The organism is Synechococcus sp. BL107, from assembly GCF_000153805.1.
In the GTDB taxonomy this organism is placed as follows: domain Bacteria; phylum Cyanobacteriota; class Cyanobacteriia; order PCC-6307; family Cyanobiaceae; genus Parasynechococcus.
Genome location: NZ_DS022298.1, coordinates 965,137 through 1,018,874, shown reverse-complemented (window position 1 = coordinate 1,018,874; position 53,738 = coordinate 965,137). Strand labels below are relative to the sequence as shown.

At 55.6% G+C, this 53,738-nt stretch carries 67 protein-coding genes and 2 tRNA genes (1 of these 69 running past the window's edge); 35 read left to right on the top strand and 34 right to left on the bottom strand.

Translation table 11 applies throughout. The features are described 5' to 3' along the window. Both BL107_RS05300 and BL107_RS05295 read left to right on the top strand, forming a co-directional pair. Window positions 1-1,251: the 3' portion of an adenylosuccinate synthase gene (locus BL107_RS05300; RefSeq protein WP_198002324.1), read on the top strand. The gene continues 69 nt to the left of window position 1, outside the view; 1,251 of the gene's 1,320 nt are visible here — the last part of the coding sequence; its start codon lies beyond the left edge, outside the window; the stop codon is at window positions 1,249-1,251. Window positions 1,252-1,291: 40 nt separating this feature from the next. Further along, window positions 1,292-2,305, top strand: a complete 1,014-nt coding sequence (locus BL107_RS05295; RefSeq protein WP_009789246.1) for an adenosine kinase — start codon at window positions 1,292-1,294, stop codon at window positions 2,303-2,305. Here BL107_RS05295 and cutA read toward each other — a convergent pair. After that, complete coding sequence (gene cutA / locus BL107_RS05290; RefSeq protein WP_009789245.1) at window positions 2,286-2,618, bottom strand: divalent-cation tolerance protein CutA; 333 nt, start codon at window positions 2,616-2,618, stop codon at window positions 2,286-2,288. The two genes, BL107_RS05295 and cutA, sit on opposite strands and share 20 nt — an antisense overlap. Then, entirely contained in the window at window positions 2,611-3,405 is a 795-nt protein-coding gene (locus BL107_RS05285; protein ID WP_006169914.1) for a precorrin-6A/cobalt-precorrin-6A reductase, read from the bottom strand. Before BL107_RS05285 ends, cutA begins: the two co-directional genes overlap by 8 nt. Before the next feature lie 29 nt (window positions 3,406-3,434). Here BL107_RS05285 and BL107_RS05280 point away from each other — a divergent pair, with 29 nt between their 5' ends. Next, window positions 3,435-3,923, top strand: coding sequence for a single-stranded DNA-binding protein (locus tag BL107_RS05280; RefSeq protein ID WP_009789244.1), 489 nt, complete (start codon window positions 3,435-3,437; stop codon window positions 3,921-3,923). A gap of 6 nt (window positions 3,924-3,929) precedes the next feature. On the opposite strand, the gene BL107_RS05275 is transcribed toward BL107_RS05280, so the two are convergent. After that, window positions 3,930-4,118, bottom strand: coding sequence for a hypothetical protein (locus BL107_RS05275; protein WP_009789243.1), 189 nt, complete (start codon window positions 4,116-4,118; stop codon window positions 3,930-3,932). Between the two features lie 72 nt (window positions 4,119-4,190). Between BL107_RS05275 and BL107_RS05270 the strand changes: the two genes are divergently transcribed. Together BL107_RS05270 and argB are read left to right on the top strand one after the other, a co-directional pair. Continuing rightward, a complete protein-coding gene (locus tag BL107_RS05270; RefSeq protein ID WP_037988135.1) occupies window positions 4,191-4,733 on the top strand; it encodes a DUF2854 domain-containing protein in 543 nt (180 codons plus the stop codon). A 3-nt stretch (window positions 4,734-4,736) separates the two neighbouring features. Further along, window positions 4,737-5,642, top strand: coding sequence for an acetylglutamate kinase (gene argB, locus BL107_RS05265; protein WP_009789241.1), 906 nt, complete (start codon window positions 4,737-4,739; stop codon window positions 5,640-5,642). Window positions 5,643-5,663: 21 nt separating this feature from the next. Here the strand turns inward: argB and BL107_RS05260 are convergent, their stop codons facing one another. After that, window positions 5,664-5,843: a hypothetical protein gene (locus BL107_RS05260; RefSeq protein ID WP_006169792.1), complete on the bottom strand. Its 180-nt coding sequence runs from the start codon at window positions 5,841-5,843 to the stop codon at window positions 5,664-5,666. A gap of 235 nt (window positions 5,844-6,078) precedes the next feature. On the opposite strand from BL107_RS05260, the gene BL107_RS05255 reads away from it, so the two are divergent. After that, window positions 6,079-7,140 (top strand): DUF3153 domain-containing protein, encoded by a 1,062-nt coding sequence (locus BL107_RS05255; protein ID WP_009789240.1) that lies wholly within the window; start codon window positions 6,079-6,081, stop codon window positions 7,138-7,140. Here the strand turns inward: BL107_RS05255 and priA are convergent, their stop codons facing one another. Next, entirely contained in the window at window positions 7,141-9,390 is a 2,250-nt protein-coding gene (gene priA / locus BL107_RS05250) for a primosomal protein N' (protein WP_037988133.1), read from the bottom strand. It lies immediately after the preceding gene. Between the two features lie 313 nt (window positions 9,391-9,703). Between priA and rpoD the strand changes: the two genes are divergently transcribed. Further along, window positions 9,704-11,059, top strand: coding sequence for an RNA polymerase sigma factor RpoD (gene rpoD, locus BL107_RS05245; protein WP_009789238.1), 1,356 nt, complete (start codon window positions 9,704-9,706; stop codon window positions 11,057-11,059). 154 nt (window positions 11,060-11,213) lie between these two features. Here rpoD and BL107_RS05240 read toward each other — a convergent pair whose 3' ends face one another. After that, on the bottom strand, window positions 11,214-11,678 hold the full coding sequence (locus BL107_RS05240) for a DUF6561 domain-containing protein (RefSeq protein ID WP_037988131.1): 465 nt from the start codon (window positions 11,676-11,678) through the stop codon (window positions 11,214-11,216). Between the two features lie 122 nt (window positions 11,679-11,800). Between BL107_RS05240 and hemC the strand changes: the two genes are divergently transcribed. Genes hemC through BL107_RS05225 form a run of 3 tightly spaced genes read left to right on the top strand, consistent with a single transcriptional unit; the run spans window position 11,801 to window position 14,672 of the window. Next, on the top strand, window positions 11,801-12,754 hold the full coding sequence (gene hemC / locus BL107_RS05235) for a hydroxymethylbilane synthase (protein ID WP_009789236.1): 954 nt from the start codon (window positions 11,801-11,803) through the stop codon (window positions 12,752-12,754). 20 nt (window positions 12,755-12,774) lie between these two features. Then, on the top strand, window positions 12,775-13,656 hold the full coding sequence (locus tag BL107_RS05230) for a hypothetical protein (RefSeq protein WP_009789235.1): 882 nt from the start codon (window positions 12,775-12,777) through the stop codon (window positions 13,654-13,656). Window positions 13,657-13,715: 59 nt separating this feature from the next. Further along, window positions 13,716-14,672, top strand: a complete 957-nt coding sequence (locus BL107_RS05225; RefSeq protein WP_009789234.1) for a hypothetical protein — start codon at window positions 13,716-13,718, stop codon at window positions 14,670-14,672. Between the two features lie 11 nt (window positions 14,673-14,683). Here the strand turns inward: BL107_RS05225 and BL107_RS05220 are convergent, their stop codons facing one another. Continuing rightward, window positions 14,684-15,184 carry a L,D-transpeptidase gene (locus BL107_RS05220; RefSeq protein WP_009789233.1) on the bottom strand — a complete coding sequence of 167 codons (501 nt, stop codon included), beginning with the start codon at window positions 15,182-15,184 and terminating at the stop codon, window positions 14,684-14,686. Window positions 15,185-15,347: 163 nt separating this feature from the next. Here BL107_RS05220 and BL107_RS05215 point away from each other — a divergent pair, with 163 nt between their 5' ends. Continuing rightward, complete coding sequence (locus BL107_RS05215) at window positions 15,348-16,226, top strand: phytanoyl-CoA dioxygenase family protein (protein WP_009789232.1); 879 nt, start codon at window positions 15,348-15,350, stop codon at window positions 16,224-16,226. Window positions 16,227-16,280: 54 nt separating this feature from the next. Here the strand turns inward: BL107_RS05215 and BL107_RS05210 are convergent, their stop codons facing one another. From BL107_RS05210 to BL107_RS05195, 4 genes are all read right to left on the bottom strand, one after another. Beyond that, window positions 16,281-16,868: an inorganic diphosphatase gene (locus BL107_RS05210; protein WP_009789231.1), complete on the bottom strand. Its 588-nt coding sequence runs from the start codon at window positions 16,866-16,868 to the stop codon at window positions 16,281-16,283. Window positions 16,869-16,990: 122 nt separating this feature from the next. After that, complete coding sequence (locus tag BL107_RS05205; protein ID WP_009789230.1) at window positions 16,991-18,496, bottom strand: carboxypeptidase M32; 1,506 nt, start codon at window positions 18,494-18,496, stop codon at window positions 16,991-16,993. Between the two features lie 70 nt (window positions 18,497-18,566). Then, window positions 18,567-18,977 (bottom strand): DoxX family protein, encoded by a 411-nt coding sequence (locus BL107_RS05200; protein ID WP_009789229.1) that lies wholly within the window; start codon window positions 18,975-18,977, stop codon window positions 18,567-18,569. 215 nt (window positions 18,978-19,192) lie between these two features. Further along, a complete protein-coding gene (locus BL107_RS05195) occupies window positions 19,193-19,597 on the bottom strand; it encodes a thiol-disulfide oxidoreductase DCC family protein (RefSeq protein ID WP_009789228.1) in 405 nt (134 codons plus the stop codon). A gap of 127 nt (window positions 19,598-19,724) precedes the next feature. On the opposite strand from BL107_RS05195, the gene BL107_RS05190 reads away from it, so the two are divergent. From BL107_RS05190 to BL107_RS05170, 4 genes are all read left to right on the top strand, one after another. After that, on the top strand, window positions 19,725-20,312 hold the full coding sequence (locus BL107_RS05190; protein ID WP_009789227.1) for a secondary thiamine-phosphate synthase enzyme YjbQ: 588 nt from the start codon (window positions 19,725-19,727) through the stop codon (window positions 20,310-20,312). Window positions 20,313-20,319: 7 nt separating this feature from the next. Then, window positions 20,320-20,610, top strand: coding sequence for a 4a-hydroxytetrahydrobiopterin dehydratase (locus BL107_RS05185; RefSeq protein ID WP_037988775.1), 291 nt, complete (start codon window positions 20,320-20,322; stop codon window positions 20,608-20,610). Between the two features lie 19 nt (window positions 20,611-20,629). Next, on the top strand, window positions 20,630-21,733 hold the full coding sequence (locus BL107_RS05180) for a GTP-binding protein (RefSeq protein ID WP_009789225.1): 1,104 nt from the start codon (window positions 20,630-20,632) through the stop codon (window positions 21,731-21,733). A 414-nt stretch (window positions 21,734-22,147) separates the two neighbouring features. Then, on the top strand, window positions 22,148-23,668 hold the full coding sequence (locus BL107_RS05170; protein WP_009789224.1) for an iron ABC transporter permease: 1,521 nt from the start codon (window positions 22,148-22,150) through the stop codon (window positions 23,666-23,668). On the opposite strand, the gene BL107_RS05165 is transcribed toward BL107_RS05170, so the two are convergent. From BL107_RS05165 to BL107_RS05150, 4 genes are read right to left on the bottom strand one after another with little or no spacing between them, the layout of a single operon-like run. Then, complete coding sequence (locus tag BL107_RS05165) at window positions 23,665-24,576, bottom strand: lysylphosphatidylglycerol synthase domain-containing protein (RefSeq protein WP_006169782.1); 912 nt, start codon at window positions 24,574-24,576, stop codon at window positions 23,665-23,667. The genes BL107_RS05170 and BL107_RS05165 overlap by 4 nt on opposite strands. Then, on the bottom strand, window positions 24,576-25,817 hold the full coding sequence (gene larC / locus BL107_RS05160) for a nickel pincer cofactor biosynthesis protein LarC (protein ID WP_009789223.1): 1,242 nt from the start codon (window positions 25,815-25,817) through the stop codon (window positions 24,576-24,578). The genes BL107_RS05165 and larC overlap by 1 nt, the downstream gene beginning before the upstream one ends. After that, on the bottom strand, window positions 25,814-26,461 hold the full coding sequence (locus BL107_RS05155; RefSeq protein ID WP_009789222.1) for a hypothetical protein: 648 nt from the start codon (window positions 26,459-26,461) through the stop codon (window positions 25,814-25,816). The genes larC and BL107_RS05155 overlap by 4 nt, the downstream gene beginning before the upstream one ends. Beyond that, the gene (locus BL107_RS05150; protein ID WP_009789221.1) at window positions 26,461-27,081 is read right to left on the bottom strand and encodes a hypothetical protein; all 621 of its coding nucleotides are present in this window, start codon (window positions 27,079-27,081) and stop codon (window positions 26,461-26,463) included. The genes BL107_RS05155 and BL107_RS05150 overlap by 1 nt, the downstream gene beginning before the upstream one ends. Before the next feature lie 89 nt (window positions 27,082-27,170). Between BL107_RS05150 and BL107_RS05145 the strand changes: the two genes are divergently transcribed. Beyond that, the gene (locus tag BL107_RS05145) at window positions 27,171-27,986 is read left to right on the top strand and encodes a lipopolysaccharide assembly protein LapB (RefSeq protein WP_156779389.1); all 816 of its coding nucleotides are present in this window, start codon (window positions 27,171-27,173) and stop codon (window positions 27,984-27,986) included. On the opposite strand, the gene BL107_RS05140 is transcribed toward BL107_RS05145, so the two are convergent. Next, window positions 27,961-28,239: a hypothetical protein gene (locus BL107_RS05140; protein WP_037988126.1), complete on the bottom strand. Its 279-nt coding sequence runs from the start codon at window positions 28,237-28,239 to the stop codon at window positions 27,961-27,963. The genes BL107_RS05145 and BL107_RS05140 overlap by 26 nt on opposite strands. Window positions 28,240-28,292: 53 nt before the next feature. Here BL107_RS05140 and xth point away from each other — a divergent pair, with 53 nt between their 5' ends. After that, window positions 28,293-29,141 (top strand): exodeoxyribonuclease III, encoded by an 849-nt coding sequence (xth, locus tag BL107_RS05135; protein WP_009789218.1) that lies wholly within the window; start codon window positions 28,293-28,295, stop codon window positions 29,139-29,141. Between the two features lies 1 nt (window position 29,142). Here the strand turns inward: xth and BL107_RS05130 are convergent, their stop codons facing one another. After that, complete coding sequence (locus tag BL107_RS05130) at window positions 29,143-30,594, bottom strand: FAD-linked oxidase C-terminal domain-containing protein (protein WP_009789217.1); 1,452 nt, start codon at window positions 30,592-30,594, stop codon at window positions 29,143-29,145. Window positions 30,595-30,731: 137 nt separating this feature from the next. Between BL107_RS05130 and hemL the strand changes: the two genes are divergently transcribed. After that, a complete protein-coding gene (gene hemL / locus BL107_RS05125) occupies window positions 30,732-32,033 on the top strand; it encodes a glutamate-1-semialdehyde 2,1-aminomutase (protein WP_037988773.1) in 1,302 nt (433 codons plus the stop codon). Window positions 32,034-32,082: 49 nt separating this feature from the next. Next, complete coding sequence (locus BL107_RS05120; protein ID WP_009789215.1) at window positions 32,083-32,550, top strand: hypothetical protein; 468 nt, start codon at window positions 32,083-32,085, stop codon at window positions 32,548-32,550. Window positions 32,551-32,634: 84 nt separating this feature from the next. On the opposite strand, the gene BL107_RS05115 is transcribed toward BL107_RS05120, so the two are convergent. Beyond that, window positions 32,635-33,102, bottom strand: a complete 468-nt coding sequence (locus BL107_RS05115; RefSeq protein WP_009789214.1) for a nucleoside 2-deoxyribosyltransferase — start codon at window positions 33,100-33,102, stop codon at window positions 32,635-32,637. Between the two features lie 4 nt (window positions 33,103-33,106). Continuing rightward, window positions 33,107-33,502 (bottom strand): phosphoribosyltransferase, encoded by a 396-nt coding sequence (locus BL107_RS05110; RefSeq protein ID WP_009789213.1) that lies wholly within the window; start codon window positions 33,500-33,502, stop codon window positions 33,107-33,109. A 37-nt stretch (window positions 33,503-33,539) separates the two neighbouring features. Here BL107_RS05110 and BL107_RS05105 point away from each other — a divergent pair, with 37 nt between their 5' ends. Further along, entirely contained in the window at window positions 33,540-33,803 is a 264-nt protein-coding gene (locus BL107_RS05105; RefSeq protein WP_009789212.1) for a hypothetical protein, read from the top strand. A gap of 61 nt (window positions 33,804-33,864) precedes the next feature. On the opposite strand, the gene BL107_RS05100 is transcribed toward BL107_RS05105, so the two are convergent. After that, on the bottom strand, window positions 33,865-34,869 hold the full coding sequence (locus tag BL107_RS05100) for a glycosyl transferase family 2 (protein WP_037988123.1): 1,005 nt from the start codon (window positions 34,867-34,869) through the stop codon (window positions 33,865-33,867). Window positions 34,870-35,239: 370 nt separating this feature from the next. On the opposite strand from BL107_RS05100, the gene BL107_RS12890 reads away from it, so the two are divergent. Together BL107_RS12890 and BL107_RS05095 are read left to right on the top strand one after the other, a co-directional pair. Further along, window positions 35,240-35,383 (top strand): hypothetical protein, encoded by a 144-nt coding sequence (locus tag BL107_RS12890; RefSeq protein ID WP_198002323.1) that lies wholly within the window; start codon window positions 35,240-35,242, stop codon window positions 35,381-35,383. A gap of 158 nt (window positions 35,384-35,541) precedes the next feature. Next, window positions 35,542-35,775: a hypothetical protein gene (locus tag BL107_RS05095; protein ID WP_009789209.1), complete on the top strand. Its 234-nt coding sequence runs from the start codon at window positions 35,542-35,544 to the stop codon at window positions 35,773-35,775. 149 nt (window positions 35,776-35,924) lie between these two features. On the opposite strand, the gene BL107_RS05090 is transcribed toward BL107_RS05095, so the two are convergent. Continuing rightward, a complete protein-coding gene (locus tag BL107_RS05090; RefSeq protein ID WP_009789208.1) occupies window positions 35,925-36,422 on the bottom strand; it encodes a YajQ family cyclic di-GMP-binding protein in 498 nt (165 codons plus the stop codon). Window positions 36,423-36,478: 56 nt separating this feature from the next. Between BL107_RS05090 and BL107_RS05085 the strand changes: the two genes are divergently transcribed. Further along, window positions 36,479-36,931: an MAPEG family protein gene (locus BL107_RS05085; RefSeq protein WP_009789207.1), complete on the top strand. Its 453-nt coding sequence runs from the start codon at window positions 36,479-36,481 to the stop codon at window positions 36,929-36,931. Here the strand turns inward: BL107_RS05085 and BL107_RS05080 are convergent, their stop codons facing one another. The 3 genes from BL107_RS05080 to ebsA form a co-directional block, all read right to left on the bottom strand. After that, window positions 36,932-37,450 (bottom strand): hypothetical protein, encoded by a 519-nt coding sequence (locus BL107_RS05080; RefSeq protein ID WP_009789206.1) that lies wholly within the window; start codon window positions 37,448-37,450, stop codon window positions 36,932-36,934. It lies immediately after the preceding gene. Between the two features lie 31 nt (window positions 37,451-37,481). Then, a complete protein-coding gene (locus BL107_RS05075) occupies window positions 37,482-38,579 on the bottom strand; it encodes a phosphotransacetylase family protein (protein ID WP_009789205.1) in 1,098 nt (365 codons plus the stop codon). A 124-nt stretch (window positions 38,580-38,703) separates the two neighbouring features. Next, window positions 38,704-38,973: a type IV pilus biogenesis protein EbsA gene (ebsA, locus tag BL107_RS05070; protein ID WP_050749829.1), complete on the bottom strand. Its 270-nt coding sequence runs from the start codon at window positions 38,971-38,973 to the stop codon at window positions 38,704-38,706. A gap of 30 nt (window positions 38,974-39,003) precedes the next feature. Here ebsA and BL107_RS05065 point away from each other — a divergent pair, with 30 nt between their 5' ends. Further along, the gene (locus tag BL107_RS05065) at window positions 39,004-39,768 is read left to right on the top strand and encodes an SDR family oxidoreductase (RefSeq protein ID WP_037988120.1); all 765 of its coding nucleotides are present in this window, start codon (window positions 39,004-39,006) and stop codon (window positions 39,766-39,768) included. Here BL107_RS05065 and map read toward each other — a convergent pair. Next, a complete protein-coding gene (gene map / locus BL107_RS05060) occupies window positions 39,749-40,594 on the bottom strand; it encodes a type I methionyl aminopeptidase (protein WP_009789202.1) in 846 nt (281 codons plus the stop codon). The genes BL107_RS05065 and map overlap by 20 nt on opposite strands. A 53-nt stretch (window positions 40,595-40,647) precedes the next feature. Between map and BL107_RS05055 the strand changes: the two genes are divergently transcribed. From BL107_RS05055 to gltX, 6 genes are all read left to right on the top strand, one after another. Continuing rightward, complete coding sequence (locus BL107_RS05055) at window positions 40,648-40,932, top strand: hypothetical protein (protein ID WP_006169725.1); 285 nt, start codon at window positions 40,648-40,650, stop codon at window positions 40,930-40,932. A gap of 27 nt (window positions 40,933-40,959) precedes the next feature. Beyond that, window positions 40,960-41,412, top strand: a complete 453-nt coding sequence (rplS, locus tag BL107_RS05050; protein ID WP_009789201.1) for a 50S ribosomal protein L19 — start codon at window positions 40,960-40,962, stop codon at window positions 41,410-41,412. 61 nt (window positions 41,413-41,473) lie between these two features. After that, window positions 41,474-41,546 (top strand) — tRNA-Trp (locus tag BL107_RS05045). A 36-nt stretch (window positions 41,547-41,582) separates the two neighbouring features. Then, complete coding sequence (locus BL107_RS05040; protein ID WP_006043540.1) at window positions 41,583-41,771, top strand: hyperconserved protein Hcp; 189 nt, start codon at window positions 41,583-41,585, stop codon at window positions 41,769-41,771. Window positions 41,772-42,038: 267 nt separating this feature from the next. Then, a tRNA-Asp gene (locus tag BL107_RS05035) sits at window positions 42,039-42,112 on the top strand. Between the two features lie 22 nt (window positions 42,113-42,134). Continuing rightward, complete coding sequence (gene gltX, locus BL107_RS05030) at window positions 42,135-43,571, top strand: glutamate--tRNA ligase (RefSeq protein ID WP_009789199.1); 1,437 nt, start codon at window positions 42,135-42,137, stop codon at window positions 43,569-43,571. On the opposite strand, the gene BL107_RS05025 is transcribed toward gltX, so the two are convergent. From BL107_RS05025 to BL107_RS13220, 5 genes are all read right to left on the bottom strand, one after another. Continuing rightward, entirely contained in the window at window positions 43,542-44,786 is a 1,245-nt protein-coding gene (locus BL107_RS05025) for a sodium:proton antiporter (protein WP_009789198.1), read from the bottom strand. The two genes, gltX and BL107_RS05025, sit on opposite strands and share 30 nt — an antisense overlap. Beyond that, complete coding sequence (locus tag BL107_RS05020) at window positions 44,776-45,021, bottom strand: hypothetical protein (protein ID WP_037988117.1); 246 nt, start codon at window positions 45,019-45,021, stop codon at window positions 44,776-44,778. Before BL107_RS05020 ends, BL107_RS05025 begins: the two co-directional genes overlap by 11 nt. Before the next feature lie 11 nt (window positions 45,022-45,032). Further along, entirely contained in the window at window positions 45,033-45,635 is a 603-nt protein-coding gene (locus tag BL107_RS05015; RefSeq protein WP_037988771.1) for a DUF1643 domain-containing protein, read from the bottom strand. After that, entirely contained in the window at window positions 45,592-46,704 is a 1,113-nt protein-coding gene (gene wecB / locus BL107_RS05010) for a non-hydrolyzing UDP-N-acetylglucosamine 2-epimerase (RefSeq protein ID WP_009789195.1), read from the bottom strand. Before wecB ends, BL107_RS05015 begins: the two co-directional genes overlap by 44 nt. Before the next feature lie 136 nt (window positions 46,705-46,840). Beyond that, window positions 46,841-46,963 (bottom strand): hypothetical protein, encoded by a 123-nt coding sequence (locus BL107_RS13220; RefSeq protein ID WP_255344635.1) that lies wholly within the window; start codon window positions 46,961-46,963, stop codon window positions 46,841-46,843. 261 nt (window positions 46,964-47,224) lie between these two features. Here BL107_RS13220 and BL107_RS05005 point away from each other — a divergent pair, with 261 nt between their 5' ends. Continuing rightward, complete coding sequence (locus BL107_RS05005) at window positions 47,225-48,043, top strand: type IV pilus twitching motility protein PilT (protein ID WP_369791566.1); 819 nt, start codon at window positions 47,225-47,227, stop codon at window positions 48,041-48,043. Here BL107_RS05005 and BL107_RS05000 read toward each other — a convergent pair whose 3' ends face one another. Further along, window positions 48,044-48,229: a chlorophyll a/b-binding protein gene (locus tag BL107_RS05000; protein ID WP_009789192.1), complete on the bottom strand. Its 186-nt coding sequence runs from the start codon at window positions 48,227-48,229 to the stop codon at window positions 48,044-48,046. It lies immediately after the preceding gene. Window positions 48,230-48,266: 37 nt separating this feature from the next. After that, entirely contained in the window at window positions 48,267-49,340 is a 1,074-nt protein-coding gene (gene tsaD, locus BL107_RS04995) for a tRNA (adenosine(37)-N6)-threonylcarbamoyltransferase complex transferase subunit TsaD (RefSeq protein ID WP_009789191.1), read from the bottom strand. 78 nt (window positions 49,341-49,418) lie between these two features. On the opposite strand from tsaD, the gene BL107_RS04990 reads away from it, so the two are divergent. Continuing rightward, complete coding sequence (locus BL107_RS04990) at window positions 49,419-49,895, top strand: photosystem I reaction center subunit III (RefSeq protein ID WP_009789190.1); 477 nt, start codon at window positions 49,419-49,421, stop codon at window positions 49,893-49,895. A 30-nt stretch (window positions 49,896-49,925) separates the two neighbouring features. After that, window positions 49,926-50,042: a photosystem I reaction center subunit IX gene (psaJ, locus tag BL107_RS04985; protein WP_009789189.1), complete on the top strand. Its 117-nt coding sequence runs from the start codon at window positions 49,926-49,928 to the stop codon at window positions 50,040-50,042. 86 nt (window positions 50,043-50,128) lie between these two features. Here psaJ and gmk read toward each other — a convergent pair whose 3' ends face one another. Next, the gene (gmk, locus tag BL107_RS04980) at window positions 50,129-50,692 is read right to left on the bottom strand and encodes a guanylate kinase (RefSeq protein WP_009789188.1); all 564 of its coding nucleotides are present in this window, start codon (window positions 50,690-50,692) and stop codon (window positions 50,129-50,131) included. A 77-nt stretch (window positions 50,693-50,769) separates the two neighbouring features. Here gmk and BL107_RS04975 point away from each other — a divergent pair, with 77 nt between their 5' ends. Next, window positions 50,770-52,440 carry an NFACT family protein gene (locus BL107_RS04975; protein WP_009789187.1) on the top strand — a complete coding sequence of 557 codons (1,671 nt, stop codon included), beginning with the start codon at window positions 50,770-50,772 and terminating at the stop codon, window positions 52,438-52,440. 119 nt (window positions 52,441-52,559) lie between these two features. Next, the gene (gene tatC, locus BL107_RS04970) at window positions 52,560-53,270 is read left to right on the top strand and encodes a twin-arginine translocase subunit TatC (RefSeq protein ID WP_009789186.1); all 711 of its coding nucleotides are present in this window, start codon (window positions 52,560-52,562) and stop codon (window positions 53,268-53,270) included. On the opposite strand, the gene BL107_RS04965 is transcribed toward tatC, so the two are convergent. Next, on the bottom strand, window positions 53,251-53,610 hold the full coding sequence (locus BL107_RS04965) for a DUF3067 family protein (protein WP_037988769.1): 360 nt from the start codon (window positions 53,608-53,610) through the stop codon (window positions 53,251-53,253). The genes tatC and BL107_RS04965 overlap by 20 nt on opposite strands. Window positions 53,611-53,738: the final 128 nt, after the last annotated feature.

The following is a 53,738-nucleotide window of genomic DNA, read 5'->3' as shown; positions in this document are numbered from 1 at the left end:
CTCCTGAGCCGCTCCGCCGATGTGGTGGTGCGATATCAGGGGGGTGTGAATGCTGGGCACACGATCGTCGTTGACGGGCGTGTGCTCAAACTTCATCTCATCCCCTCCGGAATCCTTTACCCAGACACCATCTGTCTGATCGGACCGGGAACGGTGGTGGATCCCAAGGTGATGCTTGGCGAGCTGGACATGCTGCTCGCGAATGACATCGATATTTCAGGGCTTCAGCTGGCGTCGTCTGCCCACGTGACCATGCCGTACCACCGCCTTCTTGATCTGGCGATGGAAAAACAGCGTGGTGATCGCCGGATCGGCACCACGGGCCGAGGCATTGGCCCCACCTACGCCGACAAATCACAGCGCAGTGGAATCCGAGTGATCGATCTGCTCGATGAGCAGCGACTCCGCAACCGACTGGAAGGCCCACTCAAGGAAAAAAATGAGCTGCTAGCGAAGATTTACGGCATCGAACCTCTCGATGGAGAAGCCGTCATCCAGGAGTACTTGGGATACGGCGAACGGCTCTCTAAGCACGTTGTGGATTGCACGCGCGCGATCCACAGCGCAGCAAAAGCTCGTAAAAACATTCTGTTTGAAGGTGCCCAAGGCACGCTGTTGGACCTCGACCACGGCACATACCCGTACGTCACATCCTCCAATCCAGTTTCCGGTGGAGCCTGCATTGGTGCAGGCGTCGGTCCCACCCTTATCGACCGTGTCATTGGTGTTGCCAAGGCCTACACGACGCGGGTGGGGGAAGGACCATTCCCGACTGAGCTCAGCGGCAGCCTCAATGACCAGCTCACTGAACGTGGGGGTGAATTCGGTACCACCACCGGCCGCCGCCGCCGCTGCGGTTGGTTCGATGGGGTTATTGGCCGCTATGCCGTTCAAGTGAACGGTCTGGACTGTTTGGCGATCACCAAGCTCGATGTGCTCGACGAAATGGATGAGATCCAGGTGTGCGTGGCCTACGAACTCGACGGTGAACGAATCGAGTATTTCCCGAGCAGCTCCGATGATTTCGCCCGCTGCAAACCCATTTTTGAAACGATGAAGGGGTGGCAGTGTTCCACGGAAGAATGCCGAAAGCTTGAGGATCTACCGAAGGCAGCAATGGACTACCTGCGCTTTTTGGCTGATCTCATGGAGGTGCCGATCGCCATCGTCTCCCTTGGTGCGAGCCGAGATCAAACGATTGTGGTGGAAGATCCGATCCATGGTCCGAAGCGAGCCCTCCTAAGCGCTTAACGGTCGACCGCCATACTTCGGGGCGACAAGCGCTCTGGTCATGGCCTCCGACGTCCGATTTCCAAAAACTTGCAGTCTTGATGTCGTCGGCATCGGCAATGCCATCGTTGATGTGCTCGTTCAAACCGAGGACGCCTTTCTGACGCAGCACAGCCTGCAAAAAGGCGGCATGGCGCTCATCGACGAAAAACAGGCAGAAGCCCTGTACACAGCCAGTGGTCCTGGACTGGAGACCTCCGGTGGCTCGGTCGCCAACACGATGGTGGGAATCGCCCAACTGGGGGGGCGAGCAGGCTTCATCGGACGGGTTAAAAACGATCAACTGGGGGGCATTTTTAGCCACGACATTCGGGCCGTCGGCGCTCGTTTTGACACCCCAGCCGCCACCACTGGTGCCACAACGGCCCGTTGCCTCATCTATGTCACCCCTGATGCAGAGCGGACGATGTGCACCTTCCTTGGGGCCTCAACGCAGCTCGAACCAGACGATCTCGATCTCTCGATGGTGAGCGATACCAAAGTCCTCTACCTCGAGGGATATCTCTGGGATAGTCCCGCAGCGAAGCGCGCCTTTATCGCAGCCGCTGAGGCATGCCGTGCTGCTAATGGACAGGTCGCCTTGTCCCTCTCCGATGGCTTTTGCGTCGATCGTCACCGAGACAGCTTCCTCGACCTCGTGAATGGTCATGTCGATGTGCTGTTTGCCAACGAAGTTGAAATCAAGTCGCTGTACCAAACCGACGACTTCGATACGGCCCTAGAGAGCGTTCGCGGCAGTTGCAGCGTGATCGCGATCACCCGCGGCAGTCAAGGTTCTGTCGTCATGAGCGGTGACCAACGCTGGAACATTGGAATTGTGGGTCTCGGAGACCTCATCGACACCACCGGTGCCGGAGACCTCTATGCGGGCGGATTCCTGCACGGCTACACCAAAGGGGAGTCGCTCGAGCGCTGCGGCAAGCTCGGCGCCATTTGTGCAGGGCAGATCGTGACGCAATTGGGAGCGCGTCCTCAGGTGTCGCTTCAAGACCTGGTCAGTACCCATCTGAGCTGAGAACCCCCATCGCCCAGCGTCCATAGGCCGGCGAAGGCGTCGCTGGCCAACACAACCATTCGGGGGTGTCGTAGCTGTGTAACTCTCCAAGCACCTGCTGAAGCCTCTCCAGGCGATCAGCCGTTGTTTTCATCAGAAGTTGCACCTCACCATCCATCTGGATCTCCCCCTCCCAGTAATAAAGAGCTTCCGTGGATTGCAAGCTCACACAGGCCACAAGCCGTCGTTCGAGAAGCGAACGGGCTAACGCTTTGGCTCGAATTGCATCACCCTCCGTTGTGAGCACCAACATCAAAGAATTCGACTCAGCCATGGTCGATCCGTTTCAAAAAGGCGGCTTCCCCAACAACGGTGTCCACACCCGATGGTGAAGGTGGTCGTCTGAGGAGCAACAAGGTCAAACTCTGCTCTTCCGCAATCCGACGCCACAGGCGTTCTGTCATGCCACCGGACTGACGACAGACCACTGCCGTAATCCCCCAACGGCGGCACAACGCCCGCTCAAGCTGTCCAGGTGTTGCCCCTTCCAACGGTCGCACCACCGCCAAGTGATCAGGGGGCAAGCCAGCAGCCAAAGCCGAACGCAAACCCAACCGTGTGGGCATGGCACGGGCAAAAAGATCGCCTCCTGCCAAGCGAGCTGAGTCCGCGATCGCAGCGAGATGACGTCCACCAACGGCTAACAACAGTCGCTGGCCTGAGAGTGCCATGGTTGATAGATCTGCACCATTTTCAAGCAGATGGGTCGCAGCATGACCCTCCTCCCACGGGCGCTCAAACCGCAACAGCGGTTGCTGCGCGGCGAAGCACACCTCAGCCAAGTCGTGGCTGATTTTGGTTGCAAACGGGTGGGTGGCATCCACCACCCAGCGGAGCGTTGCTTGACGCTTCAGTTCTTCAGCGATCCCCTCCACACCCCCGAGGGCACCAATGGCCATGCTTTCTACCGCCAGCCCCCTATAAGCCTCCGCTGCTGCTGGGGTTACAACACTCACCCGCACCCGACAATGGCGCTGAAGCAGGGCACGGGTAAGGCGTGGACCATCGCCGGTTCCGGCCAGCAACCAGACACGAGGCTGGTCAAGAGGGGGGTCGTGCATCAGGATGTGCGCCGAAGAAAGAAGCAGCCATGAACCATTGCGTGCTCGAGGTCGAGGTGATCGACGCACCGACGGTTCGATACACCCAAGACAATCAGACCCCCATTGCCGAGATGTCGGTTCGGTTCGATCCCCTGCGCGATGGAGATCCTCCGAGCGAGTTGAAGGTGGTGGGCTGGGGCAACCTGGCTCAGGAGTTGCAAAATCGCGTTCAGGTGGGCCAACGGCTTTTGATTGAAGGGCGTCTGCGCATGAACACCGTTCCGCGCGGCGATGGCATGAAGGAAAAACGTGCCGAGTTCACTCTGGCCCGCCTCCATCCGGTCGGTACGTCCCCCACCTCTTCATCAACAGCCCATTCGTCGCCACAAGGTTCGCCGACGCCAAGTGGCTCCGCCAGACCTGAGCGTCCGACCCCCAAAGCTGCGCCCGCTGCCACTCCACAACGAAGCGAACCTGAACCAACGAGCTGGAATGCAGCTCCGCTCGTTCCCGACACGGACGACATTCCGTTTTAAGGCCCTTCAGGGACTGGTGTCCTCGTGAAGTTCCGTGGCTCGAATAATCATTTGTCCCAACTCCCTTTCAAGGGCGGCCAAATCAAGGCGAAGCTCAGGCCAACGGCCACCATCAATCTGTTGCAGCAACCAACTGCGATCTCCATCCAATTCCTGAAGGAGTTCCTGTATCTCAGATGACGGGGACTGGGACACAGATGCGGAGTTTTGAATGAATACCCATCCTGGTCGCCAGCCAGTCACAATGGCGACCACGCAGTGGCATCCATGAAGGATTACTTCTCCCCAGGCAGCTTGATTACGGTCGCCGGTGGTGCGCTCACAGTGGTTGGTGCCATCGCTTACACCACTGGCAGCGCCAATCTCAGCCTGCCGACGATTTTCTATGGCATCCCAATTTTGCTGGGGGGATTGGCACTGAAATCCTCAGAATTACCTCCAGCCATGAGGATCACCCCTGTGGAAGCCCTCCGCAGTGAGCGGGAGGCAGCCGATCCAGAGCTTGGAAAGTTAGTCAATGACGTCACACGGTGGCGCTACGGGCAAAAAGCACATCTCGAATCCTCCCTGGAGGCCCTCAAGCTTTGGGACGACGACAATCCCCCTCAACTTGAGGAGATTGAAGAACTCAACACCCAAGACGGGTATGGCCTTCGCATGCGCTTTCAATTGGGAGCAGTTTCCCTTGACCGCTGGACCGAACGCGAGGCGCGATTGGGCCGTTTTTTCGCGAAAGGTCTGCGGGCTGAAATCAAAGATCTCGGTGGCGACCAATTAGATCTTTTGTTGTTGCCTGCTCAGGCCACCTAGTTGATGAATGATTTAAGCCATACCGCAAATGACGCCCTACGCGTCTCTGTGCTGAGTGAGGCATTGCCCTACATCCAGCGCTTCGCAGGACGTCGGATTGTGATCAAGTACGGCGGTGCTGCCATGGCCCACGCCGAGCTTCAGGCTGCTGTTTTTCGCGACATCGCTCTTCTCGCTTGTGTCGGCGTTCAACCAGTCGTGGTGCATGGTGGTGGACCGGAAATTAATCAGTGGCTTAAACGTCTTGAAATCCCGGCGGAATTCCGTGATGGCTTACGCGTCACGGATGCCGACACCATGGATGTGGTGGAGATGGTGTTGGTGGGTCGCGTAAACAAGCAAATCGTGAATGGGTTAAATCAACTGGGCGCGCGCGCCGTGGGGCTCAGCGGGTGCGATGGCGGTCTAGTGGAAGCCCGCCCATGGGGTGATGGCAGCCATGGGCTTGTGGGGGATGTCGCCCGCATCAACCCAGATGTGCTGGAGCCATTGCTCAACGAGGGGTATGTACCCGTCATTTCAAGCGTGGCAGCGACTCCGAGCGACGGCCGAGCCCACAACATCAATGCCGACACCGTGGCTGGGGAGCTAGCCGCGTCGCTACAAGCAGAAAAACTGATCCTTCTCACCGACACGCCTGGGATATTGCGGGATCGAGATGATCCTGAATCGTTAATTCGCAAACTCCGCTTGTCGGAAGCGCGGCAGCTCATCGAAGACGAGGTGGTTGCTGGGGGAATGACACCAAAGACTGAGTGTTGCATTCGGGCCTTAGCCCAAGGGGTGGCAGCCGCCCACATCGTGGATGGACGTGTCCCTCACGCCCTATTACTGGAAGTGTTTACCGATGCAGGCATCGGAACCATGGTGGTTGGACGTGAAAATCATCCCAACAAGACAGTTGATTAAACGGTCTTGAGCGAACAACAACTAAGCATCAGCGTCGCTGTTTTGCTTTTGCTTTTGTTCGATGGGCTCTGAACTGAGCGTGCTGCTTTCGCCGCTACGTGCACAGCCACCGGCCACGGCCATGTTTGAAAACGCGGCAAGCACCATCAAAGCAATCACAACAGTTCCGCCAAAAAAAGCGATGTTCGGATGACGCTTCATCGTGTTGAACCGATTTGTCTCGAGACACTATCGAGATCAGACCTTGCACTGTGAAGACATCACTGGCCTCAGAAGGCCAAAAATTGCAGATGCTTGAGAGGTGATCGATCGCGATCCTCAACAAAAATCCACTCCTCCATACCAAGCCAAGCGGTCCATAAACTGCTTAAAAAGCTGGCTGAAAGGCGATGTTCGCCGACCGAGACAGTTACGGGGGCTACCTGGGGGACAAGGCGTGAAAAAGGACCAGCCGTCGCTCAACCTCCGTGCCGTGGATGCCCATTTAGAGCGTGGTGACTATGGCCAAGCCCTAGAGCTGCTCACTCCACTGGTCGACCTACACCCCATCTCAACCCCAGCAGGGTCTCAGGTGCGCTTCCTGATGATCACCTCTTGGATGGGTCAAGGCCAAAATGAGCAGGCATTGACCATGGCCCGCGCTTTGAGCCGAAGCGGTGATGTGGACAAGCGCCAACAGGCCAAACAGCTTGTGAACATTCTCGATGCGCCCAGCCTCGAGCGCCCCGACAGCTGGACCATGCGACTGCCTCCGCTTGAGGTCACCGCAACCGGTGGATCTCCGCCAGCCGTCAGTAGCCAACGCCGCTCCAGAAAACCAAAGCCACCACCGCCACCACCCACCGGGCCCACACGGGCTCCAGCCGTTGGATTTGCCGTCGTCGTGATCGCCGTGCTGGCCGGCCTCACCCTTTTACTGAGCGGCTGTGTTCGGATTGACGCCGATCTGGAACTCACCGGGCCAGACCGCATGGAACTCACTTGGCAGGTGCAGAGCATCAACGACCAGCCGATGCCATGGCAAAGAAGATTTGAGCAAAATTTGAGACGCGAGTTGCCTCAACTCCATATCGAGCACCCAAGCCCAGGCCGTCAACGAATCACCCCTGGAGTTCAATCGTCCCGCGACTTGAACCTCCTGTTGCAAACGATGGTGACCCTGGCTGGACGGAGCGCTGGGGTTGAGCAGCTACCGCCGCCCGAGTTCAACCTCGTGGAACGCAATTGGTTGGTCGGAATCGAACAACACCTTCACCTCAATCTTGATCTCCGTCATCTCCCCGACATCCCTGGACTGGAAGTCAATCTGCGGATCGACCATGGCCAGATTCAGCACACCGTGCACAGCGGTGAGCAAGTCGAGCTCGATCAATCCCGCTGGCGATGGAGCCCTCTCGGACTCGGCAGCTTATTAATTGTGGTGTTGATGGGCTGCAGCCTTCTCTTGCAAGGGGTTCGCCGCAAGTTGGGTTTCGGATTCCCTGAACTACCCGCCTAACTAAAGCTGCTGTGGATCAGGATCGACGGAGAGTGCAACGCCGCGGGGCAATTCCTCCCAAAGCGCCTGCCCCGGCGGGAGAGGTAGGGCAGAGCCCACTGGCCCATGCAAAAGAAGTTGCCAACGGCTTCGTCCAGCGACTCGCGCAACTGGGGCAGGAGCCGGCCCCAACAACCACCAATTTTGCTTTTGACATAGGGGCTTGAGACGTTCCGCAAGAACCGATGCAGCAGTGGCCGTCGCGCTGGCCGATGTTCCAGACAACCGCAAGAGACAAGCACGACTAAAGGGAACCAGGCCCGCCTCACGGCGCAGCTCAATCTCTTGCGCCAAAAACAGTTCATATCGACCATCCACCAAGTGTTGAATCACGGGATGCTCTGGGGAGTAGGTCTGAACCAACACCTGTCCTGGTCTCTCCCCTCGGCCGGCACGACCTGCCAGCTGAAGAAGCAGTTGCAGGGCCTGTTCTCCAGCACGAAGGTCGGGGCGATGCAGCAATCCATCGGCAGCCAAGACGGCCGCCAAGGTGACACGAGGCAAGTCCATACCCTTGGCGAGCATCTGCGTTCCAATCAGCACGTCGGCCTCACCAGCCGCAAAACGATCCAACAAGCGGCGATGTCCATCGCGGCCACCGGTGGAATCGCGATCGAACCTCAGCAAACGCAAGCCTTCCAGCTCTTCAGAGAGAAGCTCCAACACCCGCTGCGTCCCAGCACCAAACGGCTTGAATGCTGTTGATCCGCAGTGGCTGCAACGGGTCTCCATCGATTCACGGTGATCACACCAATGGCAGCGCAGCCACTGCTTCCCCCCCTGACCTCGGTGAACCGTTAGGGCCACGTCGCAGTGCGGGCACTGAACCACTTCCCCACAGCTGCGACAGCCCAAGAACGGGCTGTAACCCCGTCGCGGAACCAGCACCACGGCCTGCTCACCCTGCTCAGGAAGCGCCGCCAGGCGCTCCATCAAAGGACGACTCACCAATCGCTTGTGACCATCGGCCAGTTCATCGCGCATGTCGACCACATGCACCGGAGGTAGATGCTGCTTTGAAATCCGCTCTTTCAGCCGCACCAGACGCAGGGGACCACCGGGCTGACAGTGCAACCAACTCTCGACGGAAGGAGTGGCACTCCCCAAAACCAACCGCGCGCCATGCCGAACAACTCGGTCCATGGCCAAGTCACGGGCGTGATAACAGGGCATCGGTGATTCCTGCTTATAGGAACTGTCGTGCTCTTCATCGAGGACCACAAGCCCAAGGGGGGCCAGTGGCATGAAGATGGCAGAACGGGTCCCCACCACGACGAGGGGTTGATCCGGATCCAGACAACGGCGCCACCCACGCACCTTTTCACTGTCGCGACATCCGCTGTGATATTCCACAACCCTGGAGCCAAAACGACGGCGGCAGCGGTCGACCAATTGGGGAATGAGGCCAATCTCTGGGGTAAGGAGCAACACATGCCTGCCCTTGGAAAGTTCATCCGCAGCCAGCTGCAGATAGACCTCGGTTTTGCCAGAGCCCGTCACGCCCCAAAGCAATAATCCAGCCCCCTTTGGCAAAGCCTGATAAGCCTCAATCGCTGCTGCCTGCTCCGGCTTGAGGGATTGCGGCAACTCCAAAGGATGAGAGCTTCTCTCTGTTGCACCACCGTTCCAACGCCGCTGGGTCCGTTCAATCCAACCCTTGCGCTCAAGAGGGCGGAGCAACCCAGCCCCGAACCCAGCAGCTTCAAGATCTTTCTGCCAGGCACCTCCGCCCCCCTTAGACAACCAATCCAAAAGCTCTTGTTGCCGAGGTGTTGGTCGATGCTCAACATCAGCCGAATCAACGCACTGCACCCACCAAAACTGTCGTGCACCTGCGAGGCCAACACTGCGCGCTTGCCCTAACCAACCAGACGGGAGAGCCGCTTTCACCATGCGAAAGGAACTGAGATGACACCGCAACGCCACCTGCTCCAACCAGTGACTCCAAGAGGGGTCAACGGCGGCCTTTTGAAGCAAAGCCTCCACGGGCTGCAAATTCTCCATGCCAGCGGAGTCCAACTCGCGCTCGGAGACAACCAATCCATTCATCGACCGGCCACGCAGGCGAACGCGAACAAGATCTCCGGATTGAAGCCCTAGCTCTGCAGTCGCGCGATAACTAAACGAACGTCCATCTCGTCCAGCCTCCAACCAAACATCAACCAACCTCTGGGGTTGCAAAGGCAACTTGCAAACTTCGGAAGACTTCATTAAAATATTGAAGTTGGCTATGGAAGCCAACGCTGCGCTCGATCCAGCGGGAAGACATGCAGTCTTGGAATTAGAGCATCGCTCTAAACATCCAGACCAGTCTGAGACCACCCCGGACAGCTCAGCACAAATGTGTGTACCACTCGTTTGGCGATCACACCAAACACCATCTCATTTACTCCCGTTAACCCTCCAAATAATCGGAGTGTTGACGGTCTTCCGATTGGCTTACCCCCCACTTTCGTAGAAGACCGCTACCAAAGCGGTATCAAGGCACGTCCCTGTCGCTTCTTTACCCGCACTCACTACACCTATGACTCCTGCTGCCACCAAATCCGCAAAGCCGGACATCGTCTTAATGGCGAATGCCGAGGGACAGGTGAAAAATCTGGTGCCGATTGCCAAGAGCCCCGCAAAAAAAGCTCCTGCACGCAAACGGAAGGCAAACTCAAGCGCTGAGGATTTGAGCGCTGCAGCGGACGAACTCCTCGCCAATGCAGATACCAGCACCAAAGCGGCTGAAGGGACAACGAAAAAAGCAGCCAAAAAAGCGACGACTGTGAAGAGCGCGGCTAAAAAAACAACAGCGAAGAAAGCAGCCACAACAAAAGCCAAAACTGCAGCCCCAGAACTCACAGCAGAGGAAAAAGCCAAAGCTGCCACTGCAGAAAAAGAAGCCAAAGCGAAGGCTCTGGCCAGCATCAAAATCGGTCCGAAGGGGGTCTACACCGAAGATTCGATTCGTGTGTACCTGCAGGAAATCGGACGAATTCGCCTCTTGCGACCTGACGAAGAGATCGAACTGGCCCGCAAAATTGCAGACCTTCTTTACCTCGAAGAGCTGGCCGCACAATTTGAAAGCGACAACGGTCGTGAGCCCGACAAAAAGGAGTGGGCAGCACTCGTTGAAATGCCGCTCATTCGCTTCCGCCGCCGCTTGATGCTGGGCCGACGAGCCAAGGAAAAAATGGTGCAGTCCAACCTGCGCCTTGTGGTGTCGATTGCCAAGAAATATATGAATCGAGGCCTGAGTTTCCAGGACCTGATTCAAGAGGGCAGCCTTGGCCTGATCCGCGCCGCTGAAAAATTCGATCACGAAAAGGGTTACAAATTCTCCACCTACGCCACTTGGTGGATTCGTCAGGCGATCACACGGGCGATCGCCGACCAAAGCCGGACGATTCGCCTACCTGTTCACCTTTACGAAACGATCTCGAGGATCAAGAAGACCACCAAGGTTTTGTCCCAGGAATTCGGTCGGAAGCCAACAGAAGAGGAAATTGCTGAATCGATGGAAATGACCATCGAGAAGCTTCGGTTCATCGCCAAGAGCGCTCAATTGCCTATCTCCCTGGAAACCCCGATCGGGAAAGAAGAAGATTCCCGCTTGGGCGACTTCATCGAAGCCGACATCGAGAACCCCGAACAGGACGTTGCCAAAAATCTTCTGCGTGAGGATCTTGAAGGCGTGCTGGCCACCCTCAGCCCCCGCGAGCGAGATGTACTGCGCTTGCGCTACGGCCTGGATGATGGTCGTATGAAAACCCTCGAAGAGATTGGCCAGATCTTTGATGTAACCCGAGAGCGGATTCGCCAAATTGAAGCGAAGGCCCTTCGCAAATTGCGGCACCCCAACCGCAATGGCGTCCTCAAGGAGTACATCAAATAAGTACGAAGCCATCGCTTCAGTGCGTCCTTGATCGCATATAAAGAGATGCGAGGGAAATGAGACGCCCTCCTCACACGGAAGAGATCAAACCCCAGTGTTGAACTGGGGTTTTTCTTTGCTCAGAATTTGATCGCACCATCACCAAGATCACCGTTTAATCCAACGCTTGATTGGCATCAACGCTTTCGGTGAATTCCTGGAAGGCCCGTTTCAGTCGTTCAACCGGGGTTTCTTCCAGTGGGCACTCCTGATTGGTGGATTCTGCGTAGGCCTGAATCAACAGTGGATCCGGGTCCAACACTGAGGCCACAGCTGATTTGAACAACACCACATTGCTTTGGGTGGTGAGACCCGAAAGATAAGGATGCAAACTCCAATCGGAATCTTGGGAGGGGCTTCGCCGAACCAAACGAGGCCGAATCAGCTGATATGCATGGTCACCATCCCGGTCGGTGGTGTTCCTGAGGCGAGCCATTAACACCTCACCACTGGAAAGAAGCAGCAAGCGAATGCGTCCTTCAGACATCAGTGGCAGCACCGCTTCTTGAACGGAGTTGTCATTTGGTCCCTGACCAAGAACCCCGACTTGGCGGACTCCGTTAACCACTGGACCTGGCATCGCACAGCCGAACACTTCGCAAATGTTAAGCGTTGTTCACAATGTGAATCACGCATTCCCTTCACAAAGACCTATTTCGAAGCGCTCGACTGCGTAGTCTGGGCGGCTGACTCGCCGAATTCATGGCCCTCACCGAACTGCGCATCGCTTCTCGACGCAGCCAGCTGGCCATGGTGCAAACCAACTGGGTCAAAGCAGAGCTGGAAAAGGCTCACCCAGGCCTGACGATCACAGTGGAGGCGATGGCCACCCAGGGCGACAAAATTCTCGATGTTGCCCTAGCCAAAATTGGCGATAAGGGGCTCTTTACGAAAGAACTCGAGGCCCAAATGCTGATTGGGCGTGCGGATATCGCTGTTCATTCCTTAAAAGACCTGCCGACCAATCTCCCTGAGGGGCTGATGCTGGGTTGCATCACAGAACGGGAAGATCCCGCCGATGCCCTGGTGCTGCACGCCAAAAACAAGCACCTCAATCTTGCGACACTCCCCGAAGGCGCTGTGGTGGGTACCAGCTCACTCCGTCGCCTTGCCCAGCTACGGCATCACTACCCCCATCTGGAGTTCAAGGACGTCCGCGGCAACGTGATAACCCGTCTGGAGAAACTCGACAGCGGTGCGTACGACTGCCTAATTCTTGCCGCGGCTGGTCTGGGTCGACTCGGCTTCGCGGATCGCATCGACCAATCCATTCCTGGAGACATTTCTCTCCATGCCGTTGGTCAAGGCGCTCTAGGGATCGAATGCGTAGAAAACAAGCCAGAAGTGATGGACATCATCAAAGTGCTCGAGCATGGGCCCACGTCCCAGCGCTGCCTCGCCGAACGCGCCTTCCTCCGCGAGCTAGAGGGTGGCTGTCAAGTGCCCATTGGTGTGAACACCCGGTTCGAAGGCGACCAATTGATCCTGACTGGCATGGTGGCCAGCCTCGACGGGAAGCGATTGATCCGAGAGAAGGCATCTGGCCCCTCTACCGACCCCGAATCCATTGGTCTTGCGCTGGCGACCACGCTGAAGGGGCTTGGAGCTGGCGAGATTCTTAAGGAGATTTTCGACGCCGTCCGCCCCGAGGCCTAAGCCAACCCTTGCAGCCCAAGATGGGCCCAACACTGCCAACACTCCTGACGGGTCATGCTCTCGAAGGGGAGCTTCACCGCATCACTTTCCGCTATACCGATATCTCTCAAAGCAGGAGATCTCTTGCCCTAGCAGCGTGGGCTTTAAACCGTAACGGAATTATTCGGTTAACCGGTGTGGTTTCACCCAATCTTGTGTTGACACTCAATCATGAAATCAATGAACTACTAAAGAGCCTGAAGATCTATCAAACAAGCGGAATTTTGCCAGACAATATCGCCAACACCTATTTAAATACACAGGAAAAATTGATGCTGGCGGGCTACAAAAAACTCGTCAACGCCGATAAAGCTGTTATCAACACCCGCTTTTCAAGACCAGACGGCCGAAGCGGAAGCGATGCTGGAATGATCGACATTTTTCACCCTGAAAAACTCTCAAGCGAACTTGACAAGACCATACAAAATTGCACACAAATTACATTAATTAGAAAGCTAATCTCCCTGTCAACCCTGAAAAAAGTTCAGGCAAAGTGCCATAATCTATACATCAACGAAGGTGTCCAAGACACCCGCGGATTTCATTGTGATGGGCGAGCTCTCAAATTCAAATCCTTTGTATTTCTAACTGATGTCAAAGAACTAGAGGACGGTCCCTATTGCTATGTCAAAGGGACTCATCGAAACAGCTCGGCATGGGATCACACCTGCAAATTCAATTCAATGAACAATATTGATCCTTGCGAATTTACACAGCTCGGCAAGAATAATGCTCTGGCAATGCTCGCAACTGCAGGAGATATGGTCATCTCATCTCAAAGCGGTGCCCATCGTGGCCATCCTCAAGGGCCAGATGGGCACCGCCGGGTGCTTGTCACAATGTACTCTCCCAAAAAACATTAACCGTGCCAACAGTATAAAGTTACTCAAAATCATAATGAGCAATATTTTAAGGTCTAATTATGTTTCTTTCTCACACCACACCCGACCAAGCCCTCCAGGTGGCTGCATCTGTTGCAGGAGCGTGTCGACTGAATGAACGATGGCACTCAGAATTTCAACCTTATTTCCTTAGTCTGATCTTTCGAGAACTTCTCGACGTCAACATTGATTTCAACACGATCAATGCCATTGATGTTGACCAAGCTCAGGCACTTTTCCCAGGAGACGTGCAACGCCGTGAACTGATTGAGCTCCTGGTGCTCACAGAAATGATGCTGAATCCGATCCCGGAAGAGCTCGAACACTCCCTCGAGCACTGGGCACAGCAGCTCAACGTTCATGATCGAGCGCTAATTCTGGCGAGGGATGTGGCCGGGCAAGCTCGGGCTCAGGCCCAGAGCGATTTTTACCGACTGTTTTGGATGGGAGAGGAAGACCGAGAACAACAAGGATTCGAAGAACAACTCAAGCAACACGGCCCCCAGGCATGGACATTCACGGTGGAAGAAAATCCCGACTTAGCAGCGCAGTGGCGATCACTCGCCCAACTACCCGAGGGCACGCTGGGTGCAGCCGTTTGGAACCACTATCAAAGCCATGGCTTCAAGACCCCTGGAGAATTGGGAGGAGCTAACGCAGCACTTGCCCATCACGACTGGCTCCACGTGCTGGGGAACTACGACGTCACTGTGATTGGTGAAGTGGAGAACGCCGCCTTCGGCGCTGCAAGCAGCAACAAACCTGGCGCCACGCTGTGGTTCCTGGGCGTGATGGCGATGTACGAGGGCGGCCTGTTCGACAGTGTTGTAACGGGTAGTCATCCCCATCAAATCTCCGCACCCGGCATGGCCGAAAGGGTCGCCCATGCCTTACGCCGCGGCCGGCAGTGCCAGCAAGACCTCCTCGCCATCGATTACTTCGCCGTGGCAGATCAACCTCTCATCAAGCTGCAGCAAAGCTGGGGCATCAAAGGCTGAAGAAGCTGATCTCATCCTCGGATTTCAAAGGTTGTCCCCACGTCAACAAGGTCAAACAACTGGCGAACGTGAACATTCAGCATGCGCACGCAACCCAAACTGACGGCGGCTCGGGTTTTCACCCAATGGGGCCAGGGGGTTCCATGGATTCCGAATTCACCGCGACCGTTGCGATGGAAGACCAAATAGCGATCACCGATCGGACTTGTTGGACCGCTGAGCTCCTTGCGCTGACCAGACTTTTCTGAAACGTAAATGGGGTTCATTTCTTTGGTGAGAATCGAGAATTCCCCCTGAGGCGTCGGGGTCTTGGGGTCACCAATCGCCACTGGCCAAGAACCATGCATCCGACCATCCAGCATCACGCTGATTTCACGCCGCTGCAGATCCAAAAGAATGCGCGATGGCGATGGCGCATTCAAAGCCAATTCCTCCGCCCTCACCGGGACTGCCGTCGCAAGGGCAGCAGCCACGACGGGCAACACACACCAAGAAACTCGCACGAGACGCATAAGTCTTACTAGTCTTAAACGTATTCACGGCGCATCAAAAAAACCTCAAATCATCAGCCAAGCTTCAAACCCTTCAGAATCTCTTCATCTCACGGACGAGACTTAAGAGTCAGGGCTCAGCGTTCTTTGGGCTGGCGGTACCCTTCCCACATCCCGTGGAGCCGTGTTGTCCAGTACGACGATCGCCACAAAAAAGCCAGTCTTGCTGGGTGGTGAAGCCCTGGCTAACGCCGTTGCCAGCATCAGCTTCCCGTTTTCCGAGGTTGTACGAAGCCAACGCAGCTTTATTGCCGCAGCTTGGGCCCTTCGTCGCCACGGGATCATCTGCCTACGCGGTGCGGCGTCCAATCAAGACTTGACGTCGATCCGAGATGAGATTGACAACTTACTAGGGAGCATCGAATCAAACGACCTTTCCAATCTGCAAGACATCGCCTATCTCAATCTTCCAAACCATCGCGTTTTAAAGGGATATAACAACTTTCGAGATGCTGATCGTCCTGTCATTAATTATCGGGTGAAACGACCGGACGGACGGACGGGAAGTGATGCAGGAATGATCGATATTTTTCACCCTGAACGACTTTCATCCAACTTGGGAAAGAGGATCCAAGACTGCTTGCACGAAAAACTAATCCAGAGATTGTTGCTCGTTAGCAGCCTGAATCAAATGAAGGTGAAGTGCCGCAATCTATATTTAAATCGGGGGGTTCAAGATACACGGAGCTATCACTGCGATGGTCGCTCCTTGAAATTTAAATCATTCGTTTATATTAGTGACGTCAATGAACTTAACGATGGTCCCTATTGCTATGTCAAAGGGTCCCACCGTCGCCGACGCATATGGTGGCGCAGTGCAATCTTCAACAAAAAGAACCAACTCGGTCCCTTTGAATTCAGCCAACTTCAAGGAGCTGAAGCCATTTCTCTTTTCGCGAAAGCTGGGGACATGGTGCTCTCATCTCAAAAGGGAGCCCATTGCGGTCATCCCCAGCATCCCAAAGCAAAACGGACTGTTTTGGTGAACATGTATCAGCGTTAGGCCATAAAAAAAAGGCGAGAAACTCGCCTTTTCAATTAATACTTTCTAGAACTACTAATCGACGAGTTTCGGATCGATTTCAGACATATAACGAGCCTCACAACTCTTGATAATTTCCACTGCTTTTTCAGTCCCAAAGAAACCATTCACGGTGCAAGTACCAGGCTTTTTGAGATCCTTGTAATGCTCCCAGTAATAGGTGGTTTCCTTTTTCCAGTGAGCACCTAGATCCTCGAAGGTCTTGATGTGATCCATGCGCTTGTCATCCGCTAAAACAGCGATCACCTTGTCGTCAACCTCGCCACCGTCGTCGAACGTCATCACACCAATGATGCGAGCCTCCACGATGGATCCCGGGACGAGCGGCTCCGTCACATTGACAATCTCAATATCAAGAGGATCACCATCTTCATCCCATGTACGGGGAATACATCCGTAGGCAAACGGATACGAGAGGGAGGAATAGCCGACACGATCAAGCTTGAGGTGGCCAGTTTCAGTGATCAGCTCGTACTTATTAATCGTGTTGGAGTTCAACTCCACGATCGTGTTGAGGCGAAGCTCAGCTTCATCAGCGAATGCGGGCAGCACATGCAACAGATTGGGCATGCTGCGGCTCGGAGCCTGATCGAGGTTGGCCATGCAAGGCAAAGAACAGCGCCCGGGATCCTACGGGGCAACATCGAATCAACCCAAATTTCCGCATAAATGAACAATAACGTGCATAAATATACACGTCATCAACACGGAATTGTTCTCAACAATTATGCGGCGCTCAATGCTGCCAGCTTGCCCTCGAGGTACGTCAGAAATGATCCAGCATCGAGACGGCGACCCGTGACCCGCTCCACCAACTGCTCTGCGTTGACAGAGCGGCCCAAAGGATGCACATGCTCGCGGAGCCAGGCCAGCAAAGGGCCCACATCACCACGAGCGACATGATCCTCAGGGGCACCAATCGCTTCAACCATCGCCTCACTGATTTGAGCGCTGATCAGATGTCCCAAGAGATAGGAGGGGAAATAACCGAAAAGCCCTTCACTCCAGTGCACATCCTGCAAACAGCCCTCGGCATCGTTCTCAGGGGTGACGCCAAGGAGTTCGCTGTAGCGGCGGTTCCATTCATTCGGCAAATCACTCACCGCCAAACCGCCCTCTAGGAGGGCGATCTCTAGCTCTGTCCGAATGAGAATGTGCAAGCCATAGCTGAGCTCATCGGCTTCCACACGATTCAACCCCGGTGAAAGTGGATTCATGGCACGCCAAAGATCCCGAGGTGCTTGAAGCGGAGCGCCCGCTTGAACGAAACGCTCCCACCACTGCTCTGAAAAAGCAAAACTTCGAGCCACCCGGTTCTCCCAAAACAACGATTGGCTTTCATGAACCGCCATCGATGTCGCCTGGCCCACCGGCCATGAGAACCACTGGTGACTTTGATTAGGCAGACCCTGTTCGTACAGGGAATGGCCCCATTCATGCGCCGTCGCGAGAAAGCAGGAGAGGGGCTGGCCCGAGACCACGCGCGTTGTGATGCGGTAGTCCGAGGGGCCGAGGGTGATCGAAAACGGATGGGGCGAGCGGGCCAGACAGGTGGAGTCCGGATCACGCCCCCAGCTCGTCAAGAGTTGCTCGCACAAAGACTGTTGCGCATCTTCTGACAACTCCCAAGCCGCGGAACGGGAACGGGGCGGGGCCGCCACCTCTGCAACCAATTGAGGAAGGCGCTCTTTCAACGGCGCAAACAACTGCATCAGCCGATCCAAGGTGAGATCTGGCTCGAAGGGTTGCGCCAAGGTTTCCCAACAGGAGCGCGGCTCAGCCAATTGCCGCGCCTGTTCTTGACGGAGGTCGATCAGCGTTTGCAACGCCGGTGCAAACAAGCTGAAATCTGAATCTTGGCGTGCCTGTTGCCAGCAGCTGTAGCCAGCGGCTTTCGCCGTAGCCAATGCACTGACCAAGGCTGGATCAAGCGACTGCTGACGGCGAAGATCTTGCTCCAACAAATCAAGGTTGCGTCCTTGCTCAAGACAGCGTTCTCCATCAGCCCATGTTTGACGCGCTTCCGCCACGAGTTCGGCATAGGCAGGCGAACTCTGCCTCGCGTGCAACTGGCCCGCCAAAAGGGTCAACTGCTCCCCACGCCAGGCTGATCCACTCCTGGGCAGTCGCGTGTTCTGGTCCCAATAAAGTGTGCTTTGAATACTCCCCGTTAGGGCAGTCTCTCGGATATGAGCGCCAAGCTTGTCCCAGGCTGTGATCAGGTCTGCCACTGAGCCCTAAAAACTTTGACCATCATGACGATTGGGGCGCATGCTCTGACGGAAAAGGAGACCATCCCAATCAGCGGCGTCTGGCTCTTAAGGAGCGGAAACTAGGTACAGAGCCGCCAGTCGAGCGCGTAATCGCCAAGATCAGCGCTCCAATCACCGCAAGGTTGGTGAATAAATGCTGAAGATCAAGGGGATTGGTGTGAAAGATCAGGGTTGTAGGGACAAGAAAAATCAGCAACAACGAAGCTCCAAAAATCGTGTTGCCCCCAAAAACCAAGAACACAGAGCCAACAATCAAAACCACGATGGCGCAAACCAAGAGAGCGCTAGAAAACGGCTCAGGGATTCCTTTCGATGCAATGAAAGCAGCGGTCCCAGAAAAGTTGCTCATTTTTCCAGGCAACGCGTTCACGAACAGCGCAGCAATACAAATGCGGCCCAGACGATCAAGAGCCCTCGAAAAACTGATGGAACGGTTCAAAAGAATTGGCGTAGGGGCTGAAGGTTTGGTAGCCGATCCGAACCCGACGCGCCACTGGTGAGCGCCATGTTCAAAGCCGAGGTCTTAGCCCAGACATCAACAAAAAATAATGCTCAATTTGTCCCATCGAAGATGACGTCACTAACTAAATTTAATTCGGGGAAATCGCTCAGGAGCAAAGCAATTTGTCGATGCTTCTTTTCCCCATTTCTTCATCAGAGAACGCAGCGGTCTTGGCAAAGAGTGTCCAAGTCCGACCGACCGGTCCATTGCAGTCGCCTTGACGCCCAAAACCCGTAGGCAAGATTTGCCAAAGGCGCAACGAACGGCCAGCGGGTGGGGGCATACAACCAGCCCAATCCAATCAGGCGATAGGCCTCTCGAAACACGGCAATGTCTTGGAGCACATCCCCATTCGAGTTCAAGGCATGGATCCGCCCCATCGCCGTTCGATAACTGATACCTGCATAAGCCGTGGGGTCGTAATCCGGCGCGTCGATATCGACAAATGCAATGCGCTGATGGCGATCACGGCCGCGTAAGAAGCGAACCTCTCGGACGCACAATGGGCATCCACCGTCGAACAGCAATGTGAGATCCGACTGATCAGAACTGGACATGCTGAGAACACAAGGCATCCCCACGTTGGCCGAAAGTCGAGGACAAACGTGGCCACCAATCTTGGGGGCGGTGCGGCGAGGCCAGACCCATTCCAAACTTCAACGACGTTGTCCTCAGGCCACACCAATGCCCCTCCGCCAGGTTCTGCATCAATTGGACCTATCGACCCCAGGCCGAGGCTTCACCCGTATCGATCGGTCGTTGAATACTTGGCTGCGTACCACTGGATTGCACCAAGGTGTGCTGCATCTCACCTGCCTCCACACAAGCGCCAGCCTCACGATTAATGAGAATGCCGATCCACGGGTTCTTCAAGACCTCGAGGCTTGGATGGCGGATGTGGTGCCAGAAAGTCGTCCTTATGTCCATAACGACGAAGGCGCCGATGACATGCCAGCCCACATCCGCACCGCCCTGACGAGCCAAACCCTGAGCCTGAGTGTTCAAGATGGTCGCCTGGTATTAGGAACTTGGCAGGCCGTATACCTCTGGGAGCACCGCAGTGCCCCGCATCAACGAACGGTGGCCTGTCATTTGATGGGGGAAGAACAACCCCTCGCAAGGGAAACCCTTCGAATTAACGAGGCCATTCAATCCCGCCACGACGCCGAAGCTTGGGCAAGCGATGGAGGGGTGGAAACCGAGGTGGACTTTCTTGTCGACCGTCTCCATGACCTCGCGGACAAACCAAGCCAGGATGGGCATTCCCACTGATTCGATGATGACTGCACAACGACTGAATCAGGATCAAATCGAGGCCTTGGCAAGCCGACTTCCGCAGTGGAGAGTCATCAACACGTGCCTTCAGCGCCAATTGGTTTTTAAGAACTTCGTTGAGGCCTTCGGATTCATGGCCCAAGTGGCTCTGTTAGCGGAAGCACGCAATCACCATCCAAATTGGAGCAACGTCTACAACCGAGTGACGATCGAGCTCACCACCCACGACCTTGGTGGGCTCAGCAGCCTTGACGAGGAGCTGGCCTCTGCAATCGACGATCTGCTGCCAGCATGACCTCAGAACAGCTCGCGTTATGACCACCGCCCCTGCCCCAACCGGGGTGCCCGTCACCATCCTGAGTGGCTTCCTTGGTGCAGGTAAAACCACACTGCTGAATCACATCCTGAGCAATCAGCAGGGTGTGAAAACAGCAGTGCTTGTCAACGAATTTGGCGAGATCGGCATCGACAATGACTTGATCGTGACCACTGGTGAGGAGATGGTCGAACTGAGCAATGGATGCGTCTGTTGCTCGATCAATGGCGAGCTGATGGAAGCCGTCGAACGGATTATTGATCGTCCGGAACCGATGGATTACATCGTGGTGGAAACCACGGGGTTGGCGGATCCACTACCCGTGGCCATGACCTTTTTGGGGAGCGAGCTTCGCGATCAAACCCGCCTCGATTCGATTATCACCCTGATCGATGCTGAAAATTTTGACGATGACGTGCTCGCCACAGAAGTGGGGCGATCTCAAGTGATCTATGGAGATATTTTGCTTCTGAACAAGTGCGATTTGGTTTCGGAGGATCGCCTCCAAAGCGTCGAACAACAATTGCGCGACGTCAAAAATGACGCACGGATTTTGCGCTCCGTCAAAGGAGATGTGCCCCTCCCGCTGATGCTGAGCGTCGGCCTCTTTGAATCCGACAAGGTCGTTGGAACCGAGATCAAGAACAGCAGCCAAGATTCTGAACACGACCACAGCCATGGGCACGACCACAGCCATGGGCACGACCACAGCCATGGGCACGACCACAGCCATGGGCACGACCACAGCCATGGGCACGACCACAGCCATGGGCACGACCATGCCGATCATCTGGAAATCGAAGGATTCACATCCCTGTCATTCCAAAGCGATGGACCTTTTGCTCTGCGGAAATTTCAAAATTTTCTCGACAATCAGATGCCCCAAGAAGTGTTCAGGGCGAAGGGCATTCTTTGGTTCAACGAAAGCGAGAAGCGCCATGTCTTTCACCTCGCTGGTAAGCGTTTTTCCATTGACGACTCCGAATGGACAGGTGATCGAAAAAACCAACTCGTGTTGATCGGCCGAAACCTCGACCACAATCTGCTGCGCCAACAATTGCAGGAGTGTGTCGCCAAGGATGCTGGAAAGGGTTTTTCCTGAACAGGCACGAGGCAAAAAAGCCGACTATCGTGCGCGCATGCAAGACACTTTGATGGCTGAGCCCTTCGTCCTTGTTTCACTCCTGTTAATCACAAGCTTTCTGTTGTGGCTATTAGCCGACTCAGACGATGACAACAGTGGTGGCGGCTTAAGACAGCCCGTTTTGGTCCCAATCCCAGTCCGTCGGAACCAGCACTGACCCGCCCATTTTGAGCAGCTCAGAGTCCCCACACACCCGTGGGGCTTTTTTTTATCTATGTCGGCGAAGCGCAGCGGGTCAAGACAAACCATTCGCAAAGCCTGAGCAGGGTCTGAGTCAACGTGTGCCGAATCGGATGAGATGAGCAACCAAGCCGAATTGCCTCGCAGAGGCAACGACAACACAGATCCTGACCACAGAAGCCTGCTCGAGCCATGAGCCGGAAAGTACTGGCTGGATTAGCCGCCGCTCTCGCCCTACTGGCGATATGGCCACTGTTCAACCTCATCTCAGAAGGGCTGCAAGGTCTGTTCAACGGGTTGGGCAGCCTCGGACCAGATGGAGGCCGTCAAATCCGTGGAACCCTGTCCCTGCTCCTCGGAAGCGCCCTCGTTGGAACCGTCATTGGAACAGCTAACGGTTGGCTGCTGATCAACTGCCGCTTCCCTGGACGGCGATGGCTTCGTATTGCGCAGCTAATCCCATTGGCCACACCGGCTTATCTCCTCTCAGCCACCTTGGTCGACCTCGGAAGTCGCCAGGGTTGGCGCATCCATGGCCTCGGCTGGGGAGTCGTGGTCATGGCACTGGCGACCTACCCCTATGTCTTTCTCCTCAGCACTGAAAGCTTTGCCATGAGTGGACGGCGGCAGCTGGAGGCTTGTCGGAGCTTGGGGGTGGGGCCTTGGGCCGCCTTCCGCAGGGTTGCACTGCCCATCGCCATACCTGCCATTGGCGCTGGCGTGGCCTTGATGGGAATGGAAATTGTGAATGAGCTAGGTGCCGTTCAACTACTGGGCATCCCAAGCCTGTCTGCGGGGATTCTTGAAGCCTGGCAAGCCGATGGCAATCCCACGGGTGCGATCAGCCTTGCGCTCATCACCCTGGTGATCGTGCTGAGTCTTGTGATGGGGGAGCGGCGACTGCGCCGACGCAGCCGCCGCTGGAGTGACGGCGTTGCCGGTGGGGATGCCACGGCTTGGCCCTTGCAAGGGGTTCGTGCCCTAACGGCCCAATTACTCGCAGTGATTCCTCCGCTCCTGAGCCTCGGGACTCCTCTGTTTTGGATGCTCACCAATTTGGATCAACTCCAAACCAACTTCACCAACGACTTACTCCAGCTCAGCTTGCGCAGCCTGTTTCTTGCTTTAGCCGCGGCGATTCTTGCCGTCGGCGCAGCGGTGTTGCTGGCCATTGCGAAACGCTGGAGCACTGCACCCTGGTTGCGCAGCCTGACGTTTCTGGCAGGCATGGGCTACGCCATCCCTGGCACGGTTTTAGCGCTTGCCCTTCTCCTCACTGGAGCACCCTGGCAAATCGCCCCTCTCGCCCTGTTGCTGTGGGGCTACAGCGATCGCTTTTTAGCCGTCGCCAAGAGCGGCCTCGATGCAGCTTTGGAACGCATCAGTCCCAATCTTGATGAGGCCGCTACAGGGATGGGCTTCGATTGGCATCAGGTTCTCCGCAAAATTCATTTGCCGCTTCTGCGCGGACCGATGACCGTTGGACTCCTCTTGGTCTTTGTCGACACGATCAAAGAGCTTCCACTCACCTTCGCATTGCGTCCCTTTGACTTCGACACCCTGTCCGTACGGGTGTATCAATACGCGAGCGACGAGCGATTGGCAGAAGCTCTGCTCCCGGCTTTGATGATCTTGGTCTTAGGTCTGATTGCGTCAATGGCCCTGGTACCGACCCTGGATCAGAGCTCCAACAGGAGATCAATTCAGGATTAAGTCCGCCGGGCAAACCATTCAACGATCTGGCGATCGGCACGGAACGATCCAACCGCCAAGACATCAGCCAGCGTCGAAATCAGTCGATAGCTGAGCACCACCGCCAACAGTGGAGCTTCAGCCACAGCTCCGCCAAGTCGCAGCAGCAGAGTGGCTTCAAAAACACCCAACCCACCGGGAGCACCCGGCACGACCAAACCAACGGCGTAGGCCAAGCCAAAGGCTGCGAGCCACTGCGAAGGAACAGGCTGGGCCAGATCAAAGGCTTGAACACAACAATAAAACCCAGAAAAGCGACACAGCACAAACATCATTTCGGCAGCAAAAGGCGACCAGGGATATCCCATGCGACCACTGCCCTCAACCTCGAGTGGGCAATCCCCAGCCGTCTGAAGCTGCGTCGCTTTCGATCGCTCTAACCGCTCCAGAATTGGCTCTCGCCAGCGTGGCAGAAGCAGCAACGCCGGGATGGGAGCCAACAAAACCAGCCCGTTCTGCCATCCACCGGCCATCAGCATTAGTAGAGATACCGCCACAATTAGTAGGGGATCAAGGATGACCCCGGCCAAAGCTGGCCCCCCTCCCATAGAGGGTCGAAGCGAACGCACACGCTCCACAAGGTGCCAGATGCCTCCGGGCAAATACTTCAGCAGGTTGCTGCGAACAAACAACGGCACCACCGCCAGGTCGTCCGGCACAGAACCAAGCCACCCCAACACCACGCGCCAGGCCACGCCATTCATCAAGATGCTCAGCCAGGTGAGCCCAAGCCCAAGCACCAACCACCACCAGCCTTGGCTATCCAAGCTCTGCTGGCGCAATTGGGCACTCTGTTGAACGAGAGCCACACCAATAAATGCAAGGCTCGCCAGGGTGATCCACAACTTTGGCGACCGCCATTTGCCCATCACCAACTCCAGTCCGCATCGCTGATGAATGGAGCCGCCACCACCGCCGTCCGCAACTCCGCCAACGAGCATCCGGTGCGGCGACTCATCAACTCCAAATCATCGGCCTCGGGTTTCACCGTGCAACGACCATCGGGCCGCTTGACTTGCTTGGCGGGAAGCCTGCCCCAAGGAGTATCGAGCAATCCGATCCGGCGTGGGAGCAACCAGCGGCCCTGAAGACGTTCCCGCACACCAATGCTGGTGCCGGCGTTGAACCACACCTGCCGCAGCCGTTCTGCTACGTCCGGCTCCACCAAAGCGATCACCCCATGGCCAGATCGTCCCTTTTTCATCACCAACGGGTGGGCTGCCACGTCAACGGCCCCTGCCTCCCGCAGACGTTCTAAGAGCAAGGCCAGATCCTCTGGCGTGGCGTCATCCAGCCATGCCTCCTGAACAACAAGGGGCTGCCATCGCGGAGCATCCGTTAGCTCTTGATCGACAAGTTCTTGATCAGCGAGTTGTTGATCAGAGGTGTCGAGCAGCAGCCGCACCAAATTAGGGCGATCCAACTCGCGGTGTCCTAAGCCGATACCCACCAACGCTGGCGTGATTCGGGCTGGCGGCACGAAGCCATCAGCCCAAACGGCCATTAAGGCAAGACCTGTCGGAGTCACCAGCTCCCCCTCAGGAGCATGGGGGCTCTGGAGGAGCGGAACATGGTGCCGGCGAGCAAGCTCCAACACAGCTGGCACTGGCACAGGGAGAAGGCCATGGGCTGTCTGAACCGTGCCTCGTCCAGCGGGCAGAGGAGAGCAACAAATCCGTGACGGATTGAGCTGGTCGAGCGCCGCACAAACCCCCACCACATCGACAAGGGCATCGACAGCACCCACCTCATGAAAATGCACAGACTCAACCGACGAGCCGTGCACGGTTGATTCAGCTTCAGCGAGAGCTGTAAACACCGCCAAGACTCGATCCTTTAAAGCAGTTGAGAGAGGCGCCTCAACAATTTGCTGTCGAATATCAGCCCAGTGACGATGGGGAGGTTGGGCTTCCAATCCCGTCACACTGACCCGCTGCCCGCGCAGGCCGCCACTGCGCGCTTCCACGACATCAATGCGATAACGACCAGCTAGCCCCAAACTGTTGAGCGGCTCCTCGATCGCCGAGATCGGAACACCAAGGTCGAGGAGACCTGCCAAAAGCATGTCTCCCGCCAAACCGGTTGGGGCATCGACCCAAAGCGTGGTCATCTCGCCAGGCGTGGGGCGGTCTCCAACAGAGCTATCGCCTGTTGGTCAAGTTCATCGCGCTGGTCACGTAACTGTTGCTCGATCTCGCGACGGGCGCGGCGTTGCTCCCGTTGCGCTGTATTGGCGTCATGACCGGACATTCCCCAGAGGCGGCCAAGGAGAGCCCGATCGTCAGCACCACCACGGGCCTTACCGAACACCAACTTTTCTGCGGCAATACCCGCTTGAAGGACTCGGCTCCAGCGACGCAAATCCTCGAGGGTCATTCGCACGCTTTCAGGAACCACAAATTCCGTGGCACCGTTACTCGCCAGCCCTGCCTGGACACAAGCGAGCGTTCCCACCAACACCCGCTGAACGGGCAAAGCCTCCGTTTCGGCTACTAAAAGGTGTCCCGCTTCATGCACTGCAATTCGGCGCAAGCGCTCCTGCCCGCCCGGCAGGGCTTCCGCCAAGATGTGCCCCCCCATGCCTTGCCAACTCGCTGCATCGACGCTGAAGGCGATCAAGCCGCCCAGAACGAACACAACAATCCAGGCAGACGACAAGCCCATCGCAGGGCCGAAGGCACCAAGTCCGGTAATCCCTGCCACAACCAAACCGGCCCGCAAGGTGCTTGTGGAGCCCTGACCCTGCTCTGCCATCAACGGCTGCTGCGGGTGGTAGCCGCTCCCCGGCCACCCTTGGATTTACCGCCACGAGTCGGCATCGGTGCGATCACCTCATGGTTCTCCAAATGGAGTTCTTGACCCTGACGACGAAGATCGAAGCTCACGAAATGGCGCAGATGCTCAAGGGGAAGTTCCCCTTTGATCGACACCTTGAATGGCAATGGACGTTTGCCATCGGGACGCGGGAGCTGTCGCACTTTGACCACCATCTCACCCGTTTCGGGCTTGGTATAAATCAATTCTCCGCGAATGGAGAAGTAGTCGTCACCTTGCGGAAGCGTGTCGTCCAAATCGTTTTGATCCGGGGAAAGGGTGCTTGGTTCCCAAACACCCGCGATCTGGAGGTGGAGGTGTTCACTATCCCGACAACGGGGATACACCACCCAAAGATGGGGGTGATCCATGGCGAGATGACGGCGCATCAGGGTTAAGACCCTTCCAAGCACAACGGTTTCAAGTTCAAGGCCATTGGAATCGGTCAGCACGCCACGCGTGACTTGATCGGGGTCTGTCGGGGTGTAGGTACCGCGAACAAGACCGATGGCCCGGAACTGCAACGGCTCGGTGACAGGGGGAATCGGATGGGCGCGCATTGAGCTGGTCCGGGCGGTGCAAAAATCCGTGTGGTGACTGTAGCCAGCTCTCAGCAATCGCCTCAGACTGGCGGCACTGATTCAGGTCCATGCCTCGCCCAACACGGATGCTCCTGCTGGGCCTGTCCCTTGTCAGTGCTTCGTTTTTGGGGTGGAGTCTTGCTGCATCGCTCACGACCCAATCCTCTGCTTTAGGCAATCAAACCAATGACGATCTCCAGGCAGAGGAGCTCCTCGATCGCCTGGAGGCGCAGGAGGAGCTGACCCCAAACACCCGTCGCAAACTGCTGGAACGTCTCCTGGCCCGAGGTCGTTTTGAAGACGCTTTATTGGTACTCCAGCCTTGGCTTGCGGAGCAACCTCGCTCTCTCAATCTCGCCTTGCTGAGTGCTGATCTTCAACGGCTGACGGGCAACATCGATGGGGCCGTGAGCGAACTCAAGCAACTGCTGAGTTTGCATCCACTCGATGCCCAAGTGCTGCAGTTGTTGTTGTTGGTCGAGCAAACCAATGGCAATGGAGAGCAAGCCCTAAATGATCTGCAAAAACGCTTTAACGGCCAACAACCCGGAACCCGTTTAGAGCTGGGTTTATTACTGGCCGACGCGCTGCGCCTTAAAGGACAACCCCAGGTAGCGGAACAGCTCTATGGACAGCTCGCCAATGAATCACCTGCTGACATCCGTCCTCCCTTGGCCCTGGCGTTAATGAAACGCGATGAAGGAGAGGTTGAGGCCGTTCAAGCGCTCCTACAAGAGGCACGACGCCGCCAAGGCCGAGCCGCGGATGGGGAAAATGCCGACTTAATCGACCAATTGGCGGTGAGATGGGGGTTAAGCGCAGCCCGTCTGGACCCCATAAAACCGACACGTCCAACGCCTAGGGCTGCTGCTGATAGGCCTTGAGTGCTGCATCCACCGCATCGGATGGGGGTGTGGCATCGTCCATTGCACTGGACTGACGGATCCGGTTCAGGAGGTCCATGGGGTTGGTCGCATCGAGCACACTGCCACCAGCGGATCCAGCGGAGTCCGGGCTGTAAATCTGACGCTCTTGGGGCGTCTCATAGGCACTCCCCATCTGAGCGACGGCCGGGAAACTGACAACCGGCAGCAGGGCAACGATGGCCAACAGAGGCATCGCACAACGGCGAGACATCGGCAAATTGAGGTTTGGCGGATGCTAAGCGTCAAGTTCATTGCTGAGCAGCCGTGCGGATCGCAACCTGGAATGTGAATTCAGTGCGATCACGCCTGGATCAAGTGCTGAGCTGGCTCGAGCAAGCTCAACCAGATTTGCTTTGCTTGCAGGAAACCAAAGTGGATGACCCACTGTTTCCCTCAAAAGCTTTTGAGGCCAAAGGATGGCGGGTCAACTTTCATGGGCAAAAGTCTTACAACGGTGTCGCACTGGTGAGTCGTGCCCCCCTTGATGACGTGCGCTACGGATTCGTTGGAGAACTCGAGAAGGATCCAGAAGCGCTTGACTTGGGAGAGCAGAAGCGCGTCATCAGCGCGTTGATTGATGGGGTTCGCGTTGTGAATCTCTATGTGCCCAATGGCTCCAGCCTGACGTCTGACAAATATCCCTACAAACTCACGTGGTTGAAGTGCCTCAAGCGCTATCTGGAACACCCCTTGAAGCGGGGTGAGCCTCTTTGCGTCGTTGGGGATTTCAACATCGCTCTCGAAGCCAGAGATATGCATGCCCCCGATCGCCTCAGTGGCGGGATCATGGCAAGCGATGCCGAACGTCAAGCGCTGCAAATGGCACTTGCTAACGGCCTACAGGATGTCTTTCGGGTTTTCGAACCGGATGCAGGGCATTGGAGTTGGTGGGACTACCGCAGCGGCGCATGGGATCGAGATCGCGGCTGGCGGATTGATCACATTTATCTATGCGACGAGTTGTTGGGTTTGGCCCGCAGTTGTGTGATCCACAAATCCGTGCGGGGCAACGACAAACCCAGCGACCACGCTCCCGTGAGTGTTGATTTGGATTGGCCACCAAGCGACGACGACGAGGACGGCCACAACGAGAACGACGACTTGCTGTTTTGAGTCAAAACAGCTCGACAGTGGACTGAAGCGTCACGGAACGCTTCGCAGATTCACCGCACGTGCGTGGGGTGGGAAGAACCTTGCCAGGGTTCGCTCGGTTATCCGGGTCAAAAGCGCGTCGCAACAAACCCATGGTGTGTAGATCCTCAGGCTCAAACATCCAATCGAGGTAACAGCGTTTGTCGGCACCGACGCCGTGCTCGCCGCTAATACTTCCTCCCACAGCAAGACACTCTTTCAAAATTGCTGCGCCGAGATCTTTCACCCGCTGTTCGGCTTCGGGCTCCGCAGCGGAATACAAGATCAGCGGATGCAAATTGCCATCACCCGCATGGAACACATTGGCCACAGGCAAACCATGCTCATGGCTGAGTCGTTCGATCGCCGCCAAAACCAACGGAAGGCTGCTTCGGGGGACGACACCGTCCTGCACGTAGTAGGTGGGGGTGATTTTTCCCACTGCCGAGAACGCGGATTTGCGCCCTTTCCAAAGCACCGCACATTCGGTTGGATCTTCGGCTCGACGCAGTCCGCGAGCACCAGCCCCACGACACAGCTGCTCAGCCCGTTCAGCGGAAGCCTGAACCTCCGCTTCCTGGCCATCAAGTTCAATTAGCAACACCGCCGCAGCGTCCCGCGGATATTCGTCGTACCCGAAGAAATCATTCACTGCATTGATGGTGACGTTATCCATGATTTCCATCCCGGCTGGCAGCAAACCTGCTGCCGTTACGGCCCGCACCGCTTCACCAGCAGCCTCCATCGTTTCGAAATCAGCGAGCAGCACGTTGACGCACTCCGGCGCTCGCAATAAACGAAGCGTGATTGCGGTAGCAATCCCAAGAGTGCCCTCACTGCCGATAAACGCGCCGCGCAAATCGAGCTCTTGGGACTCGGCCAAGCCATTACCGAGCTGGGTGACGCTGCCATCGGGAAGCACCACCTCCAAACCGAGCACGTGATTGCTGGTCACCCCGTATTTCAAGCAGTGCACACCACCAGAATTCTCAGCCACATTGCCGCCAATACTGCAGACCACTTGACTGGAAGGATCCGGGGCGTAATAGAACCCATCACCTGCCACAGCCCTGGTGACCCAGCTGTTAATCACCCCTGGCTGCACGGTGACGCGGTGGTTTGCCAAATCCAGTTCGAGCACGTTGCGCATCCGGCTCGTCACCACAAGCAGTGCCTCCTCATCCACCAAAGCCCCTCCCGACAAACCCGTTCCACTACCCCGCGCCACAAAAGGAATGCTGTGGGCGTGGCAACAACCAAGAACAGCAGCGACTTGCTCCGTTGTTTCCGGCAACACCGCCAACGGTGGACATTGGCGCTCCAGTGTCAAACCGTCACAGTCGTAACTCAGTAACTCCTGACGTTTCGAAACGACCCCACGGGCGGGAAGTAGACGGCGGAGATCCCTCTCCAGAGCAGACCAGTCGTAGGACATGCCATCCCTCCAGATAAAGCAACCTTAGGCAGGTCGAACGGGCAATCTGCCGCGATTGGGACACAGAACAGACGCATGTGGACGTTCTTGGGTCAGGATGATGCACGGTTTGCATTTGCCTCTTGGCGTCGGTTCCTGTGACAACACCTACGTTGAACACCAGCCGCTCCCAGGCCATCTTCGGCGCAGCGCAGGGCCTGATGCCCGGTGGAGTGAGCTCTCCAGTGCGCGCGTTTAAGTCTGTGGGTGGTCAGCCGATCGTGTTCGATCGGGTCAAGGGTCCCTATGCCTGGGATGTCGATGGCAATAAATACATCGACTACATCGGGAGCTGGGGGCCCGCCATTTGCGGCCATGCCCACCCCGAAGTGATTAGCGCTCTCCAGGAAGCGATTGAAAAGGGCACCAGCTTTGGTGCCCCCTGCGCCCTCGAGAACACCCTCGCTGAAATGGTGATCGATGCTGTTCCCAGCGTCGAGATGGTCCGCTTTGTGAATAGCGGCACCGAAGCTTGCATGGCCGTGCTTCGCCTCATGCGTGCCTTCACGGGTCGCGACAAGGTGATCAAGTTCGAAGGCTGCTATCACGGCCATGCCGACATGTTTTTGGTGAAGGCAGGGTCCGGCGTCGCCACCCTTGGACTTCCCGATTCCCCTGGTGTTCCTCGCAGCACCACAGCCAACACCCTGACGGCTCCTTACAACGACCTCGAGGCCGTTAAAGCGCTGTTCGCAGAGAATCCAGATGCCATCTCCGGCGTGATCCTCGAACCCATCGTTGGAAATGCTGGATTCATTCAGCCCGAACCAGGCTTCCTCGAGGGTTTACGGGAACTCACCAAAGAAAATGGTGCGCTTCTCGTGTTCGATGAAGTGATGACTGGATTCCGCATCAGCTATGGCGGAGCCCAGGCGCACTTTGGCGTCACACCAGACCTCACCACCATGGGGAAAGTGATCGGAGGCGGTCTCCCGGTTGGCGCATATGGCGGAAGGGCAGACATCATGCAGATGGTGTCTCCGGCTGGTCCGATGTATCAAGCCGGCACCTTGAGCGGTAACCCACTGGCGATGACCGCGGGCATCAAGACCCTTGAATTACTCAAACAACCCGGGAGTTATGAGAAGCTCGCAGCCACGACTGAACGGTTGATTACCGGCATCAAAGGTGCTGCCAAAGAGGCCGGTTTCCCCATCACGGGTGGCAGCGTTAGCGCCATGTTTGGTTTCTTCTTATGCGAAGGTCCCGTTCGCAACTTCGAGGAGGCCAAGGCCACCGATGCTGAGCGTTTTGGCAGGCTGCATCGCGCCATGCTGGAGCGCGGTGTCTATCTCGCACCCTCGGCATACGAAGCCGGCTTCACATCGTTGGCCCACTCAGATGCCGACATCGAAGCAACGATTAACGCCTTCCGAGAGAGCTTTGCTGCCATCGGCTAGTTCTCAAATTTAATCATTGCAGGCATCTATTCCTCCGAGTCCTCCCGCCTTGATCTGCACGATCGAGGCGGTGGAAAGCAGCTGGTTAACAATCCCGATCCAAGGCATTCGTGAGCTTGAACATCAAAGCTTCCGCATTATTCGTGCACCGGATCTAACGGGGCAGAAAAAAGGGGGAGCAAAAGTAGAACCAAGAACGGTGATTGATAGTCGGCTCACAATCCTGGCTGAAAATTTTCAATCATCCGGACACTGGCAACCAGGAGCTATCGGGTATGGACAAATCAATTACACATGGTCATACGAGACCCCCATGGGGTTCATGGCGAAGCGAACTCCCGGCGAAACTTCTAAGGCCATAAATAGATCGACTCTTTACATCCAGGGGATGCTAGAAATTAACGCACAATTACAATTTAAATTGCACAATATTTCAACATTAAAACAGAATGTATCAAGCGAATTGATCAACAGTTTGGATGAATTAGCAAAAGGAAGCTGCGTCAGCCAACCATAATTGAGGCAATTACCCGAGTCACATGGTGACAACGAATTGTCTAATCAGATAATGGCTACAAAAACAAATCTCCTGAATCACTCTTCATGCATTTGAGTGCAACCAACGAACAAGAGCCTTGGCTGGGCTAGCAATATCCGTAATATTTTCATAGACAAAATCTTGCCAATCTCTCTCTGGCAATCCGGCAAATAGCATCAGGTTGAGTGGAAACTCCTCAGAGTCAGTGCAACGCCGAAAGTCATCACGAAACAGAAAAATGGGTTTGTTCAAAGCCATGGCAGCACCGAGCTCAACCATCACACCCTCATCTGGAGGTGTTCCGTTCACGATCGCAAAGAGCGCATCAGCATCACGAACATCTTGGAGATCCTTTTGCGCAACGCGATAAGCCCAGCCAGGCTCGGCAAAATCAATTTGACTATTCCGCGAAAAAGGCTCCCAAACCTCCAGCCCAAGCGCAGCTAATGCATCAACAAATTCAGGAAGCAATAGTCGTTTCCACTGCTCCGAAAAGCCATAGGGCGAGGCCAAATAAATGGTGTGGCTCATCTAATTAGAAATCAAGACGAGATTGGCGATAATTGCTTTCATCAGCAATGGCTGCTGCTGCATTTTCCCAGGGAAACAACAGCCACTCAGAACTCAGGCTCACCTCAGCGGCATCCCACCATTGTGGTGGAGCTTTGCTGACCCACACGGCATAGGTGGCCTGAGGCCATTGATCACGGAGCCCTTTCAACGTCCGTCCAGTCTCAAACACGTCATCAACGATTAAGCATTGGTTGTCGGGTGTCGTCGAAAGAGGAAGCCCTAAAGAATGACTCAGCCCAACGGCCAGACAAAGGCCACCCCGAGGGACACCAAACACACTCTTGAAAGATCGACCGCCATATCGCTCTGTAAGGACTTGAACGCAGGCGTCAAAATCAGCCCAGTTGAGTTGCTTCATGCCGTGAGAATGGCACTTCAACGCTTGATCAGCAGCAATGATTCAAGAGATTCCTCCCCAAGAGCAGATGCGCAAGTGGTTCCGCAGTCACCTGCTGTCGCGTGACGTCGAACTTCAAGAGCTGTATGAGCTCGAGCAGGGAGAGCTCGACCTTTTGATGGCAGAAACCGCGGAGATCCGATCCGATGTCGAAAACCGATCCCGCAGCCATGGACGCTGGTGCACAGCTGGCTATGTGCTGGAACTGGCCAAAATCATTGATCAACGGCGGGCATCCGAGAGATCCGGCGATAGGAGGTGACACCACCAATGATCCATTCCCGTGATCGAACATGGCAGCCGTCCGATCCGCTCACATGCCATCAATCTGGGAGAACATGATTATCAATCCCAACACGATTCAGCAATCGAGAAGGCCAAGTCTGACGAGCTTTATAATCGGATTTTAATTGACGCAACACTCTTTTTTGATAGCTAATTTTACTAGGACTCGCAGCCAGAATCCTCTCAATATCCTTGATTTGATTGCAAATAGAATGCTTTCGAAAGACCCCATAAATATTATTAATGCTCCGTTTTAATTCAGCCTTAGCCAAGCCTAAATCAACGGACATCTGGTCACGCAATCGATCCAGCATCACCTGATCAGTTGATAGCACATAGGGATCTTTTTGATCAGGCAGATGATCAAGAACCCTTAACAGGAAAGCCACCCTTGCATGCCGACTCGGAAAAGCAGCCAGTGGCTGCGCCGCGGCCACTCCCCCAAGAGCGACACTCCTTCGCCCCGTGCTGTTGGCCAATGTGCGCTTCACAACACCGCCTTCCTTCAGCACAAGGTCATCCAAACCACGCAGATAGTAATGATGAACAGGGAAGGGCAAGCCCTCTTTCAAATCCAAACATCGTCCGCGCCCCCTTGTGCCTGAGCGATGCAACCCCAGACCTGTCAATGTGCGCGTACGCATCACAGACTTAATTTGAGGAAAAACAAAAAACCGTTTCAAACCAGATTCAAAGCCTGAATCTGAGAGGGTGGCAGTCATTCGCCAAGGCATGGCCAGCGACTGAAATTTCTCCTCTTGAATGAATGGGAGGAGATCAGGATGCAAATATTCATCAGCGTCAATGACAGCCACATAATCTTCTTTAATCAAGCCACGAACAGCACCAATTTTCTGCCCTTCAACCTCAGTAAAATTTAACTTATTTCGAGACAAAATCTCACGACATAGGGGTGCTCCCCCTGGCGCAATTACAGGATAGAACTGCTCGATACCGATCGAACGATGATGGTCGATAAACGATTGAAGGTAAGGAGCCTCACCATCGAACACACGGACAACAATGGCACAACTTTTAGCCACATCATCTAGCTATTGAATAAAAATCTACCACGGAGATTGAGGTGGTTAGCCCCGGCAAAACACACATTCACAAGGATCCAGCACACGCCTCCTCACGGACTCAGGAGAGGCCACAAAATAAGCTAAGTACAGCAAATATATTTCCCAAAAAAGATACCGTGGACCAATCCTCCTCAACAAGAATTATTTTCTTCAGATGGCATCAAATTGAGATTCAAAAACAAGAATAACAAATAATCATGCAATAAATACAGGCATTTCTACTTAGATCCTTTCACATAACAGAGCGACAGCCTTCGGCTTAGGTTAAGTACCTAGTGCAATCTTGATCAAACAGGTGTATCACTTTGGTAGTGATCCCGGAGCAGTGATGAAAGCACTTTTTCAATGGTGGGGTGATGCATTTGCCCATGCGATGGGTGCTGTGGACTTGGACGAAAAGCGCCAAGTACCACCACTGATTGGCGTTCAGCCCTATCGCGACACTCCTCTCAAGCATCGCCACCACGACTGAGGGGCTAACCCAATAGCCAACAAAAGCGGGCTAGATGTACGAACTGCCTTAAATCGTCCATCTTCCCGCGCGAAACAATCTATGGGCGGTTATCCACGCCCTCCACAATCAAGGCTGAACAGTTTTTGCTCATAGATTATTAGATTGTTATAGAAAACATGTCTGACGACAACCAAGCCAATCAGAGCTGTGGCGGCAAAAAGAAAGCCATGTTGGCCTATGGTCTCATCCAAATTTCAGCCACCGTTGTATCGGCCATTTCCCTTGCAGCAATTGCATTAAGCCTTTGCCCGCTCAAGCAGCAAAGCACCACGTTCAACGGATGCATTTCGGAAATCATTGCCCAAGGCGAGTCGAATGAGCAGGCTGTTCGACATTGCAATGGGGGCTAAGCCAAGCTCTTTGCACTTTTAAAGAATGGGGTATTTACCCCCTTTCTTTTTGCATCAACAAAATAAAATTTAGGATGGATTCTTCGCTCAAAAAACATTTTCAAGCTTAATCATTGCCTGTTATTCTATTCCAAAAAAATTGAATAGATTTAGCGATAGTTCTCAAACTGCAGGGGTACATCTAATTCATCCTCCTTACTTTTCACTAATTGAATAGCTGCCTGAAGATCATCCTTACTTTTTCCTGTGATTCGAACGCTTTCACCCTGAATTGCAACAGTTACTTTTTTCAGCTCATCTCTCACGATTTTGCTCAATTTTTTAGCGATTTCTTGGCTCAGCCCCTTGCGCAGCTTCACCACCTGCTGAATGCGGTTTCCTCCAACAGACTCCGGCGGCTGAAAATCAAAAATTTTCAGTGAAAGTTTCCGTTTTGTCGCTTTCGCGCGCAGCACATCTTCAACGGCCTGAAGCGTCATGTCGCTGGCTGTCGTAATCACCATCTCGGTTTCCTCCAGCACAATCTCAGTCTTGGAATCCTTCAAGTCGTAGCGGGTCGAAACATCCCGACGCACCTGATCAAGGGTATTGACCAGCTCCTGTCGGTCGAAATCAGAAACGACATCGAAAGAGGACGAACTGGCCATAGCGCACGGTCACTGCTGTTCACAGCTTAGAAAAGGCCAGGAACTGAGCCCACACCATGTCGCTGCTGCAACTTTTCACAGCTACAAACGCAACGCCCTACGCCTGGTCTTTGGTTTTGGCAGGTGGAAGCGTCGTCGCCAGCATCATTCCTCTGGGCGCAGCTCGTTCAGCATCCAATTTCGAAATGAAAGACATGGCCGCACCACGCGCCATGTTTGATCGCTTCCCAGCGTGGGGGAAACGGGCCAGTTGGGCTCACCAAAACAGCTTCGAAGCCTTCACCCTGCATGCTCCCGCCGCCTTACTTGCTTTGATTGCTGTGGAACACTCCGGTCCCCTTCCAGCGGCTGCCGTCGTAGCAGCTTTTGCCCATCCAGCATTTCGATTTGCCTACATCGCGGCTTATGTCGGCAATGTGCCCCCCGCTAGGGGACTCTGTTGGGCTAGCGGCCTGCTGTGTAGCGGAATCCTTTACAGCGAAGGGCTTAAGGCTTTTTTGGGCAACTAATTAATCGAAGTAAAGCAAGCTCACCACCTTGCCCATATCTTCCGCTGTTCGCGCACTCGCCAACAACGTTTCGCTGTCATGAAATGCCAAACAAATCAGCTGATCACATCGGCTAATAATTTCTTGATTGCAAAGACTGCTGGCCATCGGGAGGGGCAGTTCATCCTGTTCGGGCTTTTCGACCAGGTGTAAAACTCGCTCGAGCAAATCTCGAATCTCAACAGCTTGGCGATCCAAGCTCTGAGGCAGCAGCACCGTGAGCTGGGACGGATCGACCTCCAAGACACCACGGATGACGGCGGCATTCACCCCCTGGGAGCCAGACGTAATCAGCGAATGGCCCTCCTGAACGAGGGAACGAGCGACAAGCTCAACCAAATGAATTGCAACCACCGGCACATGTCTGCTGCCGAGGATCGCGATTCGCCGCTTTCCTTTGTCCTGTAACAGCGCTAGTTCTTGCGCCAGCGTGTCGACCCGATCAAGGGACGGCAGATCCAATGACTGACCCAACGACATCCCGCCTGAGATCACTGGAAACTAGCAACCATTAGACGTTCTGGACTTTCAAGTTCAGAGCAGAGAACAGTCGATCGAGATGGCAGTGCTCTTCCACAAGACGAAAGGCATAGGTGGCCTTCACCGCTTCGTGTAAGCGCACATGGCCAAACGCCTGCTCAATCACTTCCACAGTAGCCAAGGTGTCGTGCTCAACCTTCAAGAGTGGAACATCCAGCTCTTCCGCACGACTAATCAGCTGGGGCAGGGGCTCTCCAGCACCCGTCAGGATCAAACATTGTGTTGATGCCTCCAAAGCCGCCAATTGAATATCCGTACGGTCGGCACCGGTGACCACCGCCATATTTCGACGTCGACGAAAGAACTCCATTGCAGAGTTCACGTTCATGGCTCCAATGCTCAGGGTTTCAACCAAGAGCTCTTGACGGTCCTGGCAACAGATCACACGGGCATCCAAACGCCGCACCAGCTCTCCGACCGTGACGCTGCGCAACAACGGTGACCTCGGCATCACGCCAAACACCGTGAGGCCAAGATTCTCAAGCGTGGGCACAACTTGACGTTCCAAGCTATCGACCTCCTCGGGCGTTACAGCATTCAGAACAACACCGACAAGGTGCTCTCCAAGGGACTGTTTCGCAGCGAGGAGGGGCTCCACACTGCGGCTGTCCTGCCACAAATGCACCAGCACCACCTTGGCTTCCAACCCCTCGGCCAGTTGCGGAAGACTCAAGCCATACAGAAGCCCCTCATTCAAGCTTCCAGCACCCTCGAGGAGGGTCAGTCCATCGTGGTTATCCACCTGCTGCCGAAGTTGGTCAAACCCCTCTCCGGCGTCCAACTGCCCCAGACCCAGACGACTCGTCGCCGTTGTCGGAGACAGCAGATGCAGAGACGACATCAAGCGATCAGCCTCAAATCCGAGGGTCTCGCCAACAAACCGCACATCGTCGTCAATGAGCGGTTGGGGCAACGGCCCTTGGTTGGGATCCCAATCCAAGCTTGTGGCAAGCGGCTTACCGAATTGAATCGAATGACCGGACTGATTGAGCTGCTGAGCAATACCCAAAACAAGAGCGGACTTTCCGCTGAACGGTTCGCATGATCCGATCAGCAAAGTCGTTCCCATGAACCGCACTTCAGTCGTCGATGAATCTAGGCGTCTGCAACCGCATCGTTCTGCTCCACAAGCACCCAATACCAAAAGGCATCTGGAAGATCAGGTTTTTCACCAACGAATGCTGAACAATCCATCAGCCAAGACACCAATTGATGCGTCGGAAGACTGAACTTTCGCGAAGAATCCGGTTGTGTCGGAAAAAAAGCTGGCAGTGGATCACATCCAACGGTGCCCGTTCGTCACTCCAGCTGAGAACAAATCCATGGCCGTCAGCCCCTGCCACAGGCCTGCACCCCTCAAGCTTTTGACCTTGGAGGAGCCTCAACGCATCCAGAAGCGCTTCTGAGCGGGCTAAACCACCGCAATAGGGTGCAAAAAGCACCTGTAAGGCGTCGTCAGACAAGACGCAACGGGCCGATGATCCATTTGAAGGATGCCGCAAGCTGGAGGGATGGACCAGCTCACACCAACGACCTATCAGAACCGCTGCATCGGCATCACCGGTGCCAGCGGCACGCTCGGCTGTGCCCTGACGCGCTCTTTTCGTGCCAGGGGTGCTGAAGTTGTTGGCCTGACCCACAGCTCACCTCCCCAGATCAAAGACGACGAGGGGCCCCACCGTTGGATCTCCTGGCAGTGCGGCGACGAAATCGCCCTTGATGGTGACTTGGCACAGTTCGATGTTCTGGTGCTGAACCACGGCATCAATCCGAAAGGCAGTCAGAGCCCTGAGGACGTGAACCGAGCCTTGGAGATCAATGCACTCAGCAGTTGGCGCCTGATGCAGCGCTACGAGGAGATCAGTCGCTGCAACATCAGAAAGCATCAAGGACGAGAGACGCCCATGGAGATTTGGATCAACACATCAGAAGCAGAAATCCAACCCGCAGTGAGCCCTGTTTATGAGATCTCCAAACGCTTGTTGGGCCAATTGGTGAGTTTGCGGGGAGCCACGCGTCCTGCGGACGAACGCAACCAATTGGTGATCAGAAAACTTGTCTTAGGTCCGTTCCGGTCCGATCTCAACCCAATCGGAATCATGGACGCCAATTGGGTTGCCAATCAGGTTTTAAACCAAGCCAGCTGGGGGTTGAGATTGATCATCGTGACGCCGAATCCCTTGACCTATCTCCTAATGCCCGTCACCGAGCTAGGAAGACGGATTTACAGCCGAATCCTCAGTCGCCCCGATCGGTAAGGATTTCACAACCATCACTGGTGACCAAAACGGTGTGCTCCCACTGCGCAGAAAGCGCACCGTCCCGCGTAACTACCGTCCAACGGTCCCGCAACGTCCGGCAGCCTTTGCTCCCCGCATTCAGGATCGGTTCAATCGCCAAGGTCATCCCAGGACGAAGCGTCACATTCGGCAGCTCGTCAGTACGGAAATTGAACACCGACGGTTCTTCATGGAGATTGCGGCCCACGCCATGGCCGGTGTAATCCTCAACAACACTGAAACCATTGGCTTTGACGTGGTCTTCGACGGCGCCAGCGATGTCGAGAAGCGTATTGCCTGCTTTCACCTGGCCGATGCCAGCCATCAGCGATTCGCGTGCGACACGACTCAGGGTTTGAGCTTCTTTCGATGCGTCCCCAACACAAACGGTGATGCAGCTATCCCCGTGATACCCCTCGAAATAGGCACCGGTATCCACCTTGAGGAGATCGCCGCGGTGAATCACACGTTTGGCACTCGGGATGCCATGGACAACTTCGTTGTTAATACTGGCGCAGATGCTTGCTGGAAAGCCGTGATAACCCTTGAAGCTGGGAGTCGCTCCCATTTCGCGGATGCGGCGTTCAGCAAACGCATCAAGATCTCCGGTGGTTTGCCCTGGTTCCACCATGGCCATCACCTCTCGGAGAACGGTGGCCACGATTTTGCTGGCCTGGCGCATGATCTTGACTTCGCGGGCAGACTTGATCTCCACCCCGCGTCGTTTCTGAATTCGTGGTCCGGTTGCAGTGGTTTGTCCCTGAGCTGCCTGAGTTGTGGCCAGCAGATCGGCGAAAAGATTCATTGGCCTGCTCAATATTGGTCACGCTATCAACGGCTTGCGGTTGGGTGTAGGTCATGACGTTGCTTGTGCGCGTGCGCGAACTCCACCAACGCATCGCTCCATTTGTCCTTCTGCCGTTATTCGTCACTGTTTGCTCTGGCGTTGGCTATCGCCTTGCCCGCGACTGGTTTGGAGCCAGCCGTGAGCAAGTGCACTGGTTAATGACCCTGCACGAAGGGGAGTGGTTAGGACCAACCCTCGAACCAGTTGTGGTGCTGATGAATGCCATTGGCTTGCTTTGGATGCTGATCACCGGCCTCGCTCTTTTGATCGAACGTTGGCGACGACAGGTACACTGATTCTTTGGCGATAAACGCGGAGCTGGGATGGCGGCCGACCAGAAGGACACCACGGTGACCGAAGAGAGCACTCAACAAGAAACCGTGGCGACCAAGGCAAAGCCTGCGGCAGCTTCGAAGAAGCTTTGTGCGGAAGAGCTCATACGCGAGTTTGAGAGCGCTCAACAGAAAGATGATCTTCCCGAGATCTATGTCGGAGACACCGTTCGTGTCGGCGTCAGGATCAGCGAAGGGAACCGCGAGCGTGTCCAGCCCTACGAAGGGGTGGTGATCTCTAAGCGCCACGGTGGACTGAATCAAACGATCACTGTCCGACGCATTTTCCAAGGAATCGGCGTTGAACGCGTGTTTATGGTCCATAGCCCACAAGTCGCCAACATCAAGGTTGAACGGCGCGGTAAAGTACGTCGGGCGAAGCTTTTCTATCTGCGGGAACGGGTGGGCAAGGCCACCCGCGTGAAGCAGCGCTTCGATCGCTGAGGTTTCGACCTCGTTCAATCCAGTCGCCAACATCAATGTTGGCTGAGGGGTTCATCGCCTTGCGCCGTTAGTTCAGTTGGTAGAACGCAGGTCTCCAAAACCTGATGTCGGGGGTTCAAGTCCTCCACGGCGCGTCCGATGACCCCTCGTGCAGTTTCTCGAGTCTCAGCATGGAGTTGGATCTTCAACCTGGTGATGTTGTGAAGGTGTTGGAGTCAGCCGCTCTTGGCTGGGTCCGCGCCCGTGTCATCCGCGTCAAATCTGGTGGTCGTGTGGTTGTGCAAAGCGACCAAGGTCGTGAATTCACCGCCCGCGGCAACCAAGTCCGTCTAATCGAGCCCGCTGGATTTCGTCCCTGACGACGTCCAGTCGGCTTCGATCATCGTGTCGCCCTGACACATTCGAATACCCCGATGGTTTTTCCATTGGGGTATTTGTCTTGGCTTCGATCGAGATTGGACACGTTTTCGCACAAGCCTCCTTATTGACACCCTTCAAGCTGATTTGCACAACCTCTCCTATCGAGTTGTTGACGGAGGGCAGGGCGGCAGTTGATACTGACTTGGTCGCCATGCGACACAGGTCTGGTTCCTTCAAGCGCGTCTTGGACGAATCCAATCAGATCTGGGACCGTAGTTCAATCGGTTAGAGCACCGCCCTGTCACGGCGGAAGTTGCGGGTTCGAATCCCGTCGGTCCCGTTTTTAATTATCCGATGCGGCAATGGTGCGCGTTCGTCTGGCCCCAAGCCCAACGGGCACGCTGCATATCGGCACAGCACGAACTGCCGTGTTCAATTGGCTTTTCGCCAAAAGTCAGAACGGAGTCTTTTTGCTCCGCATCGAAGACACCGATAAGGAACGATCCAAACCGGAGTTCACCCAGAACATTCTTGAGGGCCTCCAATGGCTCGGAATCGACTGGTCAGAGGACCCTGTAATTCAAAGCGAACGGGTCGCACACCATCGCGACGCCATTCGGACACTCCTCGACAACGGCCTGGCCTATCGCTGTTACGCCAACGAATCTGAGCTGGCGGCCATGCGGGATGCACAAAAGGCAGCCAACCAGGCTCCCCGTTACGACAACCGCCACCGAAATCTCACCGCAGAGCAAGAAGCCGCATTTCAAGCCGAAGGTCGGGATGCTGTGATCCGCTTTCGCATCAATGACGATGCGAACATCCACTGGAATGACCTGGTGCGCGGCACAATGCGTTGGCGAGGGGGCGATCTTGGTGGCGACATGGTGGTCGCCAGACGCGCTCCTGCGGATCAAATCGGTGATCCCCTCTACAACCTCGTGGTTGTGGTGGACGACGCCGCCATGGAGATCACCCATGTCATCCGTGGTGAAGACCACATTGCCAATACAGCGAAGCAACTTCTGCTGTACGAGGCCCTCGGCCTTCCGGCGCCAACCTTCGCCCATGCACCACTGATCCTCAACGCAGACGGCAAGAAACTGTCGAAACGGGATGGCGTCACGTCCATCAACGAGTTCCGCTCGATGGGGTACACGGCCGAGGCGATTGCGAATTACATGACCTTGCTGGGCTGGTCGGTACCTGAGGGAATGGAGGAACGCTTCACCCTGAGGGAAGCCGCCGATCAATTCAGCTTTGATCGAGTCAACAAAGCTGGAGCACGCTTTGACTGGGACAAACTGAATTGGTTAAACGCCCAGGTGCTCCATGGCTGGAGCTCAGAACAACTCCTGGAGGTGCTTCGTCCTCTTTGGCTCAAGAACGGCTGGACAATCCCCAGTGATAACAAAGGCTGGGCCTTAGAGCTTTGTGAGTTACTTGGCCCTTCTCTGACGCTGCTGAACGACGGTGTCGACCAAGCCGCACCATTTTTTGAATGTCCAGATCTTGAAGACGATGGGCTCAACCAGCTTCAGAGCGAAGGGGCTAAGGCTGCCATCGGTCATCTTGTCGATGCACTCCAAGCGGAGCGGTGGATGGGAACCGATCTCGACCAGGCCCAAACACTTCTTGGCAATGCGGCGAAAGCTGCTGGGGTGAAAAAAGGCGTGATGATGAAATCGCTGCGCGCTGCACTTCTGGGTCGCTTGCAGGGCCCCGACCTCCTCACCACTTGGTCGCTACTGGCAAAAATTAGCGACGACTTACCCCGCCTTCAGCGCTGCCTCAGCTGATTCCTCCTCGCCGGACTCCGAATCCGTTTGGATCAACCCCAGCATTCGCGCCAAAGGCTGAGCTGTCAGCCCCTGCAAGCCCACAGTCATCAAAATCGTTAAAAAAACCAAACCCTGCAAACGGCCAGCTCCAAGAATTCCGGCTTGCTCCAGACGAATGGAGAACAACGAGGCCACAGACGCCGTGACGATGCCACGGGGCGCGAGCCAACCGAGAAACAACCTTTGCTGGAGGTCTAATGGCAACCCAATCGTGGCAACACCAACACCAATAGGCCGCACGACAAACATCAACGTGAGAACACAAAGAATTCCGCCCCAGCCCAAAGGACTGAGTTCAGCCCAAGACACATCCGCCGCCAGCAAGGGAAAAAGCATCGTGATCGACAACTGCGCTAGCTCTTGAATCAAACGTTCAAATTCAGCTGTGTAAAAGCCAGGCCGACGCCCCACAACGATTCCCGCCGCAACGGACGCAGGCAATGCTGATTCCGGCAACAGCCACTCACTGACGCCATACATCAGAAACAGCATCCCCAAACTCAGTTGCAAGGGCAAACCAGAGGATTGCTCAGGCTTAAGACGACGCAACACCTCTGAGAGAAGCCACCCCACCCCCGCACCAATCAACACTCCACCACCAAGCCGGGATAGCAAACCAATCGCCAGCTCCCTCCAGCCATGAAGGTTCCCGAGCACTAACTCCAACAACAACAACGCAAGAACGGCCCCAATGGGCTCTAACAGCAGACCTTCAGCCTCCAGCACATCCCCCAGCGGAGCTGCCAAGCGGATTTGACGCACCAACGGGGTAACCACAGTTGGGCCTGTGGCCAAAACAATTGCACTGAACACAGCTGCCACCGACCAACTCAGACCCGCTAACCAATGGGCCGCAAGCAAGCCACCACCAAGGGAAATCACCAACCGCAGAACAGCGATGCGCTGCACCGTTGCCTTAATCGTGTCGCCAGGCAGACGGAGGTTCATGCCCCCGTCGAAGAGCACAAGGCTGACCAGGAGTCCAACGATCGTCCCGAGGCCCGGGCCGAGATCGAGGGGTTCCACAAGCCCTAGCCCCGACCGCCCAATCAACAGTCCTGAAAGCAAGAGCAAAACCACCCCGGGCAACCCGGAGAAGGCCGCCACCAAACGCGCTGCTGCCCCGGAGAACACGGTGATTCCCCACAGCAGGCCAAGCCGCTCAGGCGTCATCGACTGCCGAAAACTGTGGTTCTACCCGAACACCAATCACCGCCTGCGGACGCACAACGAGGTACTCACCATCCAGGTCGCTCATCGGTACATTCACAAAACCTCCCTGAGTCTCCGCATTAACAACCCCCTGATACCACTCCTGAAAGGTTTCTAATTTCGGGAAAAACACTCGTTCGGTTTGCCCTCCCACGAGGTGGAGATGCACGGCATAGCGACGGGGGGTGCGAGGCATCAGCGCAGACGTCAATCCGTAGTGATTGCCTCAGGATGGCGGATTGCTCTGGTCTCTGCCCAATGAAAGGGGCTCAGCGTCGATTGCCGGGGGGCATAAAGCGGATGCCGCGGTTCCCCCGATTGCGTCAACGCCAAGCTGAGGGGACCGTCTGAGTTTGGACAGATCATTTGCCGTTGCCGACTCAGCGGTTGAAGCATGCGAAGGACATCACGGGCACGGGGGCCACGGCCACCGCTCACACCCCAGCCACACCACAAATCCATCTGAGGATCACAGGCCCAACGCTCAAAACAGACCTGAAGAACCTTGTCATTGTCGACTCCTACCGGATCGCTGGCACGTTGCAGGACGGCTGGATGGGGGGAAATTCGCCCAAACAAATTGACCACCAATAATTCTTGATATCCCCACGACTTCGCGAATGTCTGAAGCCTCCTCAAGGTGGGGTCGTCACGCTTTCCGTCAGCTCGGGAAGGATTCAGTCCAATAAACAACAGAAGTCCCAACCCCAACGTCCACTGACGATGCAACCACCAGCGATACTGACGGTTGGCACTGAAGCTTGCGTTAGACGCCGAGATGGCGCCGGCAGAGATCGAGGATGCGCGCACTTGCTTGCCCATCACCAAAGGGATTGACCGCTCGAGACATCAATTCGTAGGCCTCTGCATCCCCTAAAAGACGAGAAGCTTCCTCCAAGATGACAGTGGGATCGGTGCCAACCAGCCGAGCCGTACCGGCATCGACCGCTTCTGGGCGTTCGGTGGTTCGACGCAGTACAAGCACTGGTTTACCAAGGGCTGGTGCTTCTTCTTGAAGTCCACCGGAGTCGGTGAGCAACATCGTGCACCCCTTCATCGCCGCTACGAGGCGGTCGTAATCCAGCGGCTCGGTTAGGAAGACCCTCGGATGATCCCCCAAGAGGGATTTCAAGGGGTCTCGCACCGTGGGATTGCGATGCAGTGGGAGCAAGAGGGCGGTGTCGGGGAAACGATCCAAGACCAATCGAATCCCCGATGCGATGTCGGTTAAGCGATCTCCCCAATTTTCGCGTCGATGGACCGTGGCCAAAATCACGCGCTGGGATGTCCAATCGAGCCCCTCAAACTGCACCTCAGGCGCTTTTTCTGCCATCAACAACAGCGCATCAATCACGGTGTTTCCTGTCACCGAAAGGTCTCCAACAACCCCAGATGCACGAAGGTTCTGCTCAGCCTTGAGGGTCGGAGCGAAGTGCAATGTGGCGATCTGAGACAACAAACGTCGATTGGCTTCCTCGGGGAACGGATCCAACAGGTTGTCGGTTCGTAAACCCGCTTCCACATGACCGACCGGTATTTGCTCATAGAACGCTGCCAAACCGGCCGCAAATGCCGTGGTCGTATCCCCTTGAACCAGAACAATCTGGGGAGGAAAATCCTGAAAATCGTCCCGCAAGCCCTGCAACGCAGCGCAGGTGACGTGGGTCAATGTTTGGCGTGGTGCCATCAAGTTGAGATCCTTGTCGGCTTGCAAACCGAAGAGATCCATCACCTGGGTCACCATTTCCCGGTGCTGACCGGTCAACACAACCCGGGTCGTTAGGGCCTCACACGCTTGAAAAGTGCGGATCACAGGAGCGAGCTTGATCGCCTCAGGGCGCGTCCCTAAAACGATGGTGACGCGGGGCTGATCGGCCATGAAATCCGCTCGTGTAGAGGGATCCTACGGGCGTTCAGGAATCTGAGACCTCCATCAATCACTTGCCAGCAGCCACATCGGAACGATCCTGGAATCACATCGTCTCGAAGATCGTTGGATCAGCCGGTCTTTCCTCCTAGCTTTCCGCCGCGCTCTGCCGGCAACTCAGCCAATCCTCCCTCTCCGGCATCACCTTCTCAAGCCGCATCCACTGCGGAGGCCACAACTCCGGACGTGCGGGGCACAAAAGGATCCCCATCCCTGGAGACCATCCTGCGCATTGCCGATAACGCGGGACATTCGGATGTTCACCTTGGCGTGGGAGAACGTCCGCGCTTTCGAGCGCGTGGCGACATTCAAACCACCGACTGGCCTACCACCGATGACGCGGTGTTTCAGGGATGGCTTCGTGAAATTCTCTCGCCGCAGCAAATCGATTCCTTTTATCGGAATAAAGAACTCGACAGCGCCTTTGCTTTTCCCTTCGTGCGCGTGCGGATCAATTTGCTCGATTCATTGCGTGGCCCAGCGATGGTGCTGCTCATTGCGTGGCCCAGCGATGGTGCTGCGGCTCATCCCTCAAACCATCCTCAGCATGGAGGAGCTCAACCTTCCAGAGGTGCTCAAAGATTTAGCAGCACGTCCCAAGGGACTCGTGCTGGTGACAGGACCGACTGGATCTGGAAAGAGCACAACTTTGGCCGCCATGATCGATTGGATCAATCGCAACAAAACCTGCCACATCCTCACTATCGAAGATCCGGTGGAATTTGTGCATGAAAGCCGAAAGTCCCTGATTCGTCACCGCGAAGTGGGCTTGAACACCCTGAAGTTCCATCACGCCTTGCGGGCCGCCTTACGAGAAGATCCAGATGTGATCCTGGTGGGGGAAATCCGAGATCAGGAGACCCTTTCAACAGCGCTTGAAGCAGCTCAAACCGGTCACTTGGTGTTTGGGACGCTGCACACCAACTCAGCAGTTAAAACCGTAGAGAGAGTGCTCGGGATGTATGCGCCTGAGGAACAATCCAGCATTCGCCGATCACTCTCCGAATCCTTAGTTGGGGTGATCGCTCAGGGGCTGATTCGCACCAACGACAACAAACGGGCTGCTTATCACGACATCCTGGTCAATACAGATGCCTGCAGGGATTACATCCAGCAGGGATGCCTTGATGAGGTGGAAGACATCATGTCGCGAAGCAGTTTTGATGGCATGGTCACATCAAATCAATCGCTTCAAGCCCTTGTTGAAGCGTATCGCGTTACATCAGATCGAGCTGTTGCGGTGAGCTTGAAACCGCATGAGCTCGCCCAGGCCCTACGCGGACGAGATTGATCAACCCGCGTTGAACACCCTCGACACCAGCACCACGGCCATTCCTGCAGATAAACCAATCATGGCGAGCCGTCCATTCCAAATCTCCGCCTGAGGTGTGAAGCCGCGCTTCCATTCGTTGAGTTCAGCAGATCCCACGGGTTCAGAGGTCTGCATTGCTGTTTTTTGCCCTGACTGATCTGCCATGCCCCCCCTTTTTTGTGTGCCACCTTAAGGGCATTTTTCAAAAGGCAGGTGAAGCTTCGTAAAGCGCATCAGCCCGTTCCAATGGCCAGCGAGCTGCTACCCCTGTTTCGTCGCTTGACGACACCATCCCACGCTTCAACCGGTTGAGCGCTGCGGCTCCAATCATGGCGGCGTTATCGGTGCAATACGCCAAAGGAGCAATGGATACGCCAACACCATGCTGATTGCCCTGTTTCGCCATCAGGAGTCTTAGACGTTGGTTGGCAGCCACACCACCCACCATCACAAGCTGCGTGAGGTTGTGATCAAGGGCACAACGGATAGCGCGTTCCACCAAGACATCAGCCACCACCTGCTCAAAACTGGCCGCGAGATCGGCCAGAGGCAGTTCACCCCCAGAGCACTGGCACGACTCAACAGTGCGCAACATGGCTGTCTTCAATCCACTGAAGGAAAAGTCGTAGGGATGAAATCCACCACCCCGCAGAGAGATCCGTCCTTTCGGCAGTGAAAAACGTTTGGAATTCCCTGAAGCAGCGATGGCCTGAATCGCGGGACCACCCGGATACCCAAGACCCAGCAGCCGAGCCACCTTGTCAAAGGCTTCACCAGCGGCATCGTCATGACTTCGGCCGAGTCGTTCCATCTCTCCGTGGAGACCCACACGAATCAGCTCGGTGTGACCACCACTCACCAAAAGAACTAGATAAGGAGGAGCGGGGGCATGCTCACCCAGGGCGGCTGATGCCAAATGCCCTTCGAGGTGATGAATTCCCAAAAAAGGCACCTGATGCAAAGCCGCAAGGGTGCGACCCGTCACTGACGCCACCATCAAAGCGCCTGCCAAGCCTGGTGCCACGGTTGCTGCGACCGCATGCAACTCAGAAATCGACAGCCCGGAGTCCCGCAAAACTGCCCGCACTAATGCGGGCAAAGCCTCCACATGACGACGCGAGGCAATCTCTGGAACAACCCCACCCCAGAGAGCATGCTCCTCAACTTGTGACGCAATCCCAGACGCCAAAACCTCAACGCTGCCATCGGTTTTGTGGCGTACAACCGCAGCGGCTGACTCGTCACAACTTGTTTCGAGGGCAAGCACGGTATGCATTTTGGTCTGGGCCCTCCCCTACTCTCCGCAAGAGACATCCTGCCTTTCAACGGGCAGTTTTAAAACAGGAATCGTCCGATGCGTCGTCTTTTCGCCGTTGTGCTCTCGACCCTCCTGGTGTTCGGCTTCGCCCCCGTCGCTAAGGCGGATGTGGCCGGCTTAACCCCCTGCGCTGAAAGCGCACGCTTCCAGCAACGCGCTTCTGCTGCTTCAACACCCCAGGCGAAAGCCCGGTTTGAGATGTACAGCCAAGCGGTATGCGGAGAAGATGGTCTGCCCCATCTCATCGTTGATGGCCGTTGGAGCCACGCCGGTGACTTCGTCCTTCCCGGGATCATGTTCCTCTACATCAATGGATGTATTGGTTGGGCTGGTCGCGAATATCTCAAAGCAACCCGTGGCAAGAACGCAGCCATGAATGAGATCCAAATCGATCTCAGCATTGCGTTTAAAAGCCTCTTGGCAGCTGCTAGCTGGCCCCTGGCAGCCTTTGGCGAATTAACAAGTGGAAAACTGACGGAAGACGACGCCAAGGTGACCGTCTCCCCGCGCTGATCCACTGCCCACTCACCACCGTCGGTACCCATGAAAAAATTTCTCACCACCGCTCCCGTTGTTGCAGCGATTTGGTTTACAGCAACCGCTGGAATCCTGATCGAATGGAACCGCTTTTTCCCTGATCTTCTGTTCCACCCGATGTAATGGGTCTCAAGCGCTAGATAAATATCTGGCAAAGCCCCCTTCCAGAGGGGGCTTTTTTTATGAGCTGATGCTGGGTAAGGCGTCGCTTAATCAGCAGGCAATTGCATATGCGTCTCGAGCTGTTTCAACGCCTGATCAAGATCGTCGTTGATCACCACCGCATCAAATTCGTTTTGGGCATTGAGCTCCTCACTGGCTCGGGCGAGTCGACGTTGAATCGCATCCTCCGTGTCGGTACCCCGACCTCGAATCCGCCGCTCTAATTCCGTAAAACTGGGGGGAGCGAGGAACACCTGAAAAGCGTCAGGAAAGCTACGACGCACCTGCCGGGCACCCTCAAGCTCAATTTCTAAAAGCACAGGCCGACCGGCCGCAAGCTGCTGCTCCACCGGAGCACGGGGGGTGCCGTAGCAATTGGAGGCAAACTCAGCCCATTCGAGCAATCCGCCGGACTCGACAAGCGCATCAAAGGTGTCGCGGGGGTGGAAGAAATAACTCACCCCCTCTTCTTCCCCAGCGCGCGGATCCCTTGTTGTTGCTGAAACGGAGAGCCAAATTTCAGGATGTTGCTCCAACAGTCGCTTCACCAACGTTCCCTTACCAACGCCGCTTGGACCTGTAAGCACGGTGAGCCTGCCGTTGTGTGCCATCCGGAGAACTACGTGAGCAAGCAGAGTAGGAAGCTTCCCACTGCCATTTGGTGAAAGCGACGGCCAGTCTTCAACCCATGGATCTCACCACCCTGCGGGCGGTGCTGTGGGATCTGCGCGGCCGTGTTCTGCCCAGTCGTTTCGAAAAAGCACAACAACCCAGCCCAGGCACCATTCAATTGGGGTTTCGCAGCCTTAAGGGCATGGTTTGGCTCGAACTGAGCTGGCAAGCAGACTCACCCCGCCTCACTGCAATCGAGGCCCCACCCAGAGAGGGGGCTGGCAGCACCTTGGCGCAGCAACTCCAACACAGCTTGCGTCAATTAGCCCTTGTGAAGCTCCACCAAGAGGGGTTCGAGCGCGTGGTGGAATTTCACTTCGCGCCCAGACCAGGAGAGCCCATTCAACGGGTGCTGGTCTTAGAACTCATGGGTCGCCACAGCAATCTGCTGTTGCTTGATGAGCAAAGACGCGTCATCGCTCCCGGACGACAGGTCCGCGACCATCAATCCAGAATTCGTCCGATCAGCACTGGCGACGATTACTGCCCACCTCCCCCGCTTCAAGGACATCGACCGGACAAAACGGAGCGGTTCGAACGCTGGCAAGAGCGGCTGAGCTTGATTCCGATCCCGCTCAAGAAGGCTCTTCAACAGACTTATCAAGGGATTAGCCCCGCATTGGCCACTCAACTGGCGGGGAGTTGGCTCACAACCCCTGTGGATCAGCTGAAGGCTGAACAGTGGGAAACCTTGCATCGCCGCTGGTGTCGATGGCTAGAGCAGATGGACCTGGAAACCTTTGCACTCCAAACCAATCCCAATGGGAGCTACCGCGTTTGGGGAGAGAATCCAGCGGCAACGCAAGATTCGCTGGCCCTTGGCTTAGGCAAGTTTTATCAAGAACGGCTCGGGCAACGCGTCTTGGCCAAAGCCCAAGAGGAGCTGCGGCACAAAATCGAGCGCTGGCGTTCCAAAGAAGAGTCAGAGTTAAACGACCAACAGCAGAGACTCAAGGCCACCGAAAACCATGCCGAGATTCAGCAACAAGCTGATGCTCTGCTTTCTCTGCGGCAACCCAACCGAGACCAAATCAACGAAGCACAAAAGCTCTACAAACGGGCGAGAAAATTGCGACGGTCCGTTGCAATCCTGAATGAACGGATCGATCACCACCAGCAACGCCTCGCTTTAATTCACGGCAGCGAAGGCTTTATCGAAGAGCAACTCGATGCGATGTGGCAAGACGACCTAGCTCGAAAAATCGGCTTACAGGAACTTCAACGGGAACTCGACGATCTTCTATCGCCAGGGGAGCCTCCGCAATCAAGACGTCGGCAAAAACAGAACCAGCCTCAACCACTGGAGCTCACGAGCCCCAGTGGCATCTTGGTTCAAGTGGGTCGCAATCATCGGCAGAACGACTGGATCAGCTTGCGCCAGGCTCGTAGCGGCGACCTTTGGTTTCATGCCCAGGAATGTCCGGGTAGCCATGTCGTGCTTAAAAGCTCCAATGCTCCAGCGGATGAAGACGACCTTCAACTCGCGACGGATCTTGCCGCCTACTTCAGTCGAGCACGGGGGAACTCCATCGCCTCGGTGGTGATGGTTCCAACCGATCAACTGCAGCGAATTGCTGGAGCAGGACCCGGCACCGTGCGCCATGGATCAGGTGAAATTCGCTGGGGACATCCGCAACGCATTAAGGAACGCCTCTTTCCCCCTAGCTTGGTTGAAAAGACGGGCTGACTTGAACCTTCGCCCCTCCCGCGTCCGTGCCTGAACGCCCCGACGGTCCCCCAGCGCTCCAACCCCCTCCTCCGATTCGCATTGGTCGAGGGCCAGACGATGTCGACTTACCCCATGAGGTGGAAATGCCCCTCATGGAGCACCTGGAAGAACTGCGCGGAAGGGTTCTGAAGAGTCTTCTAGCGGTGGTCATCGGTGCAGCGCTTTGCCTGGTGGTTGTCAAACCCCTCGTTCGCCTTTTGGAAGCGCCTGCAAAGGGAATTCACTTCCTGCAACTCGCGCCTGGAGAGTTCCTATTCGTCTCGTTGAAAGTGGCCGGCTATGCGGGACTCACCCTCGCCCTGCCCTATGTGTTGTTCCAGTTATTGGCATTTGTGCTGCCGGGTCTCACCGTGCGCGAACGCCGCTTAATTGCCCCGGCCGTCGCGGGATCAGCGGTGTTGTTTTTGGTGGGTCTCATCTTTGCCTGGTGGGCCCTGGTTCCAGCGGCATTGAACTTCTTGGTGAGCTACGGGGCTGATGTGGTGGAACCGCTTTGGTCGATTGAGCGCTATCTCGATTTCGTTTTACTGCTGATGTTGGCCACAGGGTTGGCTTTTCAACTGCCGGTGCTCCAACTCTTACTTGGCGTTCTTGGGCTTGTTCGCTGGCGCTCCATGCTCGGGGCTTGGCGCTGGGTCGTGCTGGGATCAGCCCTGGCGGGAGCCGTACTCACCCCCTCCACCGATCCAATCACGATGTTGTTGTTGGCCAGTGCGATTACAGGTCTCTTCATTATTGGCGTCGGGCTTGTCGCCTTCACCGAAAAACTCAAACCAGAAACTCCTTAAGCAAGCTCTCCGCTTCAGGTCCCTCCAACTGCAATTGGAGGCTCAACGCTTTCCCGAGACGTGGTTTATCGCGCGTTGTAAACAGCCAATTGCGCACTTCATCCGCCAAACCAAGACGATTCACAACATCCAAGACCTCTGCAAGGTGGCCTCGATAGCTGTTTTCATCCATGGGGAAGGACTGTTGCTCTAAAAATGCCCACATCACGTGCAGGTAGAGACGGCGGCGTCGCACCACCAGTTGAAGGTCGTAAGTCGCCCTCCAGCGCTGGCGTAGACAGCCAATCACCTCCTCCACACCGAGGGGATTAACAGCCGATGAAGAGTCTTGATCAAGCACAGAAATCTTGCTGACGAACGGTAGGAAAGGCCAGTCGTTGCAAAGCGTGACAAGCCGTTCTGCCTCCATAATGATTGCCATTCTGTGCTGGATGAACGTCCGCCATGACCCAAATTCCCTCGAGCGAT

Excerpts from the sequence above, each read along its gene's own strand:
- BL107_RS05295 (WP_009789246.1), top strand. The coding sequence starts at position 1,292 with ATGGCCTCCGACGTCCGATTTCCAAAAACTTGCAGTCTTGATGTCGTC.
- cutA (WP_009789245.1), bottom strand. The coding sequence starts at position 2,618 with ATGGCTGAGTCGAATTCTTTGATGTTGGTGCTCACAACGGAGGGTGAT.
- BL107_RS05285 (WP_006169914.1), bottom strand. The coding sequence starts at position 3,405 with ATGCACGACCCCCCTCTTGACCAGCCTCGTGTCTGGTTGCTGGCCGGA.
- BL107_RS05280 (WP_009789244.1), top strand. The coding sequence starts at position 3,435 with ATGAACCATTGCGTGCTCGAGGTCGAGGTGATCGACGCACCGACGGTT.
- BL107_RS05270 (WP_037988135.1), top strand. The coding sequence starts at position 4,191 with ATGAAGGATTACTTCTCCCCAGGCAGCTTGATTACGGTCGCCGGTGGT.
- argB (WP_009789241.1), top strand. The coding sequence starts at position 4,737 with ATGAATGATTTAAGCCATACCGCAAATGACGCCCTACGCGTCTCTGTG.
- BL107_RS05260 (WP_006169792.1), bottom strand. The coding sequence starts at position 5,843 with ATGAAGCGTCATCCGAACATCGCTTTTTTTGGCGGAACTGTTGTGATT.
- priA (WP_037988133.1), bottom strand. The coding sequence starts at position 9,390 with ATGAAGTCTTCCGAAGTTTGCAAGTTGCCTTTGCAACCCCAGAGGTTG.
- rpoD (WP_009789238.1), top strand. The coding sequence starts at position 9,704 with ATGACTCCTGCTGCCACCAAATCCGCAAAGCCGGACATCGTCTTAATG.
- BL107_RS05240 (WP_037988131.1), bottom strand. The coding sequence starts at position 11,678 with ATGCCAGGTCCAGTGGTTAACGGAGTCCGCCAAGTCGGGGTTCTTGGT.
- hemC (WP_009789236.1), top strand. The coding sequence starts at position 11,801 with ATGGCCCTCACCGAACTGCGCATCGCTTCTCGACGCAGCCAGCTGGCC.
- BL107_RS05230 (WP_009789235.1), top strand. The coding sequence starts at position 12,775 with ATGGGCCCAACACTGCCAACACTCCTGACGGGTCATGCTCTCGAAGGG.
- BL107_RS05225 (WP_009789234.1), top strand. The coding sequence starts at position 13,716 with ATGTTTCTTTCTCACACCACACCCGACCAAGCCCTCCAGGTGGCTGCA.
- BL107_RS05220 (WP_009789233.1), bottom strand. The coding sequence starts at position 15,184 with ATGCGTCTCGTGCGAGTTTCTTGGTGTGTGTTGCCCGTCGTGGCTGCT.
- BL107_RS05210 (WP_009789231.1), bottom strand. The coding sequence starts at position 16,868 with ATGGCCAACCTCGATCAGGCTCCGAGCCGCAGCATGCCCAATCTGTTG.
- BL107_RS05195 (WP_009789228.1), bottom strand. The coding sequence starts at position 19,597 with ATGTCCAGTTCTGATCAGTCGGATCTCACATTGCTGTTCGACGGTGGA.
- BL107_RS05190 (WP_009789227.1), top strand. The coding sequence starts at position 19,725 with ATGCCCCTCCGCCAGGTTCTGCATCAATTGGACCTATCGACCCCAGGC.
- BL107_RS05185 (WP_037988775.1), top strand. The coding sequence starts at position 20,320 with ATGACTGCACAACGACTGAATCAGGATCAAATCGAGGCCTTGGCAAGC.
- BL107_RS05180 (WP_009789225.1), top strand. The coding sequence starts at position 20,630 with ATGACCACCGCCCCTGCCCCAACCGGGGTGCCCGTCACCATCCTGAGT.
- BL107_RS05170 (WP_009789224.1), top strand. The coding sequence starts at position 22,148 with ATGAGCCGGAAAGTACTGGCTGGATTAGCCGCCGCTCTCGCCCTACTG.
- BL107_RS05165 (WP_006169782.1), bottom strand. The coding sequence starts at position 24,576 with ATGGGCAAATGGCGGTCGCCAAAGTTGTGGATCACCCTGGCGAGCCTT.
- larC (WP_009789223.1), bottom strand. The coding sequence starts at position 25,817 with ATGACCACGCTTTGGGTCGATGCCCCAACCGGTTTGGCGGGAGACATG.
- BL107_RS05155 (WP_009789222.1), bottom strand. The coding sequence starts at position 26,461 with ATGGCAGAGCAGGGTCAGGGCTCCACAAGCACCTTGCGGGCCGGTTTG.
- BL107_RS05150 (WP_009789221.1), bottom strand. The coding sequence starts at position 27,081 with ATGCGCGCCCATCCGATTCCCCCTGTCACCGAGCCGTTGCAGTTCCGG.
- BL107_RS05145 (WP_156779389.1), top strand. The coding sequence starts at position 27,171 with ATGCCTCGCCCAACACGGATGCTCCTGCTGGGCCTGTCCCTTGTCAGT.
- BL107_RS05140 (WP_037988126.1), bottom strand. The coding sequence starts at position 28,239 with ATGTCTCGCCGTTGTGCGATGCCTCTGTTGGCCATCGTTGCCCTGCTG.
- BL107_RS05130 (WP_009789217.1), bottom strand. The coding sequence starts at position 30,594 with ATGTCCTACGACTGGTCTGCTCTGGAGAGGGATCTCCGCCGTCTACTT.
- BL107_RS05115 (WP_009789214.1), bottom strand. The coding sequence starts at position 33,102 with ATGAGCCACACCATTTATTTGGCCTCGCCCTATGGCTTTTCGGAGCAG.
- BL107_RS05110 (WP_009789213.1), bottom strand. The coding sequence starts at position 33,502 with ATGAAGCAACTCAACTGGGCTGATTTTGACGCCTGCGTTCAAGTCCTT.
- BL107_RS05105 (WP_009789212.1), top strand. The coding sequence starts at position 33,540 with ATGATTCAAGAGATTCCTCCCCAAGAGCAGATGCGCAAGTGGTTCCGC.
- BL107_RS12890 (WP_198002323.1), top strand. The coding sequence starts at position 35,240 with ATGAAAGCACTTTTTCAATGGTGGGGTGATGCATTTGCCCATGCGATG.
- BL107_RS05095 (WP_009789209.1), top strand. The coding sequence starts at position 35,542 with ATGTCTGACGACAACCAAGCCAATCAGAGCTGTGGCGGCAAAAAGAAA.
- BL107_RS05090 (WP_009789208.1), bottom strand. The coding sequence starts at position 36,422 with ATGGCCAGTTCGTCCTCTTTCGATGTCGTTTCTGATTTCGACCGACAG.
- BL107_RS05085 (WP_009789207.1), top strand. The coding sequence starts at position 36,479 with ATGTCGCTGCTGCAACTTTTCACAGCTACAAACGCAACGCCCTACGCC.
- BL107_RS05080 (WP_009789206.1), bottom strand. The coding sequence starts at position 37,450 with ATGTCGTTGGGTCAGTCATTGGATCTGCCGTCCCTTGATCGGGTCGAC.
- BL107_RS05075 (WP_009789205.1), bottom strand. The coding sequence starts at position 38,579 with ATGGGAACGACTTTGCTGATCGGATCATGCGAACCGTTCAGCGGAAAG.
- BL107_RS05065 (WP_037988120.1), top strand. The coding sequence starts at position 39,004 with ATGCCGCAAGCTGGAGGGATGGACCAGCTCACACCAACGACCTATCAG.
- map (WP_009789202.1), bottom strand. The coding sequence starts at position 40,594 with ATGAATCTTTTCGCCGATCTGCTGGCCACAACTCAGGCAGCTCAGGGA.
- BL107_RS05055 (WP_006169725.1), top strand. The coding sequence starts at position 40,648 with ATGACGTTGCTTGTGCGCGTGCGCGAACTCCACCAACGCATCGCTCCA.
- rplS (WP_009789201.1), top strand. The coding sequence starts at position 40,960 with ATGGCGGCCGACCAGAAGGACACCACGGTGACCGAAGAGAGCACTCAA.
- BL107_RS05040 (WP_006043540.1), top strand. The coding sequence starts at position 41,583 with ATGGAGTTGGATCTTCAACCTGGTGATGTTGTGAAGGTGTTGGAGTCA.
- gltX (WP_009789199.1), top strand. The coding sequence starts at position 42,135 with ATGGTGCGCGTTCGTCTGGCCCCAAGCCCAACGGGCACGCTGCATATC.
- BL107_RS05025 (WP_009789198.1), bottom strand. The coding sequence starts at position 44,786 with ATGACGCCTGAGCGGCTTGGCCTGCTGTGGGGAATCACCGTGTTCTCC.
- BL107_RS05020 (WP_037988117.1), bottom strand. The coding sequence starts at position 45,021 with ATGCCTCGCACCCCCCGTCGCTATGCCGTGCATCTCCACCTCGTGGGA.
- wecB (WP_009789195.1), bottom strand. The coding sequence starts at position 46,704 with ATGGCCGATCAGCCCCGCGTCACCATCGTTTTAGGGACGCGCCCTGAG.
- BL107_RS13220 (WP_255344635.1), bottom strand. The coding sequence starts at position 46,963 with ATGGGGATCCTTTTGTGCCCCGCACGTCCGGAGTTGTGGCCTCCGCAG.
- BL107_RS05000 (WP_009789192.1), bottom strand. The coding sequence starts at position 48,229 with ATGGCAGATCAGTCAGGGCAAAAAACAGCAATGCAGACCTCTGAACCC.
- tsaD (WP_009789191.1), bottom strand. The coding sequence starts at position 49,340 with ATGCATACCGTGCTTGCCCTCGAAACAAGTTGTGACGAGTCAGCCGCT.
- BL107_RS04990 (WP_009789190.1), top strand. The coding sequence starts at position 49,419 with ATGCGTCGTCTTTTCGCCGTTGTGCTCTCGACCCTCCTGGTGTTCGGC.
- psaJ (WP_009789189.1), top strand. The coding sequence starts at position 49,926 with ATGAAAAAATTTCTCACCACCGCTCCCGTTGTTGCAGCGATTTGGTTT.
- gmk (WP_009789188.1), bottom strand. The coding sequence starts at position 50,692 with ATGGCACACAACGGCAGGCTCACCGTGCTTACAGGTCCAAGCGGCGTT.
- BL107_RS04975 (WP_009789187.1), top strand. The coding sequence starts at position 50,770 with ATGGATCTCACCACCCTGCGGGCGGTGCTGTGGGATCTGCGCGGCCGT.